The organism is Peribacillus simplex (genome assembly GCF_001542915.1).
GTDB lineage: Bacteria > Bacillota > Bacilli > Bacillales > DSM-1321 > Peribacillus > Peribacillus simplex_B.
This window is the reverse complement of the sequence record NZ_LNNH01000040.1, coordinates 57,672-112,182: the sequence shown is the minus strand read 5'-3', so window position 1 is coordinate 112,182 and position 54,511 is coordinate 57,672. Positions and strand designations below refer to the sequence as shown.

Below are 54,511 nucleotides of genomic sequence, written 5' to 3'. Positions count from 1 at the left end.
TGCAAATAGCGTGGATCCGGTCGTTGATGCCAGGGCTGTCATCATGAAAAATGAAATGCTTGTTGCACTGCTACTTGATGACTACAGCCAAGCTGGGGAAATCAAAGAAACAGTGAAACAAAAAATCGGACCGTTATCTCAAGGAAGGACCTTATATGTAACCACCGATGAAGGGGTCTATTACCGGACGATGACACTGGATAACAATCTTCGTGATGGCGATACAAGGGACTTGATCATTCAGGATGCGAATGATATGTTCGATAATCTTAATATTCATGAAAATCACTTGAAATGATGCATGGGCTGACCGCGATTGTGGGGTCAGTCTTTTTGATTTTTTCTGGTTAATAAACGTTGTTTGGGGTCAAACTACTTAAAAAGTAAACGCCTTAAGAGGTGAGTATATTGACTAAACAACTAAGGATTCAATTATTCCTGACCCTTTTAATCATGCCTTTTTGCTTAACCGTTTTTGCGGAAGAATCTGTGCAAAAGGAAAATGACCCGATCGAAAGGAAGGTCATTCTCCAGCGTATGTACTTGGATGGTGAACTGAGCGAGGAGAAATTGACCGAAACAATTTGGTCGATGGAGGATTTTTGGTCCAAATATGAAGGCTGGAAAGTGGTCGACCAAAATGAAGAACAGATCGTTCTTAAGAAAATTGAAAATGATATCTCGCCGCTATTGAAAGCGAATGGTTATCTCGGGATGCGGGAGGATGGAACGTTGTCCATTTTTATCGGAAGGCCTGAGCATGCCAAAATCATTCATACTTTTTACCAATTGGATGTTGGGAAACTTGAAGTTTATAAGCAGGAGGAATTGCAAAAGGGGATTCCGATCATGAATAAAGACCAATATAAACAGCTCATAAAAGAATACGAACCTTATTCGTTAAACTAGGCTGGGATTCTCCGCCTTCAGACAGTAGGCAACCTCGATAATAGTTTATGGAGGTTGCCTACTGTCTTTTTTTAGTTTTGACAATATTATTTCAATCAACTCAGCGTGAACCCGACCCAAATTCGATGCAAGGCCGAAAATGGCGGTACCTGCCCCAACCACTTTGCACATCAGTTTCAACATATAAAAAGAACGCCTTGAGGTGTTTGTAGCCTCAGCCAGATGCTTTCACTCGACTTTGTTTTAAAGGGCGGTCGCAGCATTCGTAGATCTTGTGAAAGACTTTGCTGTTTATGAAATAACTTTCTATGAACAACCATCCGTTTTATGATAAAATGAGAGGTACAGCAAAATCAGGGAGAGAATTAATTTGTATGATTATATAAAAGGCAGGGTCGATTATATCGGACCTGAATACATAGTCGTGGAAAATGGGGGGATCGGATATCAAGTGATGACGCCGAATCCTTTTATTTTTTCCGCCCAATATCAGAAGGATATCCAAGTTTTTTTGTATCACTATGTGCGTGAAGATTTGGTTGCCTTATATGGCTTTCAGAATCGTCAAGAAAAGGCTTTATTCACGAAGCTATTGAATGTAACCGGAATCGGGCCGAAGGGGGCACTTGCCATACTGGCGTCAGGTCAGGTCGATCAGGTGGTGCAGGCGATCGAAAATGAAGATGAATCGTTTTTGGTGAAATTCCCGGGAGTCGGTAAGAAAACGGCAAGACAGATGATTCTGGATTTAAAAGGGAAATTGGAGAACATCATACCGGATGCGTTTCCAAGCTTGTTCAACGAAGGCGTCACGGCTGCTTCCAGCCCAAATGGTTACACGGAGGAATTGGATGAAGCGATGCTTGCCTTGAAGGCACTTGGTTATTCGGAAAAGGAAATTCAAAAGGTTGCCAAGAAATTGCAGACGGAAGATATGACGACCGAACAATATATTAAGAAAGCATTGCAATTGATGCTAAGATAAGGAGTGGCGCAATGGAGGAGAGAATATTCAATCAGGAAGCCGATTTGAACGAACTGTCCTTTGAACAAAGCCTGCGGCCGCAAAACTTAAAGCAATATATTGGACAGGATAAAGTGAAAGCCAACTTGGGTGTATATATCGAAGCGGCAAGGATGCGGGAAGAAACGCTCGACCATGTCCTTTTATACGGGCCGCCTGGCCTGGGGAAAACGACGCTTGCGGTCATCATCGCTAACGAAATGGGTGTCAACATCCGCACGACTTCCGGACCCGCCATCGAGCGGCCGGGAGATTTGGCGGCCATTTTGAGTGCGCTTGAACCCGGTGATGTGCTATTCATAGATGAGATTCACCGTCTGCCCCGTGTGGTCGAGGAAGTGCTGTATCCGGCGATGGAGGATTTCTGTCTCGATATCGTGGTCGGCAAAGGCCCGGAGGCACGCTCGATCAGGATCGACCTGCCGCCGTTCACACTCGTGGGGGCAACGACTCGTGCCGGTTCATTGTCTGCACCGCTTAGGGACCGTTTTGGTGTTTTGAGCCGACTTGAATATTATACGGAAAACCATCTGACGGATATCATCATTCGTACCTCCAGAATCATGGATACGGAAATGGATGATCAGGCAGCTGCAGAGCTTGCGAGAAGATCGCGGGGCACCCCGAGGATTGCCAACCGGCTTTTACGGAGGGTCAGGGATTTCGCCCAGGTTCGGGGAGATGGCACGATAACGGCAGGGCTTGCCGATTATGCACTCGAATTAATGCAGGTGGACCGTTTAGGACTCGATCATATTGACCATAAATTACTTAAAGGGATCATCGAAAAATTCCGCGGCGGGCCCGTTGGTCTGGAGACGATTGCCGCCACGATTGGCGAGGAAGCACATACGATCGAAGATGTGTATGAGCCCTATCTGCTGCAGGTCGGTTTTCTTCAGCGTACCCCAAGGGGACGTATCGCCACACAGCTCGTTTACGAGCACTTCGGGATTGTGATGCCTGAATGATGAATCTACCTAAAATGGTGATGATACTCGGCGTAATCATATTCGTGATCGGTTTTGCGATGAAGTATATCCATCTTGGCAGGCTGCCGGGAGATATCTTCCTCAAAAAAGGCAATACGACGTTTTATTTTCCGATCGTGACATCGATCATCGTCAGTATCGTGTTGTCCGCTATATTTTATTTGATTGGCCGTTTTAAATAATGATTACAGCTTGATAGACAGGTAAGGAAGTGGAATAGATGAAATTGGATATGTTTGATTTTCATTTACCGGAGGAACTGATTGCCCAAGTTCCTTTGGAAGATAGGGAAGCTAGTCGGTTGATGGTGCTGGACAAGGAATCGGGCAAGATCGAGCATGATGTCTTCAGCCATATCACTGAATATATCAAACCGGGAGATTGCCTTGTGTTGAATGATACGAGGGTGCTGCCGGCACGACTATATGGAAGCAAGGAAGAAACGGGTGCAAAGGTAGAAGTTTTACTGCTCAAGCAAGAGCATGATGATGTTTGGGAAACCCTTGTAAAGCCCGCCAAACGTATAAAAGAAGGTTCGACAATCGTCTTTGGTGATGGTAAGCTAAGTGCCGTTTGTACAGGTGTACTTGAGCATGGAGGCCGTATCCTGGAGTTTCAATATGAAGGTATTTTTTATGAAATACTGGATAAGCTCGGGGAAATGCCGCTGCCTCCGTATATTAAGGAGCAGCTTGACGATCAGGATCGATATCAAACGGTCTACGCGCGTGAACGTGGATCGGCAGCCGCCCCGACGGCCGGGCTGCACTTTACCGAGCAGTTGCTCGAGAAGCTGAAAGCGATGGGTGTTCATATCGCCTTCATCACGCTTCATGTCGGGCTTGGCACGTTCCGTCCCGTCAGTGTGGACCATATCGACAGCCATGAAATGCATTCCGAATTTTATCAAATGACGGAAGGCACGGCGCGTTTGCTTAATGAAGTGAAAGGAAACGGCGGGAGAATCATTACGGTCGGTACAACGTCCACAAGGACATTGGAGACGATCGCGTCCGGTAATGATGGGGTCTTCAAGGAGGCTAGTGGCTGGACGAGCATCTTCATTTACCCTGGTTATGAGTTTAAGGGGATCGATGCGATGATTACGAACTTCCATTTACCGAAATCGACTTTAATCATGCTTATTTCTGCCTTGGCTGGCAGGGAGCATGTCCTTCATGCCTATGAAACGGCAGTGGAAGAAAAATACAGGTTCTTTAGTTTTGGAGATGCAATGTTAATTAAGTAATATAAGAGTGATAAGCTCTTGAAGGGAGTTATTGCGTTGACAGCAATACGATATGAGTTAATCAAAACATGTAAACAGACAGGGGCACGGCTGGGCCGGGTCCATACGCCTCATGGTTCATTTGAAACGCCGGCGTTCATGCCGGTAGGGACGCTTGCTACTGTCAAAACGATGTCCCCGGAAGATCTGAAACAGATGGGGGCAGGCATCATCCTCAGCAATACGTACCATCTATGGCTGCGTCCTGGGCATGAGATCATCAAGGAAGCCGGTGGATTGCATAAGTTCATGAACTGGGATCGGGCGATTTTGACGGATTCCGGTGGCTTCCAAGTCTTCAGTTTGAGCGAGTTCCGCAAAATTGAGGAAGAGGGCGTACATTTCAGGAACCATCTCAATGGCGATAAACTATTTTTATCTCCTGAAAAGGCGATGGAAATCCAAAATGCACTTGGCTCCGATATCATGATGGCATTTGATGAATGTCCGCCATTCCCGGCAACCGAGGAGTATATGAAGAAGTCGGTGGAACGGACATCACGCTGGGCTGAACGCTGCTTGAATGCCCATGAGCGTCCGAACGACCAAGGGCTGTTCGGGATCGTTCAAGGCGGGGAGTTCGAAAACCTTCGTAAACAAAGTGCAAAAGACCTTGTTTCACTCGATTTTCCGGGTTATGCTATTGGAGGGCTATCCGTCGGGGAACCGAAGGATATCATGAACCGCGTACTGGAGTTTACAAGTCCGTTGCTGCCAACCAATAAACCGCGTTACCTGATGGGCGTAGGCTCGCCGGATTCCTTGATCGATGGGGCCATCCGCGGTGTCGACATGTTTGACTGTGTATTGCCGACGCGAATCGCGCGTAACGGTACACTGATGACAAGCAATGGCCGCCTAGTCGTGAAAAATGCAAAGTATGCACGCGACTTTGGACCTATCGACGAAAATTGCGATTGTCATGTCTGCAAGAATTATAGCCGGGCATATATCCGCCATTTGATTAAATGTGAAGAAACTTTTGGGATTCGTCTAACGACTTATCATAACCTGCATTTTCTGTTAAACTTGATGGAACAGGTCAGACAAGCCATTCGAGAAGATCGTCTTGGAGACTTTAGGGAAGAGTTTTTCGAGCAGTATGGTTTCAATAAACCGAATGCGAGAAACTTCTAATTCCATAAATATTTTAATGAGCGAAAGGAGTGAATCTACAAATGGCAATAACTCAAATACTTCCATTAATTTTAATGTTCGTATTGTTCTATTTCTTATTGATCCGTCCGCAGCAAAAACGCCAAAAGGCTACACAAAGCATGCAAAGCAGCTTGAAAAAAGGTGATAAGGTTGCAACGATCGGCGGCATGCACGGAACAATCGATGCAATCGATGAATTGCAAATCGTCATAAAGTCACCAGATGGTACTAAATTGACATTCGACCGTGCTGCAATCCGTGAAATTACGGAAAGTGCACCAAATAAAGAAGTATCGATTTAATAATGAAAACTGGCCCGTGTGGCCGGTTCCGACTGTAGACAAACTCGATGAAAATGGAGTTTGTCTACAGTCTTTTTGTTGTATTTGAACGTTAATTTCCACTGGAGGCACTGGCATATCCCGGTGGAGGCTCGGCTCAACATTATAGGGAAATAAATTAGCCAGTGTTTTTGAGGTTTAAGCATAAAGCGTTGCAAACACGCGCTTATCAGCGGGCGTTCAGGGAAGCCTCCTCGGCGCGATTTTCCTCAACAAATGAAAACCGGGCAAGGATGCCCGGTTTCGTTTGTTTTTTTAATGGGTGCGTGAGTCGGAGCTCATATTGACCCCAAGTACGCCGCCCATCATGGCCGTGATGACGAAACAGCCATAATAGATCCATTGCTTGATGGTGAAGAGTGCGTCATGACCCAAGTATTGAAAAAGGAACACGATCAACAGATAGAGCAAGCCGGTGCTGCCGCCTAAGAATAGACCTTGCTTTTTCCCTTTGCCTCCTGAAATGAATCCACCAATGAACAGCGATAAAAAGGAAACGATCATGACCACGTATGTCAGGGATGATTCCGTCAATGAAGTGAAACGAAGAAGGATGGAAACGATCAAACTTGCAATCATCGCTATGGCAAAGATGGAGCCTACGCCATAAATTACGGCGACACTCATTTTTTTAGTTTCGATGGGTATTCCTCCTTTTTAAAGGCTGATACGTTTTAGCCTGTTTATGTGTTTGTACAAGCATATTCCCCGCACGGAGCCTTTAGACCAGGTTTAAGCAGCTTCCGCGAAATTCGAAAAGATTATAGAGTAATTTTTCAATTTCCAAGCCATGCTATGGATGAAGGATGTGTTAGTGAAGTGGATACCTATCTGGCTATTATTTTTAGAACGACGGTGATCTATCTAGTCATCTTATTCCTTTTCCGGATGATGGGTAAGCGGGAGGTCGGGGAGCTGAGCATTCTTGATTTAGTGGTATCCATCATGATAGGGGACATAGCAGTCCTATCCTTTGAAGATTTGGATAAACCATTTTTTCAGCAAATCACCCCGATGTTCGTTCTCGCTTTCATCCAGATCATATTGGCGTTCATATCATTAAAAAGCATCAGGTTTCGGAACATCGTCGACGGTACACCTCAGATCATCATCAATCAAGGGAAAATAGATGAAAAGGCGATGCGTAAGCAACGATATAATTTTGATGATTTATTGACCCAGCTGCGAGAACAAGGAATCAATGATCTGAATGAAGTGCAATTCGCCATTCTCGAATCGTCAGGAAAACTTTCGGTCATTAAAAACACCCAAGGCAAAAGGACGAAAACGAAGGAAACGCCATATCCCCTTATCATTGATGGGAAGATACAGGAAAATAATCTTTATAAAATTGGCAAAAATCAATTTTGGCTTCGACATCAGCTGAAAAAACATGGTGAATCGAAAATCCAGGAGATTTCGATTTGTGGGTACATAGATGGCCAATTTTACATCGATAAAAATGAAACGAAGAAATGAACCGAAGCCTTTTAATGCTTCGGTTCATATTATTTCCAGGCGAACTTCGATAAAAAGCCGCCTACCTTAGGAATCCGGATCAAATCCGCTTTTTTTATGCTGCCGGTCATGAGCAGGGAAAAGGTGAAAAGCAGGATCACGACCGTTACGGACAGCAGCAGCCTTGGTACGAGGGGCTGTGCCGAGAGCGGGGCTTGATACAGATAATAGCCGCCCCAGCCAGAGATTAAAGCAAGAATTAAAGCAGATATATAGCTCCGGAAATGCAACGTGAAGGGGACGACCTTCAGCACGGTGGAAAAATGCAGGAAGGTGACGAGCATCGAACCGACAGCTATACCTACTGCGGCCCCCATGATCCCGAAGCTTTCCTTTGATGCGAGGAGCCAGATCACACCGATTTTGAGAATGTTACCCGCCAGGCTGTTGAACATGGCCGCTTTTGCAAGGTCCAATGCTTGAAGCATGGACTGCAGCGGGAACTGGAAGTAAAAGAGAATGAAGAAAGGTGCCAGGAATTTAATGAAAACGGCGGCATGTGATGAGCCGTACATGACTTGCAGGATCGGTTCGGCAAAGATGAACAAAATGACGACGGCTAAGCAGCCTGTGATAAATGTGATTTTCAGGGCCTGCTGCAGCCTGTGTTCAACGAGCAGGAAGTTCCCGGTCGTCCGTGCCTCACTGACTGCCGGTACAAGGGCAGTCGCCAATGATGATGTAATGAACGAAGGCAGCATGAGCAGTGGCAGCGCATATCCTGTCAGTTCACCGTATTGGCTCGTGGCTGCGGCTGCGGTGACACCGGCAAGGGCCAAGCTCTGCGCCACCACGATCGGCTCGAAAAACCATGAAAGCGAGCCGATCATCCTGCTTCCGGTGGAAGGAAGCGCAATCCCCATCAATTCCGTGAACGTCCCCTTACCAGACTTCACATTTTTGAAAAAATTCTTCCTGAACTTAAAATGCTTCTTTAGCTTGAAGCTAGTCAAAAGGTAAATGAGGGAGACGAGCTCACCGATTATCGAGGCGAACATCGCTCCGGCTGCCGCATATTCAATCCCATAGGGCAAAAAGGCCTTCGTCAGGACGGCGATGAAGGTGATGCGCGCCACCTGTTCGATCACTTGCGAGAAAGCGAAGGGCTTCATATTTTGCTTGCCTTGGAAATACCCGCGCAGTACCGATGATATCGCGATGATCGGTACGATTGGCGCTATCGCCATCAGGGGCCAGACCGTTCGTGGATCAGTGAATAAGTATTCTGAGAGAACGGGTGCGAACAACAGCATCGCAGGAGTGAAAATCATCGATAGAGCAAAGGTGCAGGCCAAAGAGACGACGAGGATCTTTTTGATTTTCCGTTCGTCACCCCGGGCATTGGCTTCGGCCACAAACTTGGATATGGCGATCGGCAGCCCCAATTGGGTAATGTTCACGACGAGAAAAAGGGTCGGTAAAGCCATCATATATAAACCAACGCCTTCTTCGCCGATGAAGCGGGCGATGACAATGCGGTTAATGAACCCAAGAACTCTTGTAATCAGGCTTGCGATTAATAATATCAGCGTCCCTTTTAAAAATTTAGACATTGAACTCCCTCCCTGCCTTCTCAAAAAAGCGGTTATGCTATACAATTATCTATATGCTTGTACTTGGACAAAGCATGACAAAAGTGTTTGTTTGCGTTCTGGCAACTGATTGGAGCCCTTTTAAGAAAATGCGCAATCGATAGAGAACATTTTTACTGGAGGCAAAGTGATGGCGAAAATGAATCATCCCTATGAAAGCTATTATGTAAAGGTACGTCCATTCTTGAAGAGCAAGCGCGAGGAATTTCAAATGGTCGGATTGAATGCCGTTACAGAGGAGGATATCTGGGGAACCTTAACGAAAAACAAATGGAAGCGCCCGCAGGAAAACATTCATCTTCACGAGCTTGTCGCCGATATCGTGACATTTTCGAGCAACCAGTTCATGAACTTCCAAATGGTCGAAGCATATAAATCGCCAAACTTATTTGAGCCGCTATCCGAGGAGGAATTGAAAGAACTTTTAAAGCAATGACGCAAAGATATACTTAAATTGACAGCTGTTTATAAATGACTCATAATAGATATGGTTATGCTTTTTTTTGGAAAAAAAGCATGGGTAGCTGTGTCTTTTTTTCAGGAAGCAAGGGAAATGCAGGTAGCATATAAACAAAATAAATGACAGGTTTTTAAACTTCAGGAACAGGCGGATTATAGAAAGGGGCCTACTACATAATGGTAAAAAGAAGCAGGATCGTTGCGTTTTTTCTGATCGTTCTTTTGATTTTCGCAGCGATGGGAACGACTTCAAAAGGAATCCTAAAGGATATCAAGCTGGGACTTGATCTTCAAGGCGGTTTTGAAGTGTTATATGAAGTGAAGCCGCTGTCTGGGGAAAAGATCACCCCGGAGGTTTTACGGGCTACAGTAAGCTCACTTGAGCGTCGTGTCAATGTTTTGGGTGTTAGTGAACCTAATATTCAAATCGAAGGGAAAGACCGGATCAGGGTTCAATTGGCCGGGGTTAAAGACCAAAATAACGCTCGTGAAATCCTTTCGACACAAGCTAAATTATCCTTTCGGGATTATAACGATAAGGAAATGATGACCGGTGCCGACCTTAAGGAAGGCGGCGCGAAACAAACTTTCCAGGATAATAAACCGGTCGTTGAAGTCACATTGAAAGATGTGAACAAGTTTAAAGAAATCACGCAAAAAATTTCATCGATGCCAGTACCTACGAATGTTCTTGCCATCTGGCTGGATTTCGAGGAAGGCAAAGATTCCATCAAGGATAAAGCTTCACAAGACAATATGATATCCGCTCCTGCTGTCAGTGAAGTTTTCAATACGAAAAAGGTATACATTACAGGGCAATTCACGGTTGAAGAGGCGAAAGAGCTTGCAGACCTCCTTGATGCCGGTGCACTGCCTGTCGACTTGAAGGAAAAATACTCCACGTCTGTCGGAGCCCAATTTGGTGCAGGCGCACTGAACGATACGATTTTTGCCGGCATCATCGGGATTGCACTCATTTTCATCTTCATGCTCGTTTATTACCGCTTCCCGGGATTCATTGCAGTCGTCACACTGAGCGTCTATATCTTCCTGACGCTGCTGGTCTTCGAGTGGATGAACGCAGTCCTTACTCTTCCAGGTATAGCGGCATTGGTGCTCGGGGTCGGGATGGCCGTCGATGCCAATATCATAACCTATGAGCGGATCAGGGATGAACTGAAGCTTGGCCGTACTGTAAAAGCGGCTTATAAAGAAGGTACGAAAAACTCGCTTAGCACGATCATGGATGCGAACTTGACGACCTTGCTTGCTGCAGCCGTCCTGTTCTATTACGGGACAAGCTCGGTTAAAGGGTTTGCGACGACCTTGATCATCTCGATTTTAATGAGCTTCATCACTGCCGTTTATGGTACGCGTCTATTCATGAGCCTGTGGGTGAAAAGCGGGTTCCTCGACAAACGCACATCATGGTTTGGCGTGAAGAAGAAATATATTCATAACCTAAACGAGAAGATCAATTTAATGTCATTGCCGACACGCTTCGATAAAATCGACTTCGTCAAACATCGGAAGGCTTTTTATGGCATTTCGATCGGGATTACGATTATCGGGATCATCTTCCTGTTCGTTTTCCGCTTGAATCTGGGAATCGACTTCACAAGCGGAACCCGCATTGAAGTTGCATCTAAGGATGTCCTGACGACTCAACAGGTCGAAACGGAAATGGGCAAGGCCGGCATTGATGTCAATGATATCAAGGATGTCAGACTTGCTGGAAAAGAAAACAAAAATGCTGTCGTCCGGACGGTTGGTGTTCTTGATAAGCAGGAAATCGCTGTTTTGAAGGATCATTTCAAGAAGGATTACGGGGCAGAGCCGAATGTGAGCACCGTATCACCGACGGTAGGGAAAGAGCTTGCGAAAAATGCCATCTTTGCCTTGGCGATCGCCTCACTCGGTATCATCTTGTATGTATCGATACGGTTTGAATGGCGAATGGCTGTACCGGCCGTCGTCGCACTCGTTCATGATGCGTTCTTCATCGTTACGATTTTTAGCTTGCTTCGCCTTGAGGTGGATATCACCTTCATTGCTGCGGTTCTGACAATCGTCGGTTATTCCATCAATGATACGATCGTTACGTTTGACCGGATTCGGGAAAACCTGCGTTTCAGCCGTAAAATCAAAACCGTCGAAGAGCTTGAGGATATCGTGAACATCAGTATCAGGCAAACGCTGACGAGATCGATCAATACAGTGCTGACGGTACTCGTTACGGTTATCGCCTTGATGATTTTCGGCAGTGAAGCCATCAGGAACTTTTCGATTGCCCTGTTCATCGGGTTGATATGCGGCGTGTATTCATCGCTATTGATCGCTTCCCAATTCTGGCTTGATCTTAAAATCAGGGAATTGAAGAAGAAAGGTCCGCTGAATACGGCAAAAGAAAAGAAAAAAAGCCTTGAAGGGCAAGTTTAATAAGAGCGGGAAGGCTGGCATCATGCCAGCCTTCTTTTTTTATGGCTATTATCGCATACTTTGTCGCGTTCCGCCGGTCCCGCCTTCGTCCCGCAATCTGCTCCAATCAAAAGGAAAACGTTTCGTTTTAAAAACAACCATCTTCACGAAAAGTGCTTTCTTTATAAATCATGAAGATCCCTTGGATTTAAAATAAAATTGAAACCAGCATACTCGTTTTGTATAATAAGTAAATTGAGGGGTGAATTCATGTTAAAGCCAAAAACGCGGTGGAACTTGCGAACTGCCGATGAAAACAAAGTTGCTATACTAGCGGAAGAGCTTCATATCACACCTTTGGTTGCAGCCCTGCTTGTGAATCGAGGCCTGGATACGATCGATAGTGCCCGATCCTTTTTATTTGTAAAAAATCAAACTTTCCATGACCCATTTTTATTGAAAGATATGGATAAAGCCGTATATAGAATAAGAGAAGCGATTCAAAACGGAGAAAAAATAAGGATATTCGGTGATTATGATGCGGATGGAGTGACATCGACCACCGTGATGTTGACGACGCTGATGAGGATGGGAGCCGATGTGGACTTTTATATTCCGAACCGGTTTACGGAGGGCTATGGCCCGAATCCGATGGCGTTCCGCCTGGCGGCTGAGCAAGGAGTGAAGGTATTGATCACCGTCGATACCGGAATTTCGGCAGTCGCCGAAGCGGACCTTGCCGGCGAGCTTGGCATGGACTATATCCTGACCGATCATCATGAACCGGGACCTGTACTGCCCAAGGCATTGGCCATCATCCATCCTAAACTGGAAGAGGGTTCCTATCCTTTTAAAGACCTTGCCGGAGTGGGCGTCGCCTTTAAGCTGGCGCACGCTTTGCTTGGAGAACTGCCTGAGGATTTGCTTGAAATAGCGGCAATCGGTACCATTGCCGATTTAGTGCCTTTAAAAGGGGAGAACCGCCTCATCGCAGCAAAAGGAATTGAGCAGCTGCGTTTGACTGGCCGACCGGGGCTTGTTGCCTTAATGAAAGTGGCGAATGTCCAACAGGAAGCCTTGAATGAGGAATCGATCGGCTTTGCCATGGCTCCTAGGATCAATGCAGTCGGACGGCTTGGCGATGCCGACCCGGCTGTCGATCTATTGATGGCGGCAAACCTTGCGGAAGCGATGGAGCTTGCCAATGAAATCAATGATATCAATAAAGAACGGCAAGCCATGGTCGCTACGATGGCGGAAGAAGCGATCAAGGAAGTCGAGGAAAACTTCCCGCTGGAGTCCAATGGTGTGCTCATCATCGGAAGAGAAGGCTGGAATGCAGGAGTGGTGGGGATCGTCGCCTCCAAACTTGTTGAACGCTTTTACCGTCCCACGATAGTTTTGAGCTATGACCGGGAAAAGGGATTGGCCAAAGGTTCAGCACGGAGCATCGCCGGATTCGATCTTTTCGAAAGCCTTTCATCCTGCCGGGAATTGCTGCCCCATTTTGGCGGACATCCGATGGCAGCCGGAATGACGTTGAAAATGGACGATGTTCAGGAGCTTAGGGACCGCATGAACGTGATCGCGAAGGAACAGCTAACGGAGGAGGACTTCACGCCCATTACTGACCTGGATGGAGCGACGGCCTTGGCAGACGTTTCAATTCAAACGATCCAGGAGATGAGCTTGCTTGCGCCATTTGGGGTGACGAATCCGAAGCCGAGGATTTTGATAGATTCCGTACAGCTTTCAAGCGTCCGCAAAATTGGCGCGAACCAAAATCATTTGAAAGTTCAGCTTGAAGATGGGGACAATCACAAACTGGATGGCGTAGGGTTCGGGCTCGGCCATTTTGTCGATGAAATAGCGCCGCACGCCGAGGTTTCGGTAATTGGGGAGCTATCCATCAATGAATGGAATAATATGAAGAAGCCGCAGATCTTCGTCCAGGATATCTCGGTGGATCATTGGCAGTTATTCGATTATCGCGGGAAGGGGCAGGCGGAAAAATGGCTGGTGGACATTCCCGCTCAAAACCGGAAAATCGTCATGTTCTCGGAGGATATTTATGCGAGGTATCCCTTTTTACAAAATCATCCCGATCTCGTTCATATCAAGAACGGGGAGGATGCCGATGAACTCGATTGCTTCGAGGCGCATGTGGTATTCATGGACATGCCGCCGTTAAGGGATGTACTGAAACGGGTGATAGCCAATAAGAAGCCATCGCGTATTTATGCCCACTTCTCCCATGATCAGGACCATTTCTTAAGTACGATGCCGACAAGGGATCATTTTAAATGGTTTTATGCCTTCCTGGCTAAAAAGGGGCCGCTCGATGTGAAACGGTATGGTGATGACCTGGCGAAATATCGCGGATGGTCCAGAGATACGGTCGATTTCATTTCAAAGGTGTTTTTTGAGCTGGATTTTGTTACAATAGAGAATGGGTTAATTATGCTCACAACCAATGCGAAAAAACGCGATCTCAGTGAATCTGAATCGTTCATAAGAAAGAAAGAGCAATTTGAGCTTGAACAAGAGCTTGTTTATTCTTCCTATCAGCAATTATTCGATTGGTTCAATCTTTATTTAGTTCATGAGGCAACAGACCTTGAGGAGGAAACAAAGCAATGGATTTAAAGCAATATGTAACAATTGTACAAGACTGGCCAAAACCGGGTGTTATCTTCAAAGATATTACGACATTAATGGATAACGGCGGCGCTTATAAATACGCAACAGATCAAATTGTCGAATATGCACGCGATAAGCAAATTGATTTAGTGGTGGGACCGGAAGCACGCGGATTCATCATCGGGTGTCCAGTCGCTTACTCATTGGAAGTGGGATTTGCACCAGTGAGGAAAGAAGGAAAGCTTCCACGTGAAACGATCAAAGTGGAATACGGCCTCGAGTATGGAACGGATGTATTGACGATCCATAAAGATGCGATCAAACCGGGACAACGTGTTTTGATCACCGACGATTTACTTGCCACGGGCGGTACAATCGAGGCGACGATCAAATTGGTCGAGGAGCTTGGCGGAATTGTAGCCGGGATTGCATTCCTTATCGAATTGACTGATTTGGACGGTAAAGATAAATTAGATGGCTATGATGTTTTGACATTGATGAGCTTTTAATAAAAGAAGGGCACTCTGACCAGGGTGCTCTTTTCTGTTTTACGCATGATTTCACTGGATTTTGTCGAATTTCCAGTGAAAAAATGCAGGATTCTAAATAAAATACTCGTTTATCTCTTTACATCCTTGTCTTTTTTTTCGATAATAGTAATATTAAAGAGTTTTCTGCTAATAAGTTATTTGCACTTGTATCCGTTTTTAGCGGATTTATTTTTTTCGCAAAAATTGTCACGTTTTGCAGAATAAAGGGAAGTGCTACCAATCATACTCAATCCGGATCATATCCGGTGGCAGTTAAAGTGGGGTTAAGGTGATTAAATGGCAAATGATCAAATATTGACTGCCGAGCAGGTTGTGGAACGGGCCAGCTTATATCTTCAGCCGGAAGAAGCTGAATTTATTCATAGAGCGTTTAAGTATGCAGAGTTTGCTCACCGAGAACAATTCCGTAAATCGGGAGAGCCGTATATCATTCATCCAATCCAAGTCGCGGGCATTCTCGCTGATCTTGAGATGGATCCGGCAACCATTGCGGCAGGTTTTTTACATGATGTTGTTGAAGACACGGAGGTCACCCTGAAGGATATCGAGGAAAATTTCAGTCCTGAAGTTGCCATGCTCGTGGATGGCGTGACCAAGTTAGGGAAAATCAAGTATAAATCACAGCAGGAGCAGCAGGCGGAGAACCATCGTAAAATGTTCGTGGCGATGGCCCAGGATATTCGCGTCATCTTGATCAAGCTTGCGGACAGGCTGCATAATATGCGGACATTGAAGCATCTGCCGCAGGAAAAGCAAAGACGGATCTCGAACGAGACGTTGGAAATCTTTGCGCCGCTCGCGCATCGTCTTGGTATCAGTACGATTAAATGGGAACTGGAAGATACGGCCTTAAGATATTTGAACCCTCAGCAATATTACCGAATCGTCAACCTGATGAAGAAAAAGCGGGCAGAACGTGAAATGTACCTGGAAGAAGTCATTGATGAAGTGCGTAAAAACGTGGAGGAAGTCCATATCAAGGCTGACCTTTCCGGCAGGCCGAAACATATATACAGCATCTATCGCAAAATGGCCCTGCAAAACAAGCAGTTCAGCGAAATTTACGATTTGCTGGCTGTTCGGATCGTCGTCCACAGCATAAAGGATTGCTATGCCGTCCTAGGAATCATCCATACGTGCTGGAAGCCGATGCCTGGCCGGTTCAAGGACTATATCGCCATGCCTAAGCCGAATATGTACCAATCGCTTCACACGACCGTGATCGGACCGAAAGGCGATCCGTTGGAAGTCCAGATCCGCACATCGGATATGCATCGCATTGCCGAATTCGGGGTTGCAGCGCATTGGGCCTATAAAGAAGGCAAAGATGTGGGTGAACAGCCTTCACTAGAAGAGAAATTAACATGGTTCAGGGAAATACTCGAGTTCCAAGATGACGCGACCAATGCCGAGGAATTCATGGAATCCCTTAAGATTGACCTTTTTTCCGATATGGTATTCATTTTCACGCCAAAGGGCGATGTTATCGAACTGCCAGCCGGATCGAACCCGATCGACTTTGCATACCGGATCCACTCCGAAATCGGAAACAAAACGATTGGTGCCAAGGTGAACGGGAAAATGGTGCCGTTGGATTATAAACTCAAGACGGGCGACATCATTGAAATCTTAACGTCCAAGCATTCATATGGTCCAAGTCAGGACTGGCTAAAACTTACCCAAACATCTCAAGCGAAAAACAAGATCCGCCAGTTTTTCAAAAAACAGCGCCGCGAAGAAAATATCGAAAAAGGCAAAGAGCTTGTTGAAAAAGAGATCAAGGATATGGAGTTCGAACTTAAGGAAATCCTGACTCCCGAAAACATTAAGCGTGTTGCTGATAAATTCAACTTCCTGAATGAGGAAGATATGTATGCAGCAGTAGGGTATAACGGAATCACTGCCCTTCAAGTAGTCAACCGCCTCACCGAAAAGTGGCGGAAGCAGAAAATGGTCGAGCAGGAGGCGGATATTTCAGAGGCAGTGGCCGATCTGAAAACATTCTCCAATTCCTCTAAAAAACGCGACTCGGGTGTACAGGTACCGGGGATCGATAACCTGCTTATCCGCTTATCCCGCTGCTGCAATCCAGTTCCTGGTGATGAGATCGTCGGTTATATCACCAAAGGCCGGGGTGTCTCGGTCCATAGGCAGGACTGTCCGAACCTGGAAAGCGGGGATTCCGATCATCGCCTCGTCCCAGTTGAATGGGAAAGCACGATCAACGAGCGGAAGGAATATATCGTCGAAATTGAAATCAGCGGATATGACCGCCGCGGATTATTGAACGAAGTGCTGCAGGCGGTCAATGAAACGAAGACGAACATTTCAGCGGTTTCCGGTAAATCGGACAGAAATAAAGTGGCGACCATTCATATGTCGATTTACATCCATAACATTGCCCACCTGCAGAAGGTCGTCGACCGTATAAAACAAATCTCGGATGTCTATTCCGTTAGAAGGATCATGAACTAAGGAGTTTTCATGCCATGCGTGTAGTTTTACAACGTGCCAAAGCGGCGAAAGTCGTTGTGGCAGACCAAATAATCGGTCAAATTGACAGCGGGCTCGTCCTGTTGGTTGGCATCACCCATGATGATACCATCGAGGATGCCGCCTATTTGGCCGATAAGATTGTCCATCTTCGCATATTCGAAGACGAAAATGAAAAGATGAACCATTCCTTATTGGATGTGGGAGGTTCGATTTTATCCGTTTCTCAATTCACCTTGTATGGCGATTGCCGTAAAGGCCGCCGCCCGAACTTCATGGATGCCGCCCGTCCAGAAGCGGCGAATGAATTATATGAAGCATTTAACGGGATGCTCCGTAAAAAAGGCGTCCATACGGAAACCGGTCAATTTGGTGCCATGATGGATGTCCAGCTTACGAATGATGGACCCGTAACATTAATATTGGAAAGTAAAAAATAACCTGCCGCGGCAGGTTATTTTTGTTTGGGGCAGAAAACTGTCATGGAGCTCATTTGAAATACCGCGCCAATCCATTATAGATGGCGGAGGTGATTCCTTCTTGGTATTCATTCGAAGTTATTGTCAATTCTTCGACTGGATTGCTTAGGTAGCCTAATTCAATCAGCGTTGCCACTCGTTTGTTCTCACGGATGACATGATAATTTCCGTATCTTGATCCGCGATTGTTCACCTGCATGGTTGAACCGAATGAATGGGCCAGTGCAGAGGCCAAGCCCTGCTGATAGTCATGATAATAATATGTGGTGATGCCGCTTGTGATTTGGTCCATGGTGCTATCGTAATGGAGGCTGATGAAGGCATCCGCGTCATGGATATGTGAAGTGCCCACCCGGGAAGACAGTGGCACATAGGTATTCCCGCTTCTCGTCAGGATCACTTTAGCGCCAGCCGCCTGAAGTTTGTCCCGCAGCAGCTCGGCCGTCCGTATCGTCAGGTTTTTCTCAAGCGTGCCTCCGACCCCGATCGTACCGCTATCCCTTCCGCCATGACCTGGATCGATGACGATCGTTTTACCCTTTATATATGTTTCGACGCCCGGTCGTTGAATCTGTTCGGAATTACCCTCAAGCGTCACGATCCAGCCGGCAACATACGCTGTTTTCCCACCCTTTACTTTAATGGAGTACCAGTCGCCCTCCATGCCGATGACAGGGAATGTTTCCCCTGCATTGGCCTGTCTGACTATCCCTGCGTTCCCATTGGGAGAAGACCTCAATATGGTTCCATCATGGATGATGGTAATCTTGTTTCCCTCTATATGGAGCTTCTTTTTCTTTGGTTCTTCCACATGCTCTTTTTCTAAGTACCAGCTCACGACCCAGCCCTTTTGGCCATTGGAAAGCTGGATCTGTGTCATTTTTCCTTTGGTTTTCAATATGGAATAGGTTTCATCCTTGTTCACCGAGCCGATGATCTTAGCGCTGAGGGAGGCATCCTTCCTTACATGCAAACGGGAAGCGGTCACCCTGGCTGTGTCTGCAGCCGGAGCCATTGCCGTTTTCGCTTTATCCTCGCTCATCTGTAGGTAAGATACCGCCACCCAGCCCTGACCGCCTTGAAAATCGATTTCCGCCCAATCATTTTTGATCCGGTGAACGGTCACGGAGGTGTTTTTATTCAGCTTTCCAAGTGTTGAGCCGCTTTTCGAAGCCTCGGAACGGACATTAAGCCGGTCGACCAGGGTGACTCCGGTTTTAACGGATTCCTTGGCTGATTCCTGTTTATTGTTATCATCGTTCTTCACGGTACTTCCGGATGCTGCTTCGATCTTAAGGTAGTCAGAAGAAACCCAGCCATCAAAATCCGCGGTTTTGATCTTTATCCAATTTTGGTTCTTTTCGATAATGTCGACTGCGGTTCCCCTCGTTAAGGAACCGACCGTTTGAAACGTTGTGCCAGGTCCTGTACGGACACGGACGGAGCTGCCCGTTATCGTTCCTTGTCCGGAACCTTTTTTTGCAAAGGCGGTTCCCGATTTCCTTTCCACTAACCAGTTGGCAACCCAACCCGTTTCATTCGAGTCGATCCGGATTTCAAACCAGTCACCTTCCTCTTTAATGATGGGGTATGATTCCCCTTTTGCCAGTTTTTTGACGATGGGGAAACTGAGGCCAGCTCCTTCCCGGACATTGACCACTTTACTCGTCACGGTTATTTCCCCTTCTTCTTTTCCGAATGCGTGATTGACGGGTACTATCGCTGCCATGATCAACAAAAGGATCAGGCTGAATAAACCCGGTTTCTTCTTCATAAGTTGTCTCTCCCTTTTCATGTCCTTATGTATGTATTCTCGTCCAATAAAAATTTCCCTCTTTCCCAGTGCAAAAAACATTTTTTTTAGGAAAGAATAAACCCTATAGAGATATAGGAGGGAACCAAATGAAATTCAGCGAAAAAGATCAAACGAGTTTGAGCGGAGGCAATCAAGTGTTAGGTGTCGATTTCCACGATTTTATCCAGAAGGAACAAAGTGCGAACCTGGTTGAATTGGCATCCGAGTTTGGAGTCAATGTCCGGACGGTCAAAAACCTGAAAAAACGTTTGAACCAATAAAATGCGATGAAATCCTAAAGCCTGCCTTGACATTTGTAGTTAACGTCCGTATGATTATAAAATATCAGACTTATAACTGCAACAACCAATGATGGAGAAGAGTAATTAAGAAACACATGAAAAGAGAGGAAATGCCTTGGCTGAAAGCATTCCGCATGATGACTTAACGAAAGAACCCTCCGTAGGCTTCACTCCGAACGGATTTTCTTAATAGGAGCTGGACGTATAACAGGCGTTAACTGTTTTTAAGCGGAGGCACTGATTTTTTTAGTGCTTCAACTAGGGTGGCACCACGGGATATCCAACTCTCGTCCCTTGTAACGGAACAGTTACAAGGGGCGGGAGTTTTTTGTTTGGAAAAAATCGGTATAGCGCCAGATCAGGGAGGGCGTTTTGCTTTTAAGGAGGAAACATATATGTCTATTCAGATTCCTAGAGGTACACAGGATTTATTGCCAGGACAAACGGAAATTTGGCAGTATATCGAAAAGACAGCGCGTGAGATTTGTCACCGCTATCAATATAAAGAAATCCGCACACCGATTTTCGAGCACACGGAATTGTTTTTACGCGGTGTCGGCGATACGACCGATATCGTCCAAAAAGAGATGTATTCATTTCAAGACCGAGGCGAGAGGAATTTGACCCTTCGTCCCGAAGGCACTGCATCGGTTGTCCGTTCATACATCGAGAACAAGATGTTTGGATGGGCGAATCAACCGGTCAAGCTTTATTATATCGGGCCGATGTTCCGTTATGAACGTCCGCAGGCAGGTCGATTCCGCCAGTTCGTCCAATTCGGGATCGAAGCTTTAGGCAGTAAAGATCCAGGCATCGATGCAGAGGTGCTATCTCTTGCGATGAGCCTCTACAAGGAGCTTGGGTTGAAAAAGCTGAAACTTGTGATCAACAGCCTTGGAGATAAGGAAAGCCGGATTGCCCACCGAAATGCGTTAATCCAACATTTTCAACCTCGCATTGGCGAGTTTTGCGGTGACTGTCAAAGCCGTCTGGAAAAAAATCCATTAAGGATCCTGGATTGTAAAAAAGACCATGATCACGAATTGATGAAGACGGCGCCATCCATCATTGACTATTTGAATGATGAATCCCGTATTTATTTTGAAAAAGTGAAACAGCACTTGACGGATTTGGAAATCGACTTCGTCGAAGATCCGACACTGGTTCGCGGCTTGGATTATTATAACCATACCGCGTTTGAAATCATGAGTGATGCAGAAGGCTTTGGCGCCATTACAACACTTTGTGGAGGCGGACGGTATAATGGGCTGTCTGAAGAACTCGGCGGGCCGGAAACTCCGGGAATCGGCTTTGCACTCAGCATCGAACGCCTGATTGCAGCCTTACAAGCAGAAAACATCGAACTGCCGATCAAAAAGGGAATTGATTGTTATCTTGTTTCATTGGGTGAATCAGCCAAAGATTATACCGTCAAGCTTGCCCATCAATTGCGCAGTGCCGGTTTCACTGTCGAAAAGGACTATCAAGACCGTAAAGTGAAAGCTCAATTCAAATCGGCCGACCGCCTGGAAGCGAGATATGTGGCGACACTCGGTGATGATGAATTGGCCAATAATAAAATCAATGTAAAGTTCATGGAAACGGGAGAACAAGTCCAGGTGGATCTTGCCACATTCGTTGAACAATTCAAAAAGCTACAGGCTTAAGGGGGAAATACCATGTTTGGCAGAACATACTTCAATGGAGAAGTAACAGAAGCAGCTATTGGTGAAAAAGTAACATTAAAGGGTTGGGTACAAAAACGACGCGATTTGGGCGGAGTCATCTTCATCGACCTTCGTGACAGAAGCGGTGTCGTGCAAGTCGTTTTCAATCCTGATATTTCGGCAGCAGCCTTGGCCACTGCGGAAAAAATCCGTAATGAATATGTCCTTGATATCCAAGGCACAGTCATCAAGCGTGATGAAGCCAACATCAACCCGAATGTAACAACCGGGACCGTCGAAGTTCAAGCCGAAAGCGTAACGATATTAAATGAAGCAAAAACCCCTCCTTTCATCATTGATGAGAGAACGGATGTTTCAGAAGATATCCGCTTGAAATACCGTTATTTGGACCTGCGTCGTCCGGCCATGTTCGAAACGTTGAAAATGCGTAACCAAACAACAAAGGCGATCCGCGATTATTTGGACGGCGAAGGCTTCCTTGATATCGAAACACCTATCTTAACGAAAAGCACACCGGAAGGGGCACGCGATTATTTAGTGCCTAGCCGTGTACACGAAGGCGAATTCTATGCACTTCCACAGTCACCGCAAATCTTCAAGCAGCTATTGATGGTATCCGGCTTCGAACGTTATTATCAAATTGCCCGCTGCTTCCGTGATGAAGATTTACGTGCTGACAGACAGCCCGAATTCACCCAAATCGATATCGAAACAAGCTTCATGAGCCAAGAAGATATCATTAACACGGCAGAAAACATGATGGCGAAAGTGATGAAGGATGTAAAAGGACTGGACGTGGCCCTGCCATTCCCTAGAATGACCTACAATGAAGCGATGGGCCGTTATGGTTCCGACAAACCGGATACACGTTTCGGGATGGAACTTAAAGACGTATCCGAAATCGTCAAAGACAGCGACTTTAAAGTATTCACTGGCGCCGTTGCAAGCGGCGGGCAAGTTAAAGCGATCGTCGTCAAGGACGGAAACGCCGACTATTCACGTAAAGATATCGATGCATTGGCTGAATTTGCCGCCATCTACGGCGCAAAAGGCTTGGCCTGGCTGAAAGTGGAAGCAGACGGCGTAAAAGGACCCATCGCCAAATTCTTCGCTGAAGACCAGCAGCAATTAGTTTCTGCATTGGAAGCGGAAGTGGGCGATTTAATCTTATTCGTCGCAGACAAGAAGGGAATCGTCGCCGATGCACTTGGAGCGCTTCGCAACAAGCTCGGCAAAGAAAGAGGCCTGATCGATCAAAGCAAATTCAACTTCCTTTGGGTAACCGATTGGCCACTATTCGAATATGACGAAGAAGAAGGACGCTACTATGCCGCACACCATCCATTCACGATGCCATTCCGCGAAGACATGGACAAACTGGAATCAGATCCGGCAAGCGTCCGTGCCCAAGCATATGACCTCGTCTTGAACGGCTATGAGCTTGGCGGTGGATCACTGCGTATCTTTGAACGTGACGTCCAGGAAAAAATGTTCAAAGTGCTTGGGTTCACAGAAGAAGAAGCGAACGCACAATTCGGCTTCCTGATGGATGCCTTCGAATACGGCACGCCTCCGCATGGCGGAATCGCCCTTGGACTCGACCGCATGGTCATGCTGCTTGCAGGCCGCACGAATCTGCGTGACACCATCGCGTTCCCGAAAACCGCAAGCGCAAGCGACCTGCTCGTTGACGCCCCGAGTGCCGTAAGCGACAAGCAACTGGCTGAACTAAGCCTAAGACTGGCCGCCTTAAAGAAATAAAAGTATGGAAAAAATATGAAAAAATACCTAGATGCTTTCTCTTGAAACGGAACAAAGCATTATGATATGATGTTTTCAACAAGTAAGAGTCCTGATGTGTTCGTTCTTTAACCTATAAGTTTTGACCGAACACTTATAGTTACCGGGAGCACTAGTTTCCTGGCCGCGTACATGCCTCCCCTCGAGGAGGACTTACAAACGCGAGGAACCGAGCACCCACCTGCGGAGAGCGGGTTCAAAACAAAGGCGTAAACGGCACAATTGGGACTCTTATACATCACAAAGCAACTCATGTTCATAACATGGGTTTTTTTGTGCGCTCAAAAACGAATAAACAGCCGCAATTCACGAATAAAGTCGCCAAATTCACGAATAAAGTCGCCAAATTCACGAATAAACAGCCGCAATTCGCGAGTAAAACTGCAAAACTCAAGAGAAAAGCCTTTCTACCTACTATTAAAATGCATTTCACTAGTAATAGGACAAATAAAGCACGGAATTTCAGCTTCCTTGGAGGAATATCTACTATCAAAAAAGAAAATAAAGGAGAAGGAGTGATGTATAAATGCGAAAACAATGTGAAAAGCCCATTAAAATGCTTCAGCTGGAGGCTTTGATGACAAGGCTGCCAGCAAATCATCCTAAACAGGAAAAGATACACAATGATTTCAGGAAGATCCGTACAGGGGATAGCGGCGAGCGGATTATTGGAAATGAGTTAAATAGTCTTTCGGAAGACTATCACGTTTTACACGATTTGAGATTATGCCACGAAGGAAGCCGTTTTTTTCAAATCGATTACCTTATAATTTCCAAGAATTACTGCCTCATCATTGAAGTGAAAAATTTTACGGGAATGCTCAATTTTGATCGTACCTACCATCAATTGATTCAGACGAAAGATGGACATGAACAAGCTTTTCTGGATCCACTCATCCAAGTCGAAGTGCAAAAAACACGGTTAAATAAATGGCTTGCTGTTCATAATTTTCCTCCGCTGCCGATTGAAACACTTGTTGCCAATGCCAACCCGAATACAATCATCAGGACTACCCCCGGTTTTACCCCCATTCTCAAGAAAATCACAGGAAAAGAAATGCTAATCTCCAAAATTCTGGCCTTAAGAGAAAGGTATTCTTCTCAGCACTTAACTCAAAGGCAGCACAATAAGCTATCCAAGACGATCTTGGAAAAAAATACTCCATATTATCCTGATATACTCCAATTGTATCAAGTTGATGAAAAAGATTTGCTCAAAAGCGTTCAATGTCCAGACTGTTCTGCACTTCAAATGCAATATTACTGGGGAAAATGGTCATGCCGCCACTGTTCTTACATCTCCAAAGATGCCCACATCCAAACTCTACGTGATTACGCCCTTCTTATCAATTCCGCCATAACAAATAAACAAGCCCGTCAATTTTTACAGGTGGATTCAATCGATATCATGCAACGACTGCTATCCGCAATGGAATTACCCTACTCTGGTAAACGTAGAAACAGGGTTTATAACCTTGATGGGTTATTACAAAAATAAAGCCACGAGCCCAATTCACGAGTAAGACTCAAACTCACGAATAAAATCCCGAAATTCTCAAGCAAAACCCACCAAACTCACGAGTAATTCGCCAATTTCGTCCAAGAGCGCTGCAGCGGTCACCAAAAAGCTGGAATTATCGTTAAATATGCCCCATTTAAGTAACATTCCATCCTGTAATTTCGTAAATTATAGTAAGGTTGAAAAATCATAAGCCATGGAAGGAAAGTTGTGAGGGCTTTGAGAGACTTATTGAATGCTAAACGGAAAGAGATGCTGCAGCTAGTGGAGCAGCTGGTGAATATCGATAGCGGATCTTATACAAAAAAGGGCATAGATGAAATTGGCTTGATATTGAAGGCGAAGTTTGAAGGTTTGGATTTTATTGTGGATATCGTGAAGCAAAAGGATTATGGGAATCAGCTGGTCATTCAGCATCGTGAAGCGGTTCAGCCTCATATTTTGGTTGTCGCGCATATGGATACGGTTTTTCCTGAGGGGACGGCGCTGAAGCGTCCTTTCAAAGTAAAGGGAAATCGGGCTTTTGGGCCGGGTGTGGCTGATATGAAGGCGAGCTTGGTCGAGATCTTTTATGCGATCCTTTGCTTGAAGCAGACGGGGCAGACAGGCTATAAGCATGTTCAAATCATTTTGAACAGTGATGAGGAGATTGGTTCTCCGTCGTCATCTTCCCTCATAGCTGAAAAGGCGGCGAAAAAGAAGTATGCGTTGGTTCTCGAACCGGCAAGGGTGGATGGGTCTTTGGTCACGGCGAGACGAGGCTGCGGCCAATTCAAGTTAGATATAGCCGGAGTGGCGGCCCATTCGGGGATCGAGCCTGAAAAGGGAAGAAGTGCCATTGAGGAATTGGCGCATAAGATCATTGACTTACATCAATTGAATGATCGGAAGAAGGGGATCAGCATCAATGTCGGCATGATCGAGGGGGGCTCTGCGGTGAATACCATCGCTTCTCATGCGGCCGGTTTTGTCGATGTACGGATCACGGAAAAAAGGCAGGAAGATGTCATTCTTAAGCAAATGAAAAAAATTTGTGCCAAGTCATACATTCCAGGAACGAAAACGACATTGACCGGGAAAATGGATCGGTCTCCGATGGAAAAGACCGAGAAAACGAATATGCTTTTGGAGACCATTCGCCAAGCGGGGAAGGAGATCGGCATCCATATCACCGATACGGCCACGGGCGGCGGTTCGGATGCTTCCTTTACGGCCGAGTTGGGTATACCGACAGTGGATGGGCTGGGACCGATTGGCGGGAACGCTCACAGTGAAGAAGAATATCTGGAAATACCGAGCCTGGCAGAACGGACTTTGCTGCTGGCGACCGTCATTCAAAAATTATCAAAAATGAACTAGAAAACTAATTCCGATTGGACTGCTCATATTTCGCTTGTCATTAATGATGTTTATGATATATTGTTAATTGGGAAGCTAAATAAGAACAGAATTTATTGGAGTTGAATATATATGCTGCATCAGTTTTCACGTAATGAATTAGCAATTGGCAAGGAAGGCATTGATTTACTGAAAAACACGACCGTGGCTGTCCTAGGGGTAGGCGGTGTAGGGTCTTTTTCAGCTGAAGCATTGGCCCGTACCGGGATCGGCCGTATCATTCTAGTGGATAAGGACGATGTCGACATCACCAATGTAAACAGGCAGATTCATGCTCTTTTATCTACAGTCGGCCAACCGAAGGCGGAATTGATGAAAAATCGCATTCAAGACATCAATCCAGACTGCGAAGTGATCGCCCTGAAAATGTTTTATACAGAAGAAACGTTTGAAGAGTTTTTCAGTTATGGCCTCGATTATGTCATTGATGCCTCCGATACGGTGATATATAAGATGCATGTGATGAAGGAGTGCCTGAAGCGGAATATCAAGGTGATTTCAAGCATGGGGGCCGCTAACAAAATGGACCCGACACGTTTTCAAATTGCCGATATTTCCAAAACGCATACCGACCCGCTTGCAAAGGTCATCCGTACAAGATTGCGTAAAGAGGGCATCACAAAGGGAATTCCGGTTGTTTTCTCCGACGAAAGTCCGATCGTCATTCGTGAGGATGTTCGCAAAGAAGTCGGCAATGACGAAGCAAAAATCCGTAAAGCCCAAATGCCGCCGTCCTCGAATGCATTCGTGCCATCCGTAGCTGGATTGATTGCAGCCAGCTGGGTGATCAATGATCTACTAAAAGAAGTGGACGTCCGACGTGTAAACGATTGATGAGCTTCAAAACTGACTTTAGCAGAGTCAGTTTTTTTGTGCATGGAAATAGTAGATATTCCCTTTAAATAACTTTTTTATCCAGATCATATAGACGGGGTCGAAAGAATGAGATAAACTGTTTTCAGAATATTATTTTTATTCAGATATTCTATTGATCTGAAAGAACATACCAAACAAGGGGGTTTCAAATGAAGAAGAAGAAGCTAGCAGGAGTGTTTCTATCACTTTCATTGGTTGCTGGGGTGCTCGCAGGTTGCGGCGACTCGAAAACCAGCAGTTCAAGCGGAGGTTCATCCAATTCGGGTGACACGATTAAAATCGGAGCCAACCTTGAGCTGTCAGGAGGTACGGCATCATTCGGCCAATCGGCTGCAGATGGTTTGAAACTGGCCATCGCTGAAATTAATAAAGAGGGCATCAACGGAAAAAAACTGAAAATCGTCAAGGTTGATAATAAATCCGATGCGGCAGAAGCGACAAGCGGCTCGATTAAACTTGTCAGTCAGGACAAGGTAGTGGCTGTGGTCGGTTCGGCTACAAGCACGAACACATTGGCACAGGTTCAGGTCGCGCAGGATAATAAGGTTCCTTTAATCACACCGACGGCAACAAACCCCGACATCACCAATAAAGCTGGAAAAGTAAATGATTATGTGTTCAGGACGTGCTTCATCGATCCGTTTCAAGGAACGGTTGCAGCCAATTTCGCTTCTGACGAAGTAGGGGCGAAGACAGCTGCGATCTATGTGGATAGCGCAAGTGACTATTCCAAAGGGTTGGCCGCTGCCTTTAAAGAGGCGTTCACTGCCAAAGGTGGCAAAATCGTAGCGGAAGAGGCCTATGTCACAAAAGATACGGATTTCCGCTCGACATTGACACGTATTAAATCGGCCAAGCCAGAGTTCGTCTTCCTTCCTGGTTATTATGAAGAAGTCGGATTGATCTTGAAGCAGGCCCGGGAAAATGGCATAGACCTTCCTTTCATGGGCGGAGATGGCTGGGATTCACCGAAGGTCGTTGAAATTGCCGGCGCCGACGCTTTGAAAAATACGTATATCACCAATCACTATTCACCAGAAGATGAAGATGCAAAAATCCAGGATTTCGTTGCCGCCTTCAAAAAGGAGTACAATAAAACACCGGATGCCTTTGCCGCGCTTGGCTATGATACTGGATACTATCTGGCGGATGCCATCAAAAGGTCTGGCGATGCATCACCAGAAAAAATCAGGAAAGCATTGGAAGATGTCAAGGATCTTCAATTAGTTTCAGGTACACTGAACCTCGATAAAAATCATGATCCCATCAAATCGGCCACCATCCTGGAATACGTGGATGGCAAACAAACATTCAAGACAAAAATCAATCCATAATCTACTTGGATAGGGGGACAGGCTCCCCCTATTTTATATTCACTTAAACTACACTAACCAGTGAAGAGAGGACACTGAACCGCCAGAGGGCGGTTTTTTTGCGGGATTTTTTCTAGAATGTATATGCAAAATCTATAAGGCGGCTAAAAGAAGATTAGAAGTTTCATGCAGTATTTTATACATCCAAGATAGTATAATTCAATTTTGAAATAGGAATTAAGACTAAATTGGAAGGGATATACTGGGTTTAATTCCCTATCGACGTGCAATTATATTGGGAAAAATGTAAGTAAAAGGGAGAAAATGATAGGGGAGTGAATAAAATATTTTGGGTAAAAAAGGCAGAAATTACGATATTAATATAACTTAATTATCTGTTTTTTCTGATAAATATAAGAATTTTCTTAATACTTTAAATATAGGGATATAAAATCGACACCTTATGGTCTATGAAAAATATCCTATTTAACGAAATTTTCTCACTATTATTGTATAGACGGAATGAAAATTATGCGGTAAACTATTTTTCGAAATATTAATTTAATTTTAAACATTTCATCTAATCAAAAATTTCTGAGGCGTCATGAATAATTATTCATGCATCAGAGCTCTGATTACAAAATGGGGGGATTATTTATGAAGAAGAAAAAACTAGCAGGTGCATTTCTTTCTCTAACACTTGCGGCAGGCATGCTAGCGGGTTGCGGCGGCTCTGGTTCATCAGATAAATCGAGCGGGGACGGTGATACGATCAAGATCGGTGTCAACCTTGAATTATCAGGCGGTGTAGCCTCTTATGGCCAATCGATTGCCGAAGGCCTTGAGCTGGCGACAGAGGAAATCAATAAAGAAGGCATTGACGGTAAAAAAATCAAACTTATCAAAGTCGATAATAAATCCGAAGCATCCGAAGCAACAAGCGGGGCAATCAAGCTTACCTCACAAGATAAGGTGGCGGCGATCGTAGGTGCGGCGACAAGCACGAACTCGATTGCACAGGTGCAAATTGCACAGGATAATAAAGTCCCGGTCATCTCGCCTTCAGGTACAAGCCCGGAAATCACTTTCAGCAAAGATAAATTGAACGACTACATCTTCAGGACAAGCTTCATCGATCCGTTCCAAGGAACGGTTGCTGCGAATTTCGCGTCCAAAGAAATCAAAGCGAAAAGTGCAGCCATCTATATCGACAGCGCAAGCGATTATTCAAAAGGATTAGCGGCAGCCTTTAAAGAGCAATTCGAAAAAAATGGCGGAAAGATCGTCGCAGAGGAAGCCTACATTGCAAAGGATACCGATTTCCGCTCCACATTGACTCGCCTGAAATCAGCGAAACCGGATTTCATCTTCCTTCCTGGTTACTATGAGGAAGCTGGCTTGATCGTGAAACAGGCACGGGAAACTGGACTGGATGTTCCGTTCATGGGCGGCGACGGCTGGGATTCCCCTAAGCTAGTGGAAATTGCCGGTGCAAAGGCGTTGAATAAAACGTACATCACGAACCACTATTCTTCAGGAGATCCTGATGAGAAAATTCAGAATTTTGTGTCTGCATTCAAGGCGAAATACAAAGATAAATCTCCGGATGCCTTTAACGCACTTGGCTATGACACAGGATATTTCCTAGCGGATGCAATCAAGCGTGCTGGTTCAGCGGAACCGACAAAGATCAAAGAAGCGCTGGAAAAAACGAAAAATCTTCAGCTTGTAACTGGTACCTTTACATTGGATGAAAAACATAATCCGATCAAATCAGCTACCATCCTTGAATTCAAAGACGGAAAACAAGTATTCAACACAAAAATCAATCCTTAATACCGAAAAAAAGTCCAACCCTTCGCCGGCCCTTCTTCCATAAGAAGGCGCTGGCGAATTCTCATTTTTCCAGAATACCAGGTTGCTGAAACTTCCATGAGTGGAATGAAAGAGTCTGGACGATCATTATAAAATTAGATTTTTCAAGGAGAGTCGAACATGGAATTGATACAGCAGTTAATAAACGGGGTTTCATTAGGAAGCATTTATGCCCTTATCGCTCTCGGTTATACGATGGTTTACGGGATTGTAAAATTGATTAACTTTGCACATGGTGATGTCTTCATGGTTGGTTCATTCGTAGGGTTTTATTCGATAACGGTTCTGGATCTGTCATTCGTGCCGGCTTTGTTAATTGCGATGACGGTCTGTGCACTCTTTGGAGTATTGATCGAGCGCATTGCCTACAAGCCATTGCGTAACGCAACACGGATCGCCGCACTCATCACGGCAATCGGGGTTTCCCTGTTGATCGAATATGGCTTCATCTATGTCCGCGGCGCACAACCGGAAGCCTATCCGAATGATGTATTGCCGACTGATAAGTTCGATATTTTTGGAGTATCGATCAATAGCCAATCGATATTGATCTTTGGAGTCGCTGTCGTTTTAATGATCATTCTTCAAATCATCGTCCATAAAACCAAAATCGGCAAGGCGATGCGTGCCGTTTCCTTCGATGCGGATGCTGCCAAGCTGATGGGGATAAATGTTAATAACACGATCTCTGCCACCTTTGCAATCGGTTCCGCATTAGCTGGGGCAGCTGGTGTCATTTTCGGGATTTATTATATTAAGATCGAGCCGCTTATGGGTGTGCTTCCTGGACTTAAGGCTTTTGTCGCCGCCGTACTTGGCGGGATCGGGATCATTCCGGGTGCGATGGTCGGGGGATTATTGCTTGGTGTCATCGAGGCCTTGGTCAGTGCCGCAGGTTACTCATTATGGCGTGATGCGGTAGCTTTCGTCGTACTGATTCTTATCTTGATTTTCATGCCACAAGGCTTATTCGGTAAAAACAAAAAAGAAAAAGTATAGGGGAGACAAAGCAATGACTACAATTAAGCGAGCAAAAGGTTTTTGGCTCTCGATTTCATTATCATTGATCTTTTTCGCCATCATACAGGTGTTGATCGGCGGCGGATCGCTCAATCCTTTTTATCAAAATACGCTCATGTTCATCGGGATCAATATCATTCTGGCAGCAAGCCTGCACTTGATCATCGGGATAACGGGGCAGTTTTCCATCGGGCATGCAGGATTCCTTGCAGTCGGGGCATACGCTTCAGCCGTCATGACGATGAAGTTGAACATGCCATTCACGCTAGCGTTGATAGTCGGCGGTTTGACAGCGGCGCTTGCCGGCCTGATCATCGGAATCCCAAGCTTGCGTCTAAAAGGTGACTACCTGGCGATAGCGACCCTCGGCTTTGGTGAAATCGTCCGGATCGTGCTTTTGAACATCGATTATGTTGGCGGTGCGAGCGGCATGCAGGTTTCCCATTTGACGACTTGGCCGTGGGTATTCGCTTCCGTCCTTGTGACGGTCATCGTCATCAGGAACTTCACGAGCTCGACACATGGAAGGGCTTGCATATCGATCCGTGAGGACGAGACGGCCGCCGACTCGATGGGGATCAATACGACCTATTACAAAGTTGTCGCGTTTGCGATCGGTGCATTTTTCGCCGGCATCGCCGGAGCGCTTTATGCCCATAACTTCTATATCATCCAGCCATCGAACTTCGGGTTCCTGAAGTCATTCGATATCTTGATCCTAGTCGTGCTTGGCGGACTTGGAAGCTTGTCAGGAGCAGTGTTGGCTGCCGTATTACTTACTGTGGTCACGACATTCCTCCAGGATTATCCGGAAACGCGGATGATCATTTACAGTCTTGTGCTTATCGTCATGATGATTTATCGTCCGCAAGGTTTAATGGGGACGAAAGAAATAACTTCCATGTTCAAACGTAAAGGAGGCAGCAGCCATGAAAACAAAAACACCGCTGCTTAAGGTCGATTCGGTCGGAATTCAATTCGGGGGGCTTAAGGCCGTTTCCGATGTAAACGTCGAGCTATACCCAGGTGAATTGGTTGGCTTGATCGGACCGAATGGTGCTGGGAAAACCACTTTCTTCAACCTGTTGACAGGGGTTTACGTCCCGACCGAAGGAACGATTTCCTTGGAAGGGGAGGACTTGAAAAAACGGCCGCCCTATAAAATCACGCAAAAGGGTATCAGCAGGACCTTTCAAAACATTCGCTTGTTCAGTGAGCTATCCGTCATCGATAATGTAAAGGTTGCCTATCATTCCCTTTCGAAGCATAGCATTTTAAGCTCGATTCTCCGCATGCCGATCCATTTTAAAGGGGAGAAGGAGATGGATGAGAAGGCGATTGAGTTCCTGAAAATCTTCAACCTTGATCAATATAAAGACGAGAAGGCGAAGAACCTGCCATATGGCAAACAAAGACGATTGGAAATCGCACGAGCGCTTGCCGCCAATCCGAAACTGCTTTTGCTCGATGAACCGGCAGCGGGCATGAACCCTCAAGAAACGCATGAGCTGATGAACTTGATCGCCCTCATCCGTGAGAAATTCGATTTGACCGTCTTATTGATCGAGCATGATATGCCGCTTGTCATGGGAGTTTGCGAACGCATATACGTACTGGATCATGGACAGCTGATCGCTCAAGGGCGGCCTGAGGAAATCCGCAACAACCCGAAAGTCATCGAGGCCTATCTGGGCGAGGAGGTTTCATAATGCTGAATATCGAGGACATTAACGTCTATTACGGAAACATTCAAGCCTTGAAGGGAGTCTCGCTTTCCATCAACGAAGGTGAAATCGTGACGTTGATCGGTGCGAACGGTGCCGGCAAAAGTACGATGCTGAAAACCGTTTCCGGATTATTAAAACCAAAGCAAGGCAAGATCTTATATGAAGGGCAGTCGATCGGCGGAAAGGCTGCGCAATCGATCGTGAAAATGGGCATCTCCCATGTTCCCGAAGGCCGCCGTGTCTTTGCTAACATGTCCGTTGAAGAAAATCTTCAGCTTGGCGCCTATTTACGCAAGGATAAGGCAGGCATCAAGCAGGATATGGAGAAGGTTTATGAATTATTCCCGCGTTTACTTGAACGCCTGAAGCAGCAATCCGGAACGCTTTCCGGAGGGGAACAGCAAATGCTCGCAATGGGCAGGGCGCTGATGGCCAAGCCCCGGCTGCTTCTATTGGACGAGCCATCGATGGGACTTGCTCCATTATTGGTGAAACAAATCTTTCATATAATAGAAGAAATCAATAAGACGGGAACGACGATCCTGCTTGTCGAGCAAAATGCCAACTTGGCCCTATCCATCGCTGACAGAGCCTATGTGGTCGAAACGGGTCGGATTGTCCTATCTGGTAAATCAGAGGAACTGACAGCAAGTGAAGAAATCAAGAATGCCTATTTAGGCGGACATTAAACCGCTCATGGCGTTCTCATACTGTAGGTAAACTCGTTAAGTTTTGGAGTTTACCTACAGTTTTTTTGATGTTTTGTTCTGTGAGCGTTGCATTACACTTTGCGTAAGAACAAAGATGGAGTTTCCATTGCCTATAGATTTGAAGATTTTTACCATGACCGTTGCATTACACTTCAGGCACTCATCTTTCCAGAGGCGGTCCGTGAGCCTCCTCGGCCTTCAGCCTGCGGTGTCTCACGTAGACGCGCAATTCCTAAGCGGTAGTGTCGTTGCCTTCCGTTGCATTCCACTTTGCGTGATAATGAAGCTAGAATTCAGAGTACATATAGTTTTAAGTATGTACATCAAACTTTGCATTCCACTGCAGGCACTCATCTTTCCAGAGGTGGTCGGTGAGCCTCCTTGGCTTTTAGCCTGCGGTGTCTCACGTAGACAGGCATTTCCTAAGCGGTAGTGTCGTTGCCTTCCGTTGTCCTCTAAGACTGGTCAATAAGACGACCATTTTTATCTATTTATACATCTTCAGTTTTCGAGATTTCACAAGGGGAAATAAGGATGATTCCAAAACAAGTTGTTTACTGGATAAAAAGGTTAGTAAAACGATATCTTCCGTTATACAATCTAGTTAGGGATAATGGTAGAGTGAGATCTTGAGTGACCGACATCGATATTTATTCTTAATCATATTTTTTTGGAGTGATTTCATGTACAAATTTATTCAGGCGGTATTGCCGGTTGCCTTGCTGTTCATGTTCCTGCCACATAATCAGCAAGAGGCTGCAGCGGCAGAGGTGGCTCCGAAAGCGGATGGTGTCATCGTCAAATATAAAGAGACGGATGATGAGCCGATCAATGAGCTGATCGAAAAGGTCGAGGTTCCAAAAGGACAAACGACCGACAAGCTGATCGAAAAGCTTGAGAAACGGAAGAATGTCGAGTATGCCGAACCGAACTATCTGTTCAAGAAGATGGAAATACCGAACGATCCAGCTTACCTAGACCAGTGGCATCATAAACATCTTGGAACGGAAGCGGCCTGGGTAAAATCGATGGGCTCGAAGGAGATGATCGTGGCGATCATCGACGATGGAATCGATCGCAAACACCCGGATTTGACAGGGAAAATTGTCAACGCCTATGATACGGTCCGTAACCGGAAGAATATCTTGCCGGAAGGCCAGCACGGGACACATATCGCCGGAATCATTGCCGGAAGTGCAAACAATAACATCGGCGGAGCGGGTGTTGCACCTAATGTAAAGCTGATGCCAATTAACGTTTTTGAAGGTGATTATGCCGATACGGCCGATATCATCAAGGCGATACATTATGCGATTGAGAAAAAAGCGAAGATTATCAATATGAGTCTTGGAGTCAACATGTATTCGGAGGCGTTGAATAAAGCCGTACAGGAAGCAGCGAAAAAAGGCATCTTGATTGCCGCGGCTGCCGGCAATGAAGGCGATATGGGGAAAAAGGTGCAGCGGGTATACCCAGCTGCATACAGTAACGTCATTTCCGTTGCGGCCACGGACGAAAAGGACAAGCGCCCCTATTATTCCAATTACGATTCAACCGTGGATATTGCAGCCCCTGGAGATGAGATCCTTTCAACCTTGCCACATGGTAAATATGGCTGGATGAGCGGAACATCGATGGCCACGCCCATGGTGGCGGGGGTAGCGGCCCTCATTTGGTCCAATGAGCCTAAGCTCAACAAAACGGAGGTTGAATATCGCCTCTATGATTCAGCGAAGGATCTGGGCACGAAAGGGAAGGACATCTACTATGGAAACGGGAGGGTCAATGCCAAAAAGGCACTTGAGATGAAGACGCTGACCAGGCCGAGCGTCAAAAAGATTTCCGATAAGGACATCAAGATCACTGGGAGCATCCCAGCCGATTTCCATACGGGAACCGTCTCGATCTATACCGATAAGAAGCAGCTGGCCACATTGAAGATCAACGGCGAGAAGGTATTTACGGCGCCGATTGCCAAACAAACAGCCGGGACCGTGATCTCTACGAGGGTCACCGATCCCTCGGGAAATAAAAGTGTGCCCGTTTCATTCAAAGTCGAAGATAAAACGGCACCAATTAAACCGTCAGTCAATACGGTAGGTGACAATACGGTAAAAGTAACAGGCAAAGCCGAAGCGGGCTCTTCCGTCACGGTCAAAAACCGCAGCACTGCCCTCGGCAAAGCAAATGCCAACAACGGAGGCACCTTCACCGTAACGCTGTCAAAAAAACAAAAAGCCGGTACCGTCCTCACGATTGCTGCAACGGATAAAGCTGGCAATACAAGCCCGGTCAAAACCATGACCGTCGCAGACAAAACCGCACCTGGTAAACCGACGGTCGACAAGGTCACGACAAAAACGACGATCGTCACAGGCAAAGCCGAAGCCAATTCCACTGTATCCATCAAGGTATCAGGGAAAGTGATCGGCTCGGCAACCGCAACGAATAAAGGCACCTTCTCGGTGAGGATCCCGAAACAAAAAGCAGGGAAGAACCTCTATGTTTCCGCTAAAGACAAAGCGAGAAATGTAAGTGAAGCAAGAAAAGTCACGGTTAAAAAGTAAGGCAAATACAGAAAACAGCCTCCCAATCTACAATGTGGGGGCTGTTTTTGCATCAATCCTTATTGCCATACATCAATTCCGTGCTCCGGCTGTATAACTCAATGATATTGCCAAAAGGATCTTCACAATAAATTAATGGTACGGCTTGTTCTTCCAAGTATTCCACAGATCGCTTCGCCTTTTACCGCCGGATTGCGCAATCTCATCGGCGAGTCTTTCAATATCATCCGAAATTAAGCAAATATGAAAAAAGCCCTGATACTCATCACGTTTACTCGGCGGCATCCTCGGCTCCTGGAATTCAAAAAGCTCGATTCCCACCTGATTATCCGCCATCAAATGAGCATTGCGCATTTTTTTGACATGATTGCCAAGAAGATCGTTCGTCATATTCGGCTTGTCCTCGGCACTGGCATCAAACGAATACGGACCCGCCAATAACTTGAATCCCAACACCTGTTCATACCACGAAATCGCAGCATCCAAATCAGGCACAGCCAAACCGATGTGCGTAATTGCTGTCATATCCATCACCTCTGGTAATAAAATACCCTTTTAAGCCGGGAGACAAACGGTACTTTAGGCAACAAAAAAAGAAGCAATAGCCAATACTGCTTCTTTGATAACATATATCGACCTCACGAAATCGTTTAAATTTCACCCTCTTCAAGCCTCCTATTATACTCCACTTTACTGATTAACCCTTTTGCATTACAGGTAAGGCAATCCGTATAAATATCGTAGGCACCTGTACCTGCACAAACATGGCATTTCACATGAGTTTCCGGAATATCCTTATGCATGAATGAAAAAACCTTTTCAATATACTGCAGAATAATCATATCCAAAACTCCTTTTTTTTCTATCATACTACGAAAAAGCGAGAAGGAAGCCGGGTATACGATAACATTACGGAAACTTCATATAGGCATTACATTGTTTACATAGTGTTAAAGAATGATTCCTATTCATGGGATTTGTCGAGGGATGTCAGAATTCATTGGAAAAACATTCTTTATAACGTATTATATGTAAGTTATAATGAACAAGAGAAAATAAGAGAAAAGTATGGGATCGTATCCCATGTCAATTCTAGTGCATAAACGGAGGTAAAGATGAGGAAGTATGGGTTAATCATTATCGCGATCATTTCCTTAGCCGTGCTGGCTTATGGTCAAATCCAATGGAAAAACAAAAGCCAGGCAGCAGGGGTGGAGGCTAGAGAAGCGGAAGCAAAACTTAAACAAAAGGAAAAAGAAGAAAGAGAAGCTTTGATACAGGGTTTAAAACCGGAAAATAATCAACAGCAGCCGTTATTGGATTATTTACGGTATCGGTCGCTTACGCAAGATAAGGTCATTGTCTCCTTAGTGGGCAGTAACGGGACTGCAGGAACTGGAGCAAGTATCTCTGCCAAAACCTGGACAGCGCGTCTGGAGAAGAGTCTGCGTGCCGATCTTGATGAGGCTAAAACATTGCGTTTTATGAATCATGGTCATGAAGGGTATTCAACAGAAGATTTGCTGGAAGGTAAGAAAATCGAAGAAGTCATAAAAGATAATCCTGATTTGGTTATTTTTGAAACCTCGCTGATTAACAATCATTATCAATCAATTAGCCTGCAACAGACGGAAAAAGATCTGGAAAACATTATGGCAAAATGGCAAAAAGAACTGCCAAATGCAAAGATTTTAATGCTTTCCCCGAACCCGGTCGCAAGTAGTGAAATGAAAAATAGCTTAGGGTTGAGTTATCTGGATTATATGAAGGCTTCCGAGAATGTCATCGAAAAGAATCGATGGACGTATTTGAATAGCAAGACAGGTATGGAAAAGAAGCTAGAGGAACAGAATCTGAGATTGGCTGATATATTAACCAATGATAACATCCATCCGAATGACCGAGGGCATCAGATATGGTTTGAGGTGCTGCAGGACTATTTTAAGCAAAAACAGGACATGTAGTGTAAAAAGGGGGGTGAGTGGCTTAAGCTACTTCCCCCCCTTTTCACTGAGCTAACAAAAGAAAGCGATACCAAGAATGCTTAAACCAATCATTTGCGATCCTGGATAAATTCGCGCATTTCCTCTTTCGATATTCCAGAACCCATAATTTCCTGCATGATTTGCATCCACTCTTCATCCATATTTTTGTCTCCTTGTTCATACAGTAAAGCATCAACCTTAATGCCTAGAATTTTTGCTATTTTTTCCAAAACTAAAATAGTGGGGTTTGTTTGAAGGTTTCTTTCCAGAGAGCTTATATAGGATTTGGCAACGCCCGATTTTGTGGAGAGTTCACTAATTGACATTTTCCTTTCTTCCCTAAGCGACTTGACTCGGTAACCTATCATATTGACCACACCTAACCATTTCTATGAATATAAACTATTACTTTCAGTTTACACAGTTTGTCTCCATTAATAATGATAACTAGGCCCTAAAAACTTGACGCAATTTAGTCGATAAATGCTTTTTCTTCGTTTCATGGGCATTTAGTTTTAGGTGAATTCATCCAATGTCGGTGAAGAAGCACAGCAAGTATTGGGTAAATAGGTATAATTTATATAAATAGAAACCCTTTTACCATGCGGCTTTTCCAGCTGTTATGGCTTTGTAAGGACACAATTAGAAAAAAATTCCTTTGAATGGAGGATATTTTTAGGTTAGAATCATCTAAGCGCTAGAAAAGTATTCATTGATTGTAAGATTCATGAAAATTTCCTTGATAATACATAAAAATAGGTAATATTATGTGTTATAATGCAATAGGTCATTTTTAACATATTAGGAGGATGAAATGGAAGAAACGATTAGTATTGCAGATATTTTCAAAACATTAAAGAAGCGTTGGAAGCTCATCATGCTGCTGACATTAGTTGCCGCTTTAATTAGTGGAGCAATATCTTATTTCTTATTAACCCCGGTTTACCAATCTTCGACACAGATTCTCGTTAATCAGAAGCAATCCGAGAATCAATTGGACTCGACTCAAATACGATCCAATATTGACATGATCAATACATACAGTGTAATCATAAAAAGCCCGGCGATTTTGGAGAAGGTCATTGATGACCTTGAGCTGGACCAAAGCGTAGAGCAACTTAGTGAAAAAATCACGATCAACAGCCAACAAAATTCGCAGGTGTTTTCGTTAACGGTTCAGAATGGCAATCCATCGCAAGCAGTGGAGATTGCCAACACGATTTCTGAGACGTTCCAAAAGGAAATCAAGAATATCATGAACGTCGACAATGTGAGTGTACTGGCCAAAGCCGAAATCAAAGAGAATCCAACACCTGTGAAACCTAATCCAGTATTGAATATAGCGATTGCGGTGGTGGTCGGTTTGATGGCTGGTGTTGGCTTGGCATTCCTGCTCGAGTTCATGGACAATACGATCAAGGATGAGAAGGATATCGAGACACTCCTGGAACTGCCTCTACTTGGCTCGATTCAAAAGATTTCAAACGTACATAATAAAGGCTAAGCTGGACGAAAGGAAGCGGAATTTTTGAGAAGTAAAGATAAAAAACAGGTGAATTTGATTGCACAAAATAATCCTAAATCACCGATCACTGAGCAATATCGATTAATTCGAACAAATATTCAATTTGCCTCCGTGGATGAAGACATACAAACCATTGTGGTAACCTCAGCTGAGCCTAATGATGGGAAATCCACGACATCCGCGAACCTCGCGATTGTGCTTGCTCAAGAGGAGAAAAAAGTCCTGCTTGTGGATGCCGACTTAAGAAAACCGTCCGTCCATTATGCGTTCAGTCTTAGTAACATACAGGGACTTACAAGTGTATTAACGAAGAAAATGAGCATCGAAAAAGCGGTCATGAAGACGGCTGTGCCTAATCTGGAAATTTTGACAAGCGGACCCATTCCCCCAAACCCTTCGGAATTATTGAATTCAAGAGCGATAGAAGCAACCATTCATCATCTGAAAGAAATGTATGATTATATCATTTTTGATACACCGCCGGTTCTGGTTGTACCTGATTCGCAAATTGTCGCCAATAAATGTGATGGCGTCATCATGGTCGTCTCAAGCGGGAAGACGAACAAACAAAGTGCCGTGAAGGCGAAGGAGCTTTTAACGAAAGCTAATACAACCGTGCTTGGTGTCGTCTTGAATGGCGTGGAAACGGATAACAGCAATTATTATTACTATCAATCTTAATTGAATAAGACAAAGTTCGACAAATTAACACCCTGTTTAATGGAAGATTTATATGCTACTATTAATCAGGGTAATAATTACTATTTTTCTAGAGTGGGTATATAGACCTGTTCGTTATAAAGGAGTGTTATAGATTGATTGATATACATTGTCACATTCTCCCGGGGGTTGATGATGGATCCATAGACGTGGATACAAGCATGAATATGGCAAGAATGGCCGTGGAATCTGGAATCACGCATGTATATGCCACGCCGCATCACTTAAATGAGAAATATGTGAATGTGAAGCGTGACATCACTGCCAGTGTTGTGAAATTAAACGAGAGTTTTCAACAGGCCACTATTCCCCTTACCGTTCATCTCGGACAGGAAGTAAGAATACACCGAGATCTGTTCAATTCATTTGAAAAGGAAGAAATCCTGACACTGGACGACAAGGGAAGGCATATGCTGCTGGAGCTTCCGTCGGGACGTGTTCCTACATACACACAAGATGTGATTTATGAGCTTTTGCTGAGAGGGATAACCCCGATCATTGTACACCCGGAACGAAATAAGGAATTGATTGAAAATCCTAAATTATTATTTGAATTGGTTCAAGAGGGCGCTTTAACGCAAATCACCTCTGGAAGCATGATCGGGAACTTCGGGAAGAGCATTCAATCGTTTTCTAAGAAAATCATTGAACATAATCTGGCTCATTTTATGGCAACCGATGCCCATAATATAGGCTCAAGGGGCTTCACATTACAAGAGGCATACGAAACCATCTCAAAAATGCATGGAACCGAACGGACCTTTTATTTTAAAGAAAACGCTCAACTGCTCATGAAGGGACTAAGTCCAGCTGTTGAAAAGCCACTGCCATTTAAAAAGAAAATATTAGGTATTTTTTAATAGGTATAGTGTGCTAGAAAATGCTAGAGACAAAGGGTACCTATTCTGCAATGCAAATTTTTTTATAGTGCTATCTTGTGAAAAAGAACACAATGTTAGGATGCTTTATTTATAAGCGAAGGTAAATGTAAATTTATTAAAGGGGGAAATGTAGTTGGCCTACCGAAAACGACTGACACTATTGGCTCTATTGGATTCCTTAATCGTATTATCGGCCATTTATGTAAGTTATTTGTTCTTGTATCCTTATTTGGAAATATTTAAATTACCAACGCTCTTGGTCACTTCAGTCTCTCTATTAATTAGCCATCATTTTTTTGCTTCCATTTATAAACTGTATAAGAATGCCTGGGAATATGCGAGCATCCGCGAGTTAGTATCGATTGTCAAAGCCGTGAGCTTATCGATTATCACGGTTATCGCCATTCAAATCATCGTTTTTCAAGATGTATATGTACGAGCCATGGCGCTGACATGGATGCTGCATATCATTCTCATTGGCGGTTCCCGGTTCTCGTGGAGAATGCTTCGGAACCGTCTGATACATAATCAAAAGGAAACCAAGAACACGTTGATCATCGGTGCCGGATCGGCGGGGACGATGGCTGTAAGGCAGCTTCTTACTAATCATGATATCGAACTGAAGCCAGTGGCATTCATTGATGATGATCCGAAAAAAGAAAAATTGGATATTTTGGGAATACCCGTTGTCGGTAACTCTAAACATATTCCAGAAATGGTGGAAAAATATCAAATCGATAATATTGTCATTGCGATTCCTTCATTAAGCAAGAAAGAATTGAAGGTCATTTTTGATGAGTGTGTAAAAACAAGTGCGAAAACTCAAATTATTCCGATGATTGAAGATATTATGTTAGGGAAAGTAGCCGTTAACCAATTTAAAGAGGTCGAAGTAGAAGATTTATTGGGCAGGGAACCGGTTGAACTGGATATAACGAGTATATCCCAGTATGTAACTGGCAAGACGATTTTGGTTACAGGGGCTGGTGGCTCGATTGGTTCAGAAATCTGTCGGCAAATATGCCGTTTCTCACCTGGTCAACTGATCCTCTTAGGACACGGCGAGAATAGTATCTATCAAATTGATATGGAATTGAAAAAGTTATATGCCAATCAAATGGAAATTATCCCTGTCATTGCAGATATTCAGGACCGGGAGAGAATTTTTGAGGTGATGGAGACCCATCGACCTGATGTCGTTTACCATGCGGCAGCACATAAACATGTTCCTCTTATGGAATACAACCCACGTGAAGCTGTAAAGAATAATGTTTTTGGAACAAAGAATGTTGCAGAAGCGGCAGATACGTTTGGTGTAGGGGCGTTTGTGATGATTTCTTCCGATAAGGCCGTTAACCCAACAAATGTCATGGGTTCGACTAAGCGGATTGCAGAAATGATCATCCAGCAGCTCGCTAAAAATAGCTCAACAAAATTCGTTGCCGTTCGCTTCGGAAATGTTTTGGGCAGCAGAGGAAGCGTCATCCCGTTATTTAAAAAACAAATTCAAGCCGGCGGCCCAGTAACGGTCACCCATCCAGATATGACCAGGTATTTCATGACCATACCGGAAGCATCCAGATTAGTCATCCAGGCAAGCTCTTTGGCTCGGGGCGGAGAAATCTTTGTCCTTGATATGGGTGAACCTGTAAAAATTGTGGAATTAGCAACAAACCTTATCCAATTATCCGGTTATTCGATAGAGGATATTGGGATTGAATTCTCAGGAATTAGACCTGGCGAAAAGATGTATGAAGAACTATTAGGGGACAAAGAGGTTCATAGTGAAGCCGTGTTCCCGAAAATCTTTATTGGAAAAGCGGTATTGGAGCAAGAAGAGGAAATCCAGTATCTATTAAACGCCTATGATGATTTTTCCATATCAGAACTTAAAGAATTTGTTATAAATTTAGCAAATCGAAGAAGAAATAAAACATACTCAGCAGTGAAATAGCAAAAGGAGGACGAATAAGTGAGGAAAATTACAAAAGCCATCATTCCTGCAGCAGGCCTAGGGACTAGGTTTTTGCCTGCCACCAAAGCGATGCCAAAGGAAATGCTGCCAATCGTTGATAAACCAACGATCCAGTACATTGTCGAGGAAGCTGTTGCTTCAGGAATAGAGGATATAATCATCGTAACTGGAAAAGGAAAACGGGCGATTGAGGATCATTTTGATTACGCCCCGGAGCTTGAACAAAATTTAATGGAAAAAGGAAAAGTAGAGTTGCTTCATAAAGTACAATACTCCACGAACCTTGCGAATATCCATTACATCAGACAAAAGGAACCAAAAGGGTTAGGTCACGCTGTATGGTGTGCACGTAAATTCATTGGCGACGAACCATTTGCCGTCCTTTTAGGTGATGATATTGTCGAAAGCCAAACGCCTTGCTTAAAGCAATTAATAAACCGGTTTGAGGGAACGAATAACTCCATCATTGGAGTTCAAACAGTACCCAATGAAGAAACGAACCGCTACGGAATCATAGATCCAGCATTTCAAGATGGACGACTATATCAAGTTGAAAACTTTGTCGAAAAGCCAGCCTTAGGAACGGCACCTTCCAATTTAGCCATCATGGGTAGATATATCCTGACTCCGGAAATTTTCGACATACTTGATCAGCAGGAAGCTGGCGCAGGCGGGGAAATTCAGCTAACGGACGCAATTCAACAGTTAAACCAGACCCAGCAAGTTTTTGCTTATGATTTTGAAGGAAAACGATTTGATGTTGGGGAGAAGCTAGGGTTTGTCAAAACCACGTTGGAATTTGCCCTTCAGAACGAAGAAATCAAAGATGATTTGATTGAGTTTTTGGAACAAATGGTTAAGGATATTTCCTTAGAAAAGATTAATGCGTAGGAATCTTAATGTTTTGTGAAATATGCTCCATACTGTTTTACCAGAATTAACAGGTGAAACAGTACGGGATAATACCTAACAGATTTTACTCGGTTACTTTTTAACCATCTTAACCCTATTTCAATATTGGCTAAGCGGAGAAATAACTTGTTGCAAAATACCTACATATAAAGTGACTCATTGTAGAAAGGAAGTTATATAGAATGAAGGATCGATTATTCCTATCATCACCACATATGAGTGATGAAGGTTATGAAATGGAATTTATAAAGGAAGCTTTTGATACGAACTGGATTGCTCCTCTTGGAGAAAACGTGAATCAATTTGAAGTTGAATTGGCAAACAAGGTAGGAAGTAAGGCTGCTGCAGCCTTATCTTCAGGGACAGCGGCAATCCATTTAGCTCTTAAAGCAGCCGGAGTTGAAGAAGGGGATATTGTATTTTGTCCTACCTTAACATTTTCAGCAACGGTCAATCCGGTTATTTATCAAAAAGCTATTCCTGTTTTTATAGATAGTGATTACGAGACTTGGAATATGTGTCCCAAAGCTTTGGAAGAAGCCTTTGTAAAATATCCAGAAGTGAAAGCCGTAATTGTCGTGCATCTTTACGGATTATCTGCCGATATGGATAAGATCATGGAGATTTGCAAAAATTATAAGGTAGCGGTAATTGAAGATGCTGCTGAGAGCTTAGGTACATATTATAAAGGGAAGCATACTGGAACCTTTGGTGATTATGGGATTTTCTCTTTTAATGGAAATAAGATTATCACTACTTCTGGTGGTGGAATGCTAGTTTCCAATAATGAAGAGCGTATTGCAAAGACGAGATTTTGGGCGACTCAGAGTAGGGATCAAGCAAGGCACTATCAGCATAGTGAATTAGGATTTAATTACCGAATGAGCAATGTAGTTGCTGGAATTGGCAGAGGACAGCTAAAGGTATTAGATCAAAGAGTTGAGAAGAAAAACTATATCTTGGAATTTTATAAAAGAGAACTTGGTGAACTTGAAGGTGTTGAGTTCATGCCTAGTAATGAGTGGGACAAACCGAATTATTGGTTAAGTTCCATGACTTTAAATGGTAATGTTAGACCGATTGATATTATGGAGGCTCTTGAAAAAGAAAATATTGAATCAAGACCAGTGTGGAAGCCTATGCATCTGCAGCCGTTTTTTGAAAAATATGACTTTGTCGGGACAGATGTATCGGAAAAATTGTTTGAAAATGGCATTTGTTTGCCTTCTGATACGAAGCTAACGGAAGATGATTTGGAGAGAGTAGTAGAGGTTATCAAAGGGTTGTGGGAAAGATAATGAAATCTTCTAAAGGTGGTATGTATAGAAGATTTATAAAAAGAGCAATGGATTTCGTCCTATCATTGCTAGCAATTGTAATTTTAAGTCCAATCTTTTTAACGGTTGCTTTGCTTGTAAGAGTAAAACTTGGGGGTCCGGTGCTGTTTAAACAAAGAAGGCCTGGTCTTAATGAGAATATTTTTATCATGTATAAATTTAGAACCATGACCGATGAAAGAGATGAACATGGTGAATTACTTCCTGATAATATCAGGTTGACTAAATTTGGAGAAATATTGCGTTCTACGTCCCTCGATGAACTTCCAGAACTATTAAATATTCTTAAAGGTGATATGTCGATAGTAGGTCCTAGACCATTGCTAGTACAATATCTGTCACTTTACAATGAGCAACAACGTCGTCGCCATGAGGTTAGACCTGGATTGTCTGGTTTGGCGCAGGTGAACGGTAGAAATGCTATTAGTTGGGAAGATAAACTAAATCTCGATGTAGAGTATGTAGATCATGTAAGCTTCAATGGAGATTGGAAGATTATTTTTCTAACTATAAAAAAGGTTATTGTTAGGGAAGGTATTAATTCAGAAGTAGCTGCAACGATGGAGCCATTTAAGGGAACCAATCAAAAAAAGGAAAGAATAGAATCATGAAAAATAATCTACTCATAATCGGAGCTAGTGGCCACGGAAAAGTTGTGGCGGACATCGCTTTTAAAATGAATAAATGGAACAGTATTGCTTTTTTAGATGATGATCAAACGCTTTACTCATCAATGGGGAAATCTATAATTGGGAAATCTTCAGATGCCAAAACATATATTAATTACTATGACATATTTGTAGGGATAGGGAATAATACCATCCGTGAAAAACTGCAGGAAGAACTAGAAGCTTTAGGTGCAAGTATACCCATTCTTATTCACCCTAATGCTGTTATTGGTGATCAAGTAGAACTTGAATCTGGGACAGTAGTTATGGCTGGAGCAATTATTAATTGCTGCACCAAAATAGGAAAAGGATGCATTATAAATACTGGTACTACGATAGATCACGACAATTCAATAGGAGATTACGCTCATATATCACCTGGTGCGCACTTAGCTGGTACAGTTAAAGTTGGACAGAGGTCCTGGTTAGGTATTGGAAGCATAGTTAGTAACAATGTGAAAATTACCAGTGGGTGTAAAGTCGGTGCAGGTGCTGTAGTAGTTAAGGATATTACTGAGGCTGGAACATATGTTGGAGTCCCGGTGAGGAGAGTAAAAAAATGAAGATTTTGCAGATAGTAAAAACAAATGAAGGTGCAAATTGGGCTTTTACACAGGCTCAATGGCTCTTTAATAATGGTGTCGATATAATAACTGTTTTACCCTCCATAAACGGTGGTATGGCTGAGAAATATAAAAGGGAAGGTATGGATATTGTACAAGGCGATTTTTCGCTTCCTATTACTAAACCTTGGGAAATTTTTGGTAGAGTAAGAGAAATAAATAACCTTGTAAAAGAATTTAAACCTGATATCATTCATTGTCATTTTGTTACAAATATAATGATGGTGAGATTGGCTTTAAGAAACTCAAACATACCACGAGTGTTTCAAGTGCCTGGCCCCTTACACCTAGAGAGTAAATTCTTTAGAAAAGCAGAGATAATGTTGGCTAATGATATAGATTATTGGGCAGGTGCCTGTAAAAAAACATGTGAGATGTATCTTGAATCTGGGATACATCAGAGCAAAATTTATTTAGCTTACTACGGCGGATATGGCGGTAAAACGGTAGATGAATATCAAGACAGTGAAAATAAGCTGCACATAGAATATGATATACCGGAAGATAAAATTTTGGTTGGCATGGTTAGTTATTTTTATAAGCCCAAAACCCATTTATTACAAAGAAGAGGGTTAAAGGGACATGAAGACTTTATAGATGCAATTGCATTAGCACGTGAAAAAAACCCTTCGATTATTGGTGTAATAATTGGTGATTCATGGGGAAATGCTCAGAGGTATGTTGAAAAGGTAAAAAACTATGCTGAAAAGAATTGCAAAGGTGGAGTACTTTTCACAGGATTTAGAAAAGATCTAAAGGACATATATAAAGAACTGGATGTAGTTATACATCCTTCACACAGTGAGAATTTAGGCGGTGCTGCGGAGAGTCTAGCAGCAGGAGTGCCAACAGTTACAACTAATGTTGGAGGATTCCCAGATATTGTGCTTAATGGAGAAACAGGGTATACGGTAAAGCCAAAATGTCCCACAGAGATAGCAGAAGCCATTGTTAAATTGATTGATAATCCTGAATTAGCAATACATATGGCAAATAGCGGTAGAAGAGAGATAAGGAAATTACTAAGTATAGAGAATACAGCTAATAACATTCTGTCAATTTATAAAGAAATTAGTGTTAGTAACGAACAATATTTATTTAAAAGGGGATAAATTGATGAAAGGGTTATTTTGTTATGACGGTCCAATTAGTTGTGATGAACATGGTAACTATTTTGGAACTGTTTTGAATAATCAAGTCTTTAGAAGATATTTTGCTATTGTTGATTCACTTGACATCGCTATAAGAGTTGAAAATGGTACGCCGCAAAATAATAAAACATCACAGATTACATTAGAAAATATTAATATTATAAACGTACCTAATATTGCTTCTATTAAAGGGCTAATTAACAGAAAAGAAGCTAATCAGATTCTGGAAAGCAGTATGAAAAATGCAGATATAATTTTTATTCGATTACCAAGCTTTATAGGAAATGTTGCTGTTAAATTAGCTGAAAAACTAAATAAACCTTATCTTATTGAAATGGTTGGGTGTCCGTGGGATTCGTTATGGAATCATAGTATTAAAGGGAAAATAATTGCTCCATATATGTGGAGTGCAACGAAATCAAATATAAAGAAGGCAAAGTATGTAGTCTATGTAACTAATTCATTTTTGCAAAATAGATACCCTACAAAAGGAAAGTCCGTAAATTGTTCCAACGTTGAGTTACCCCAAACGGATAATGCAATTTTGGAAAAACGTTTAAATAAAATACATAAGCCTAAAGAAAAAATAGTTATTGGGACAGCGGCTGCTTTAAATGTACGATATAAAGGACAACAATATATAATTGAAGCAATTTCCAAGCTAAAGAATGAAGGGATTCATTGTGAATACCAGTTGGTGGGTTGGGGGGATTCTTCGTATCTTAGAGAAAAAGCAGAGGAATTCGGGGTTGTAGATCAGGTTAAATTTATTGGAACACTACCTCATGAACAAGTTTTTTCTTGGATTGATAAAATTGATATATATGCTCAGCCAAGTAAGCAAGAAGGGTTACCTAGGGCACTCATTGAAGCAATGAATAGGGGGTGTCCTGCAATAGGGGCGAGCTCCGGTGGCATACCGGAACTTCTTGAAGAAGAATATGTTTTTAGTAAGGGACGAAAAAACATAGATGAAATTTGTAAAATACTTAAGAACTATAGTACAGAAAAAATGAAAGAACAGGCAAAAAGAAACTTTTCGGAGTCAAAACAATACAACAAAGAATTAATACAGAAGCGACGAGAATCATTGTTTTTTGAGTTAATGAAGAATATTTAATATGTAATCCTGCTGTTATTTGTTAAAAAAATTATTACTATAATGATTAAGAGAGAGATGGTTATTGTTGTATGAAAATAAATTTAATATAAAAAAAACCAAAGTTGCTTTTTTATCGGCTAAGATGTCTCTGGGTGGGGCAGAAAGAGTTATTTCAAACCTTGTAAACGCTCTGACTAGTGAAGTGGAAGTACATACGCTTTTACTATATGACCAGACAAAGAATGATTATCCTTTAAAAGGTAAGGTTGTATCACTTGGTGATAATGAAAAACGTAATAGAATTACAGAGATCCCCTATTATTGTTCTAAAATTAAAGAATATGTGGAGTCTAACGAAATTGACTGCGTAATTAGTTTTATGGAATATCCGAATCTATTAAATATGTTAACTCCCGTAAAAGTAAAAAAGGTAGTCTCAGTACGTAACTTTATGTCCGAAAAATGGAAAAATAAAAAAGGTGTTTTTTGGAAAACTAGTTTCAGATTATTATATCGTAAAGCAGCTGCAGTAGTTTGCCCAACACAAATAATTGCAAAAGATATGGAAGATAACTATAACGTTCCACAAAAAAAATTGAAATTAATTTATAATCCATATGAAATTGAGAAATTATCTAAAACCATGTTGGAGGTTGTAGATGAAGAATATAATAATTGGTTTAACGGGACTACAATTATTACGATGGGAAACTTAAGCTTTGCGAAAGGACATTGTCATTTAATTCGTTCATTTGCTACGGTAAAAAAGCATATCCCTAACGCTAAATTGGTTATTTTGGGTGAGGGGCAATATAGAAGTAGGTTAATCCAGCTCACCAAAGATTTAGAAATCTCAGACGATGTACTATTCCTAGGTTTTCAAAGTAATCCACACAAATTTATAAAACAGTCAAATATATATGTTCTTTCGTCATATTACGAAGGTTTTCCCAATGCTTTAGCTGAGGCAATGATTTGTGGCTTACCTGTTATCTCAACAGATTGTAAATCTGGTCCAAGAGAAATTCTTGCTCCAGAGACAGAAATCAATTCCTTAGTAAGTGCGGTTGAGTATGCTGAGTATGGAGTGTTATTTCCTGTTTTTAAAGCAGAGTGCTTTGATGCTAAAGAGGAACTTTCTGTAGAAGAACTTTATTTGTCTAAAGCAATCATTAATTTAATGGGAAATAGGGAGTTATACGAAAACTACAAAAGTAAGTCAAATGTTAGAGTTTTAGATTTTCATATTAAAAATATTATAAACAAATGGTTAGAGTTAATAAATGATTGAGTATTTATTTAGAGGTTTTTTTATGAATAGTTATTTAAGTAAGGAAGATTTGTGAACGATTGTTGTAACTCAAAAATACGATTAACATTCTCATGTATTATTCATTATTAAAGTCATATAAGGTTCCCTCAAATTTCGGCTTTATCAACGATTATTTAATAATATAATAGAAGTATAGCTAATGCTAGAAGCTTCAAAAAATGTTAAAGCTACTAAAACAATAAAACAAAACACATAAAAAGTTCCTGTAGAGAAAGGATTAGAGATTCTATAGGTCAATGTTTAAAGGTTAATTATATTGTGAAAGGAATGTGCCTGATTTTGCAGTACGGAATTCAACATTACAGCCTTAGAGAAATGAATGTAAAACTGTTAACAGTTTTTGTTACAGTTTTATTTTTCTTATTATATATTGTTTCATTTCAATATATTGATATAAATCCAGGAGTTGATTATCACAAATTTCAGTATATCCTTAGCGTATTAGGTATTGTGCTAGGAGGATTTGTGATCACTTCATGGTATCGATTAACTAATAAGCTTTTTTCATTATATACAATTTTTATGTTATTTTTATTTTTGTTTAATTATGGGCACAGTTTGATGTGGGCTTTAGGAATTCATCAGGATGGTGAAATAGGCCAGACAACTCTTTTTGCATTTGGATTGCCAAGTTCAGCTGATATCGTTAAAACTCAAATGATTGTTCTTATTGGAATTCTAACATTTCATTGTGGGGCTGTATTCTGCATTAAACCCAAATCAACAATAAAGGAATCTTTGTCAGATATTAATATTCAAAACAGGAATAGAAGTTTGAATTCCATATATGATGTTTGTTTAATTCTAAGTATATTGGTAATACCAATAACCTTTTATAACTCTTTTCAAAATTTAAGTGTAGCTTTGCGTTATGGTTATAGCTCACTCTATTATGGCGATTATGCTAATAATGGAATTTCCCTTTTTATTTTAATTAGTATGATGTTTTTCCCATGTTTGGTAGGTCTTCTATTAGGAAGTAATTACAAAAAAAATGTGAAAAATACAGTATACTTTATTTTTGGAATGTATGTATTGATTGGAATAATAACAGGCGATCGCGGAGAGTGGATATATAAATTACTTATATTGGTTTGGATGAGTCATACTATTAATCGAAAATTGACATTTAAATATATAATTAAATATTTAATATTGGGTATTGTTTTTCTTTATTTGATTTCTGCTATTGTATCACTAAGAAATACAGGTATAACTTTTGATGGATTTATAGAAAGTTTGTCATCAGAGAATAATTTTTTAATTTCAACAGTATTTGAAATGGGACACTCAATGAGACCAACACTGGTATTAGTGAAAGGTGGATGGGATATTTTCCCTTATGGGAACACTTATGTCTTTGCTTTGCTAGGAATAATATCAGAAAGAGTGATTTCTATTTTCGATATCCCTTATATAACACTTTCCAGTTGGTTTTCGCAAACGTATTTGGGAATTTCATATGGTGCTGGCTTTTCAATTATTGCAGAAGCACTGCTCAATTTTGGCCCCTTTGTAGCACCATTAATTTTATTACTTTTAGGTTATATTATTACTTCCGCTATTTATGTGGAAACTGTTAATTTTAAGGAAGATCCTTTAAGGATATTTTTTGCAGTCACGACTGCATCTGTGTGCATTTCTATCGTTAGGAATACAATACAAGGAACTTTAAAGAGTTGGTTTTATACCACTGTAATTATATATTTATTAGTTTTATTATATAGAAGTTTTAAATATAGCTATAGGAGATAGTTAGGTTTTATGGAGTCTAAAAATAATTTACAGCGGATTACCTGGTATATCTACCAATACGAAAATTCATTTGAGAAAGGGAAATAAAATGGATGCTTTTCTAAAAAGTTTTATTAAAAAAAATGAATTTGCTATTAATATAAATACTAAAATAAAGGGGTTATATTATAAATTCTTTATTACAGATACTGATTTAATTAAGAAAAAATTTAGAGAAAGAGTAGGTAGAGAAGTTGAACTTAAAAACCCTAATAAATACAATGATAAATTACAATGGTTAAAGTTTAATTGGAATAATCCTTTAGCTACGATTTGTGCTGATAAATATGAAGTTCGAGAGTTTGTGACGGAAAGAGTTGGAGAATCTTATCTGAATGAACTTTATGGGGTGTTTGAATCTGTAGATGAAATTAATATAGATAACTTGCCAAATTCATTTGTATTAAAAGGAACACATGGTTCGGGATTTAATATTGTTTGTAAAGATAAGTCTAAGATGAATTGGAATAAAGAATATAAAAAGATGAAAAGATGGTTGAAAACCAATTATTATCTGCAGAATCGCGAATGGGTTTATAAAGATATAAAACCCAGAATTATATGTGAAAAATATATTACACAAGGAGAAGAAGCCGAACTACGAGATTATCGTTTCTTTTGTTTTAATGGGGAACCAAAATTTATTACTGTAGATTTTAGTATTACTGACAAGGAAAAAACAAGAAGAAATCTATATGATTTAGAATGGAATTTGATGAAACAAGAAATATCATATCCAAAGGAACTTACAATTAAAGTAGAAAAACCTAACAAATTAAATGAAATGATTTATTTAAGTAAAAAACTTTCTTCCAGTTTTCCTCATGCTAGAGTTGACTTTTATTATATTAATGAAGAAGTAATATTTGGTGAGATAACATTTTTTCATCAAAGTGGTATGGGGGAAATTAGACCTGTAGAATTTGAAGAAGAAATGGGTAACTGGTTACAATTACCTGACCTAGAATCCAATTAATTATATTAAAAGAAACTGAATTAAGATGTAGTTGGGGACACGTTAATATTGACACCATTATATGAGGAGTAATATATTTTGAAAGAAAATCCAATAAATAATAAGATTCTTAATGCTGCAAAATGGTCATCGATAACAGAAATAGCTGCCAAATTAGTTATGCCTCTTACCAATATGGTTTTAGCTAGGCTTATTGCTCCTGAAGCTTTTGGTGTTGTAGCTACTGTAACCATGATTACGAGCTTCGCAGATATGTTTACTGACGCTGGCTTTCAAAAATATTTGGTACAACGTGAGTTTAAAGGCGAACGTGAAAAACATAGATATGCAAACGTAGCATTCTTAACAAATTTTGTCTTATCAATATTAATATGGGGTATCATTATTATTTTTAGTGAACATATAGCTGTCTTAGTAGGTAATCCAGGATTAGGGATTGTTATTGCTGTTGCCTGTGTCCAACTACCAATTACAGCTTTTTCGAGTATACAGATGGCTTTATATAGGCGTGATTTTGACTTTAAAACTCTATTTTTGGTTCGAATGATTTCTCTATTTATACCGGTTTTTGTAACAATACCGTTAGCTTTTTTAGGAGTAAGCTATTGGTCACTAATTATAGGTACCATTTTTATGCAAATATCAAATGCTGTTATACTTACTATTAAGTCAAAATGGAAGCCAAAGTGGTTCTTTGATGTGCGAATATTAAAAAATATGTTGTCTTTTAGCATATGGTCAATGATTGAAGCATTTTCAATATGGTTAACAACATGGGTCGATGCATTTATTATTGCAAGTTTACTTAGTGAATATTTCTTAGGAATATATAAAACATCCACCACAATGGTTAATGCACTTATGGCCCTAGTAACAGCATCAACAGTTCCAGTTTTATTTTCAGCTTTATCTCGATTACAAAATGATTCTGAAGAGTTTAATAGAGTGTTTTTAAAGATTCAGAGGGTTGTATCAATAATTGTTTTTCCTTTAGGTATCGGTGTTTACCTTTATAGTGATCTGGCAACTCAAATACTTTTAGGTAATCAGTGGAATGAAGCAAGTGATGTAATTGGC

The 54,511-nt window shown here is 42.6% G+C and carries 49 protein-coding genes, 1 other RNA gene and 1 other annotated feature (1 of these 51 running past the window's edge); of the genes, 44 read left to right on the top strand and 6 right to left on the bottom strand.

All coding sequences use genetic code 11. The annotated features are described in order from the left end of the window. The 8 genes from AS888_RS19070 to yajC form a co-directional block, all read left to right on the top strand. On the top strand, window positions 1-298 hold a 298-nt coding region (locus AS888_RS19070; RefSeq protein WP_185113135.1), incomplete at its 5' end, for a YhcN/YlaJ family sporulation lipoprotein. A 110-nt stretch (window positions 299-408) separates the two neighbouring features. Further along, window positions 409-909 carry an intercompartmental signaling factor BofC gene (locus AS888_RS19065; RefSeq protein WP_061143726.1) on the top strand — a complete coding sequence of 167 codons (501 nt, stop codon included), beginning with the start codon at window positions 409-411 and terminating at the stop codon, window positions 907-909. A 370-nt stretch (window positions 910-1,279) separates the two neighbouring features. Continuing rightward, window positions 1,280-1,894, top strand: coding sequence for a Holliday junction branch migration protein RuvA (gene ruvA / locus AS888_RS19060; RefSeq protein WP_061143725.1), 615 nt, complete (start codon window positions 1,280-1,282; stop codon window positions 1,892-1,894). Window positions 1,895-1,905: 11 nt separating this feature from the next. After that, window positions 1,906-2,904 (top strand): Holliday junction branch migration DNA helicase RuvB, encoded by a 999-nt coding sequence (gene ruvB, locus AS888_RS19055; protein ID WP_061143724.1) that lies wholly within the window; start codon window positions 1,906-1,908, stop codon window positions 2,902-2,904. Next, complete coding sequence (locus tag AS888_RS19050; protein ID WP_061143723.1) at window positions 2,901-3,107, top strand: DUF2905 domain-containing protein; 207 nt, start codon at window positions 2,901-2,903, stop codon at window positions 3,105-3,107. Before ruvB ends, AS888_RS19050 begins: the two co-directional genes overlap by 4 nt. A gap of 38 nt (window positions 3,108-3,145) precedes the next feature. Then, window positions 3,146-4,174: a tRNA preQ1(34) S-adenosylmethionine ribosyltransferase-isomerase QueA gene (queA, locus tag AS888_RS19045; RefSeq protein ID WP_061143722.1), complete on the top strand. Its 1,029-nt coding sequence runs from the start codon at window positions 3,146-3,148 to the stop codon at window positions 4,172-4,174. A 36-nt stretch (window positions 4,175-4,210) separates the two neighbouring features. After that, window positions 4,211-5,350, top strand: a complete 1,140-nt coding sequence (tgt, locus tag AS888_RS19040; protein WP_061143721.1) for a tRNA guanosine(34) transglycosylase Tgt — start codon at window positions 4,211-4,213, stop codon at window positions 5,348-5,350. Window positions 5,351-5,391: 41 nt separating this feature from the next. Next, a complete protein-coding gene (gene yajC / locus AS888_RS19035; protein WP_061143720.1) occupies window positions 5,392-5,673 on the top strand; it encodes a preprotein translocase subunit YajC in 282 nt (93 codons plus the stop codon). Between the two features lie 294 nt (window positions 5,674-5,967). On the opposite strand, the gene AS888_RS19030 is transcribed toward yajC, so the two are convergent. After that, window positions 5,968-6,339 (bottom strand): TIGR04086 family membrane protein, encoded by a 372-nt coding sequence (locus AS888_RS19030; RefSeq protein WP_185113134.1) that lies wholly within the window; start codon window positions 6,337-6,339, stop codon window positions 5,968-5,970. Window positions 6,340-6,531: 192 nt separating this feature from the next. On the opposite strand from AS888_RS19030, the gene AS888_RS19025 reads away from it, so the two are divergent. Then, window positions 6,532-7,191 (top strand): DUF421 domain-containing protein, encoded by a 660-nt coding sequence (locus AS888_RS19025; protein ID WP_232732479.1) that lies wholly within the window; start codon window positions 6,532-6,534, stop codon window positions 7,189-7,191. 29 nt (window positions 7,192-7,220) lie between these two features. On the opposite strand, the gene spoVB is transcribed toward AS888_RS19025, so the two are convergent. Further along, a complete protein-coding gene (gene spoVB / locus AS888_RS19020) occupies window positions 7,221-8,783 on the bottom strand; it encodes a stage V sporulation protein B (RefSeq protein ID WP_061143717.1) in 1,563 nt (520 codons plus the stop codon). 169 nt (window positions 8,784-8,952) lie between these two features. Here spoVB and AS888_RS19015 point away from each other — a divergent pair, with 169 nt between their 5' ends. From AS888_RS19015 to dtd, 6 genes are all read left to right on the top strand, one after another. Beyond that, window positions 8,953-9,258 carry a post-transcriptional regulator gene (locus AS888_RS19015; RefSeq protein WP_061143716.1) on the top strand — a complete coding sequence of 102 codons (306 nt, stop codon included), beginning with the start codon at window positions 8,953-8,955 and terminating at the stop codon, window positions 9,256-9,258. Window positions 9,259-9,458: 200 nt separating this feature from the next. Next, complete coding sequence (gene secDF, locus AS888_RS19010) at window positions 9,459-11,720, top strand: protein translocase subunit SecDF (RefSeq protein ID WP_061143715.1); 2,262 nt, start codon at window positions 9,459-9,461, stop codon at window positions 11,718-11,720. 249 nt (window positions 11,721-11,969) lie between these two features. Then, on the top strand, window positions 11,970-14,345 hold the full coding sequence (gene recJ / locus AS888_RS19000; RefSeq protein ID WP_061143713.1) for a single-stranded-DNA-specific exonuclease RecJ: 2,376 nt from the start codon (window positions 11,970-11,972) through the stop codon (window positions 14,343-14,345). Next, on the top strand, window positions 14,336-14,848 hold the full coding sequence (locus AS888_RS18995) for an adenine phosphoribosyltransferase (RefSeq protein ID WP_061143712.1): 513 nt from the start codon (window positions 14,336-14,338) through the stop codon (window positions 14,846-14,848). The genes recJ and AS888_RS18995 overlap by 10 nt, the downstream gene beginning before the upstream one ends. Window positions 14,849-15,166: 318 nt before the next feature. Then, window positions 15,167-17,365 (top strand): RelA/SpoT family protein, encoded by a 2,199-nt coding sequence (locus tag AS888_RS18990; protein WP_061143711.1) that lies wholly within the window; start codon window positions 15,167-15,169, stop codon window positions 17,363-17,365. Window positions 17,366-17,379: 14 nt separating this feature from the next. Then, on the top strand, window positions 17,380-17,823 hold the full coding sequence (gene dtd / locus AS888_RS18985) for a D-aminoacyl-tRNA deacylase (RefSeq protein ID WP_061143710.1): 444 nt from the start codon (window positions 17,380-17,382) through the stop codon (window positions 17,821-17,823). Window positions 17,824-17,872: 49 nt separating this feature from the next. On the opposite strand, the gene AS888_RS18980 is transcribed toward dtd, so the two are convergent. Continuing rightward, on the bottom strand, window positions 17,873-19,636 hold the full coding sequence (locus AS888_RS18980; RefSeq protein WP_061143709.1) for an SH3 domain-containing protein: 1,764 nt from the start codon (window positions 19,634-19,636) through the stop codon (window positions 17,873-17,875). 128 nt (window positions 19,637-19,764) lie between these two features. On the opposite strand from AS888_RS18980, the gene AS888_RS26200 reads away from it, so the two are divergent. The 14 genes from AS888_RS26200 to AS888_RS18910 all read left to right on the top strand — a co-directional run bounded on the left by AS888_RS26200 (window position 19,765) and on the right by AS888_RS18910 (window position 36,452). Further along, window positions 19,765-19,938, top strand: a complete 174-nt coding sequence (locus AS888_RS26200) for a hypothetical protein (RefSeq protein ID WP_053535815.1) — start codon at window positions 19,765-19,767, stop codon at window positions 19,936-19,938. A 79-nt stretch (window positions 19,939-20,017) separates the two neighbouring features. Further along, window positions 20,018-20,257, top strand: a binding site (T-box leader). A gap of 97 nt (window positions 20,258-20,354) precedes the next feature. Continuing rightward, a complete protein-coding gene (gene hisS / locus AS888_RS18970; protein WP_061143708.1) occupies window positions 20,355-21,626 on the top strand; it encodes a histidine--tRNA ligase in 1,272 nt (423 codons plus the stop codon). A 12-nt stretch (window positions 21,627-21,638) separates the two neighbouring features. Continuing rightward, window positions 21,639-23,408, top strand: coding sequence for an aspartate--tRNA ligase (gene aspS / locus AS888_RS18965; RefSeq protein ID WP_061143707.1), 1,770 nt, complete (start codon window positions 21,639-21,641; stop codon window positions 23,406-23,408). Window positions 23,409-23,493: 85 nt separating this feature from the next. Further along, window positions 23,494-23,680, top strand: a non-coding RNA gene (gene ssrS, locus AS888_RS18960) — 6S RNA. Window positions 23,681-23,973: 293 nt separating this feature from the next. Then, window positions 23,974-24,945, top strand: coding sequence for a nuclease-related domain-containing protein (locus tag AS888_RS18955; RefSeq protein WP_081092522.1), 972 nt, complete (start codon window positions 23,974-23,976; stop codon window positions 24,943-24,945). Window positions 24,946-25,197: 252 nt separating this feature from the next. Continuing rightward, window positions 25,198-26,325 carry a M20 family metallopeptidase gene (locus AS888_RS18950; RefSeq protein ID WP_311316490.1) on the top strand — a complete coding sequence of 376 codons (1,128 nt, stop codon included), beginning with the start codon at window positions 25,198-25,200 and terminating at the stop codon, window positions 26,323-26,325. Between the two features lie 111 nt (window positions 26,326-26,436). Further along, the gene (locus tag AS888_RS18945) at window positions 26,437-27,198 is read left to right on the top strand and encodes a tRNA threonylcarbamoyladenosine dehydratase (protein WP_061143705.1); all 762 of its coding nucleotides are present in this window, start codon (window positions 26,437-26,439) and stop codon (window positions 27,196-27,198) included. Between the two features lie 191 nt (window positions 27,199-27,389). Then, complete coding sequence (locus tag AS888_RS18940) at window positions 27,390-28,574, top strand: ABC transporter substrate-binding protein (protein WP_061143704.1); 1,185 nt, start codon at window positions 27,390-27,392, stop codon at window positions 28,572-28,574. 636 nt (window positions 28,575-29,210) lie between these two features. Next, window positions 29,211-30,389 carry an ABC transporter substrate-binding protein gene (locus tag AS888_RS18935; RefSeq protein WP_061143703.1) on the top strand — a complete coding sequence of 393 codons (1,179 nt, stop codon included), beginning with the start codon at window positions 29,211-29,213 and terminating at the stop codon, window positions 30,387-30,389. A gap of 159 nt (window positions 30,390-30,548) precedes the next feature. Next, window positions 30,549-31,427 carry a branched-chain amino acid ABC transporter permease gene (locus AS888_RS18930; RefSeq protein WP_061143702.1) on the top strand — a complete coding sequence of 293 codons (879 nt, stop codon included), beginning with the start codon at window positions 30,549-30,551 and terminating at the stop codon, window positions 31,425-31,427. 13 nt (window positions 31,428-31,440) lie between these two features. Next, window positions 31,441-32,403, top strand: coding sequence for a branched-chain amino acid ABC transporter permease (locus tag AS888_RS18925; RefSeq protein ID WP_061143701.1), 963 nt, complete (start codon window positions 31,441-31,443; stop codon window positions 32,401-32,403). Then, a complete protein-coding gene (locus AS888_RS18920; RefSeq protein ID WP_061143700.1) occupies window positions 32,378-33,157 on the top strand; it encodes an ABC transporter ATP-binding protein in 780 nt (259 codons plus the stop codon). The genes AS888_RS18925 and AS888_RS18920 overlap by 26 nt, the downstream gene beginning before the upstream one ends. Next, window positions 33,157-33,864, top strand: coding sequence for an ABC transporter ATP-binding protein (locus tag AS888_RS18915; protein WP_061143699.1), 708 nt, complete (start codon window positions 33,157-33,159; stop codon window positions 33,862-33,864). Before AS888_RS18920 ends, AS888_RS18915 begins: the two co-directional genes overlap by 1 nt. Before the next feature lie 704 nt (window positions 33,865-34,568). Next, on the top strand, window positions 34,569-36,452 hold the full coding sequence (locus tag AS888_RS18910) for a S8 family peptidase (RefSeq protein ID WP_061143698.1): 1,884 nt from the start codon (window positions 34,569-34,571) through the stop codon (window positions 36,450-36,452). A 132-nt stretch (window positions 36,453-36,584) separates the two neighbouring features. On the opposite strand, the gene AS888_RS18905 is transcribed toward AS888_RS18910, so the two are convergent. Together AS888_RS18905 and AS888_RS18900 are read right to left on the bottom strand one after the other, a co-directional pair. Beyond that, complete coding sequence (locus AS888_RS18905; protein ID WP_260320312.1) at window positions 36,585-36,977, bottom strand: VOC family protein; 393 nt, start codon at window positions 36,975-36,977, stop codon at window positions 36,585-36,587. Window positions 36,978-37,102: 125 nt separating this feature from the next. Beyond that, window positions 37,103-37,294, bottom strand: a complete 192-nt coding sequence (locus AS888_RS18900) for a hypothetical protein (RefSeq protein WP_061143697.1) — start codon at window positions 37,292-37,294, stop codon at window positions 37,103-37,105. A gap of 273 nt (window positions 37,295-37,567) precedes the next feature. Here AS888_RS18900 and AS888_RS18895 point away from each other — a divergent pair, with 273 nt between their 5' ends. Next, window positions 37,568-38,416, top strand: a complete 849-nt coding sequence (locus AS888_RS18895) for an SGNH/GDSL hydrolase family protein (RefSeq protein WP_061143696.1) — start codon at window positions 37,568-37,570, stop codon at window positions 38,414-38,416. 89 nt (window positions 38,417-38,505) lie between these two features. Here the strand turns inward: AS888_RS18895 and AS888_RS18890 are convergent, their stop codons facing one another. Then, window positions 38,506-38,805: a helix-turn-helix domain-containing protein gene (locus AS888_RS18890; protein WP_061143695.1), complete on the bottom strand. Its 300-nt coding sequence runs from the start codon at window positions 38,803-38,805 to the stop codon at window positions 38,506-38,508. 446 nt (window positions 38,806-39,251) lie between these two features. On the opposite strand from AS888_RS18890, the gene AS888_RS18885 reads away from it, so the two are divergent. The 14 genes from AS888_RS18885 to AS888_RS18820 all read left to right on the top strand — a co-directional run. Then, a complete protein-coding gene (locus tag AS888_RS18885) occupies window positions 39,252-39,941 on the top strand; it encodes a YveK family protein (RefSeq protein WP_061143694.1) in 690 nt (229 codons plus the stop codon). A 24-nt stretch (window positions 39,942-39,965) separates the two neighbouring features. Beyond that, window positions 39,966-40,643 carry a CpsD/CapB family tyrosine-protein kinase gene (locus AS888_RS18880; RefSeq protein ID WP_061143693.1) on the top strand — a complete coding sequence of 226 codons (678 nt, stop codon included), beginning with the start codon at window positions 39,966-39,968 and terminating at the stop codon, window positions 40,641-40,643. 134 nt (window positions 40,644-40,777) lie between these two features. Continuing rightward, window positions 40,778-41,542 (top strand): tyrosine-protein phosphatase, encoded by a 765-nt coding sequence (locus AS888_RS18875; protein ID WP_061143692.1) that lies wholly within the window; start codon window positions 40,778-40,780, stop codon window positions 41,540-41,542. A gap of 154 nt (window positions 41,543-41,696) precedes the next feature. Further along, window positions 41,697-43,517 (top strand): polysaccharide biosynthesis protein, encoded by a 1,821-nt coding sequence (locus tag AS888_RS18870; protein ID WP_061143691.1) that lies wholly within the window; start codon window positions 41,697-41,699, stop codon window positions 43,515-43,517. A gap of 18 nt (window positions 43,518-43,535) precedes the next feature. Next, window positions 43,536-44,429, top strand: a complete 894-nt coding sequence (gene galU, locus AS888_RS18865) for a UTP--glucose-1-phosphate uridylyltransferase GalU (RefSeq protein ID WP_061143690.1) — start codon at window positions 43,536-43,538, stop codon at window positions 44,427-44,429. A gap of 203 nt (window positions 44,430-44,632) precedes the next feature. Beyond that, the gene (locus AS888_RS18860) at window positions 44,633-45,748 is read left to right on the top strand and encodes a DegT/DnrJ/EryC1/StrS family aminotransferase (RefSeq protein WP_061143689.1); all 1,116 of its coding nucleotides are present in this window, start codon (window positions 44,633-44,635) and stop codon (window positions 45,746-45,748) included. Continuing rightward, window positions 45,748-46,398 (top strand): sugar transferase, encoded by a 651-nt coding sequence (locus AS888_RS18855; RefSeq protein ID WP_061143688.1) that lies wholly within the window; start codon window positions 45,748-45,750, stop codon window positions 46,396-46,398. The genes AS888_RS18860 and AS888_RS18855 overlap by 1 nt, the downstream gene beginning before the upstream one ends. After that, window positions 46,395-47,018: an acetyltransferase gene (locus AS888_RS18850; RefSeq protein WP_061143687.1), complete on the top strand. Its 624-nt coding sequence runs from the start codon at window positions 46,395-46,397 to the stop codon at window positions 47,016-47,018. The genes AS888_RS18855 and AS888_RS18850 overlap by 4 nt, the downstream gene beginning before the upstream one ends. Further along, a complete protein-coding gene (locus tag AS888_RS18845; protein ID WP_061143686.1) occupies window positions 47,015-48,190 on the top strand; it encodes a glycosyltransferase family 4 protein in 1,176 nt (391 codons plus the stop codon). Before AS888_RS18850 ends, AS888_RS18845 begins: the two co-directional genes overlap by 4 nt. A 4-nt stretch (window positions 48,191-48,194) precedes the next feature. Further along, window positions 48,195-49,349, top strand: a complete 1,155-nt coding sequence (locus tag AS888_RS18840; protein ID WP_061143685.1) for a glycosyltransferase — start codon at window positions 48,195-48,197, stop codon at window positions 49,347-49,349. 67 nt (window positions 49,350-49,416) lie between these two features. Then, complete coding sequence (locus AS888_RS18835) at window positions 49,417-50,622, top strand: glycosyltransferase (RefSeq protein ID WP_155645552.1); 1,206 nt, start codon at window positions 49,417-49,419, stop codon at window positions 50,620-50,622. Window positions 50,623-50,943: 321 nt separating this feature from the next. Then, entirely contained in the window at window positions 50,944-52,419 is a 1,476-nt protein-coding gene (wzy, locus tag AS888_RS18830) for an O-antigen polysaccharide polymerase Wzy (RefSeq protein WP_061143683.1), read from the top strand. An 88-nt stretch (window positions 52,420-52,507) separates the two neighbouring features. Next, window positions 52,508-53,434, top strand: a complete 927-nt coding sequence (locus AS888_RS18825) for an ATP-grasp fold amidoligase family protein (protein ID WP_061143682.1) — start codon at window positions 52,508-52,510, stop codon at window positions 53,432-53,434. A 78-nt stretch (window positions 53,435-53,512) separates the two neighbouring features. Next, window positions 53,513-54,511, top strand: the 5' portion of a protein-coding gene (locus tag AS888_RS18820) for a lipopolysaccharide biosynthesis protein (RefSeq protein ID WP_061143681.1). The gene runs 474 nt beyond the window's last position; 999 of the gene's 1,473 nt are visible here — the first part of the coding sequence; it begins with the start codon at window positions 53,513-53,515; its stop codon lies off the right edge, out of view.

What these genes read in the sequence shown, in the direction of transcription:
- recJ (WP_061143713.1), top strand. Translation starts at nt 11,970, where the DNA reads ATGTTAAAGCCAAAAACGCGGTGGAACTTGCGAACTGCCGATGAAAAC.
- AS888_RS18900 (WP_061143697.1), bottom strand. Translation starts at nt 37,294, where the DNA reads ATGATTATTCTGCAGTATATTGAAAAGGTTTTTTCATTCATGCATAAG.
- AS888_RS19030 (WP_185113134.1), bottom strand. Translation starts at nt 6,339, where the DNA reads ATGAGTGTCGCCGTAATTTATGGCGTAGGCTCCATCTTTGCCATAGCG.
- AS888_RS18935 (WP_061143703.1), top strand. Translation starts at nt 29,211, where the DNA reads ATGAAGAAGAAAAAACTAGCAGGTGCATTTCTTTCTCTAACACTTGCG.
- AS888_RS18850 (WP_061143687.1), top strand. Translation starts at nt 46,395, where the DNA reads ATGAAAAATAATCTACTCATAATCGGAGCTAGTGGCCACGGAAAAGTT.
- AS888_RS19015 (WP_061143716.1), top strand. Translation starts at nt 8,953, where the DNA reads ATGGCGAAAATGAATCATCCCTATGAAAGCTATTATGTAAAGGTACGT.
- ruvB (WP_061143724.1), top strand. Translation starts at nt 1,906, where the DNA reads ATGGAGGAGAGAATATTCAATCAGGAAGCCGATTTGAACGAACTGTCC.
- secDF (WP_061143715.1), top strand. Translation starts at nt 9,459, where the DNA reads ATGGTAAAAAGAAGCAGGATCGTTGCGTTTTTTCTGATCGTTCTTTTG.
- AS888_RS18840 (WP_061143685.1), top strand. Translation starts at nt 48,195, where the DNA reads ATGAAAGGGTTATTTTGTTATGACGGTCCAATTAGTTGTGATGAACAT.
- queA (WP_061143722.1), top strand. Translation starts at nt 3,146, where the DNA reads ATGAAATTGGATATGTTTGATTTTCATTTACCGGAGGAACTGATTGCC.
- AS888_RS19050 (WP_061143723.1), top strand. Translation starts at nt 2,901, where the DNA reads ATGATGAATCTACCTAAAATGGTGATGATACTCGGCGTAATCATATTC.
- aspS (WP_061143707.1), top strand. Translation starts at nt 21,639, where the DNA reads ATGTTTGGCAGAACATACTTCAATGGAGAAGTAACAGAAGCAGCTATT.
- AS888_RS18845 (WP_061143686.1), top strand. Translation starts at nt 47,015, where the DNA reads ATGAAGATTTTGCAGATAGTAAAAACAAATGAAGGTGCAAATTGGGCT.
- AS888_RS18930 (WP_061143702.1), top strand. Translation starts at nt 30,549, where the DNA reads ATGGAATTGATACAGCAGTTAATAAACGGGGTTTCATTAGGAAGCATT.
- AS888_RS18995 (WP_061143712.1), top strand. Translation starts at nt 14,336, where the DNA reads ATGGATTTAAAGCAATATGTAACAATTGTACAAGACTGGCCAAAACCG.
- AS888_RS18990 (WP_061143711.1), top strand. Translation starts at nt 15,167, where the DNA reads ATGGCAAATGATCAAATATTGACTGCCGAGCAGGTTGTGGAACGGGCC.
- AS888_RS18980 (WP_061143709.1), bottom strand. Translation starts at nt 19,636, where the DNA reads ATGAAGAAGAAACCGGGTTTATTCAGCCTGATCCTTTTGTTGATCATG.
- AS888_RS18860 (WP_061143689.1), top strand. Translation starts at nt 44,633, where the DNA reads ATGAAGGATCGATTATTCCTATCATCACCACATATGAGTGATGAAGGT.
- AS888_RS18890 (WP_061143695.1), bottom strand. Translation starts at nt 38,805, where the DNA reads ATGATAGGTTACCGAGTCAAGTCGCTTAGGGAAGAAAGGAAAATGTCA.
- AS888_RS26200 (WP_053535815.1), top strand. Translation starts at nt 19,765, where the DNA reads ATGAAATTCAGCGAAAAAGATCAAACGAGTTTGAGCGGAGGCAATCAA.
- AS888_RS18910 (WP_061143698.1), top strand. Translation starts at nt 34,569, where the DNA reads ATGTACAAATTTATTCAGGCGGTATTGCCGGTTGCCTTGCTGTTCATG.
- AS888_RS18920 (WP_061143700.1), top strand. Translation starts at nt 32,378, where the DNA reads ATGAAAACAAAAACACCGCTGCTTAAGGTCGATTCGGTCGGAATTCAA.
- spoVB (WP_061143717.1), bottom strand. Translation starts at nt 8,783, where the DNA reads ATGTCTAAATTTTTAAAAGGGACGCTGATATTATTAATCGCAAGCCTG.
- AS888_RS18945 (WP_061143705.1), top strand. Translation starts at nt 26,437, where the DNA reads ATGCTGCATCAGTTTTCACGTAATGAATTAGCAATTGGCAAGGAAGGC.
- AS888_RS18940 (WP_061143704.1), top strand. Translation starts at nt 27,390, where the DNA reads ATGAAGAAGAAGAAGCTAGCAGGAGTGTTTCTATCACTTTCATTGGTT.
- AS888_RS18925 (WP_061143701.1), top strand. Translation starts at nt 31,441, where the DNA reads ATGACTACAATTAAGCGAGCAAAAGGTTTTTGGCTCTCGATTTCATTA.
- AS888_RS18905 (WP_260320312.1), bottom strand. Translation starts at nt 36,977, where the DNA reads ATGACAGCAATTACGCACATCGGTTTGGCTGTGCCTGATTTGGATGCT.
- yajC (WP_061143720.1), top strand. Translation starts at nt 5,392, where the DNA reads ATGGCAATAACTCAAATACTTCCATTAATTTTAATGTTCGTATTGTTC.
- AS888_RS18825 (WP_061143682.1), top strand. Translation starts at nt 52,508, where the DNA reads ATGGATGCTTTTCTAAAAAGTTTTATTAAAAAAAATGAATTTGCTATT.
- AS888_RS18915 (WP_061143699.1), top strand. Translation starts at nt 33,157, where the DNA reads ATGCTGAATATCGAGGACATTAACGTCTATTACGGAAACATTCAAGCC.
- AS888_RS18855 (WP_061143688.1), top strand. Translation starts at nt 45,748, where the DNA reads ATGAAATCTTCTAAAGGTGGTATGTATAGAAGATTTATAAAAAGAGCA.
- hisS (WP_061143708.1), top strand. Translation starts at nt 20,355, where the DNA reads ATGTCTATTCAGATTCCTAGAGGTACACAGGATTTATTGCCAGGACAA.
- AS888_RS18955 (WP_081092522.1), top strand. Translation starts at nt 23,974, where the DNA reads ATGCGAAAACAATGTGAAAAGCCCATTAAAATGCTTCAGCTGGAGGCT.
- dtd (WP_061143710.1), top strand. Translation starts at nt 17,380, where the DNA reads ATGCGTGTAGTTTTACAACGTGCCAAAGCGGCGAAAGTCGTTGTGGCA.
- AS888_RS18895 (WP_061143696.1), top strand. Translation starts at nt 37,568, where the DNA reads ATGAGGAAGTATGGGTTAATCATTATCGCGATCATTTCCTTAGCCGTG.
- AS888_RS18885 (WP_061143694.1), top strand. Translation starts at nt 39,252, where the DNA reads ATGGAAGAAACGATTAGTATTGCAGATATTTTCAAAACATTAAAGAAG.